Below are 57,671 nucleotides of genomic sequence, written 5' to 3' on the forward strand. Positions count from 1 at the left end.
ACTCGGCCGGCGCTGGCGGCCTATCCTCGACGTGTTCGAGGAGGAAGGCGTCGATCTCTGCTACGAGCTTCATCCGGGCGAAGACCTGCATGACGGCGTGACGTTCGAGCGGTTCCTGGAGTCGGTCGGCGGCCATGCCCGCGCCAACATCCTCTACGATCCCAGTCATTTCGTGTTGCAGGCGATGGACTATCTCCAGTTCATCGACCTCTATCACGACCGCATCCGCATGTTCCATGTCAAGGATGCCGAGTTCAATCCGACCGGGCGCGCGGGGGTCTATGGCAGTTACAGCGACTGGGTCGACCGGCCGGGGCGGTTCCGCTCACTGGGCGACGGACAGGTGGATTTCGGCGGGATTTTCTCGAAGCTGACCCAATATGGCTATGCGGGCTGGGCGGTGCTGGAATGGGAATGCTGCCTGAAGCACCCGGAGGACGGCGCGCGGGAAGGCGCGCCCTTCATCGCCGCGCACATGATCCGCCGCGCCGAGCGCGCCTTTGACGACTTCGCCGGTGGCGGTGACCCGGACGCCAATCGGCGCTGGCTGGGGCTGTAACCTGTTCTGGGGTTGACCATCCGCCCCGGAGGGTCAACTCTGACAAAAAAGATAAGCAGGAGAGGGGCGTGGAAGCGATACCGGAGAATCGGTCGCGTCTGTTCTGGCTGAGCGTGCTGGCCCTGTTCACGGCCGCCGCGAGTGCGGCCTTGCGCGCGGCGGTGGCGAGCAGCCTCAAGACGCAATGGATCGATCCCATCGCGCCGGTACAGGCGGGGGAATTGATCGGATCGGCGCTGGGCTCGGCCTTTCTGGGCTTTGCGACAACCCTGTTCGTGGCGAGCGCATTGCTCGACCGGATCGGCACGCGGCAGATGCTGATCGGCTGCGGCCTGTGTTTTCTGGTCGGCACGGTGGCGATCATCGGCGCTGGGCAGATCGCCAGCGGCATGGGCGTGTACCATATCGTCTGGGGCGGGATGCTGCTCAGCGGCATCGGCTGGGGCTTGGCGGAAGCCTCGATCAACCCGCTGACCGCGCGGCTTTACCCGGAGGATACGACGCACCGGCTGAACGTGCTCCACGCCTGGTATCCGGGCGGGCTGATCGTCGGCGGGCTGGCGGGCGTGGTCCTGGCGGAGGCTTTGCCGTGGCAGGCGATCATGGCATTGGTGCTGGTTCCCGCGCTGGGCGTGCTGGTGATGGCGGCGACCACCCGCTTCCCGCCGGTGCCGCGCGCGGTGCGCGACGTCGGGTTCGGCGGGATGATCGCCGAGGTGTTCAGGCGGCCCAGCTTCTTCGTCTGGTTCGGCGCGATGTTCCTGACCGCCGCGTCCGAACTCGCGCCGGGCCAGTGGCTCGACGTCGCGCTGAGCAGCCGGGTGGGGATGCGCGGTATCCTGCTGCTCGTCTATGTCAGCGCGCTGATGTTCGTATTCCGCCATTTTGCCGGGCGGATCGCGGGGCGGCTGTCCAATCCGGGGCTGCTCTGGGTGTCGAGCCTGTTGGCGGGCATCGGCCTGTTCCTGCTGTCGCGGGCGCAGTCGCCGGTGGCGGCGATCCTGGCCTCGACCGTGTGGGGGCTGGGCGTCTGCGCGATGTGGCCGACGATGCTCGCCTCGGTCGCGGAGCGCTATCCGCGCGGCGGGGCATGGGCGCTGGGACTGGTCGGGTCGGCGGGGGCGCTGGCCAGCTTCTTCGTGCTGCCCCGGCTGGGTGCGATGTTCGACGCCGCCAAGGTCGAGCTGGCGGGCGGGCCGGAGGCGTTCCAGCGCTTGACCGGCGAGGCGTTGCGGCAGGTCGAGGATGCGGCGGCGTCGCAGTCCTTTGCCCGGCTGGCGCTGGTGCCGGTGATCCTGTTGTTCGTGTTCGGCGGCATCTGGCTGGCCGAGCGTCGTCGGCCGCGCGCCGTGGCGGCGGAGACGGCGGCATGAGCTGGTCGCGCCGCACCGTGATGGGTGGCATCGCCGCCGCCGTTCCCGCCGCCGCGCTGGCGGGGCGGGCGAGGGGCAGGTCGTCCAATGCCGCACGCTTCACCCTCGGCTTCGCACCCCATCTGGGCAGCTTCGCCAGCCGGGGGAACAGTTCGGTCGAGCAGATCGCCTATGCCGCCGATCAGGGCTTCCGGGCGTGGGAGGACAATGAATATCGCCTTCGCCCGATCGCGGAGCAGGAAGCGATCGCCAGGGCGCTGCGCGATCGCAACATGACGATGGGCGTGTTCGTCGCCTCCATGCCCAAATGGTCGGAATTCCGCCCGCTGCTGGGCGGCGATGACGATGGCGAGCGGCAGGCGTTCCTCGCCGATGTGCGCAGCGCGGTCGAGGTCGCCAAACGCGTCGATGCCCGGCACATGACCGTCGTCACCGGCTTCATGGACAGGAAGCTGCACCCCGCGATCCAGCAGGGCCGGATCATCGATCTGATGCGCCGCGCGGGCGATATCGTCGCGCCGCACGGGCTGGCCCTGGTGATGGAGCCGCTCAACACCCGGACCAACCATCCGGGTGTGTTCATGCAGTCGATCGCGGAGGGCTATGCCGTCGCGCGCGGGGCGAACAGCCCCGGCGTCAAGGTGCTGGCCGACCTGTATCACGAGCAGATCCAGTCGGGGAATCTGATCCCGACGCTGAAACTCTGCTGGGACGAGATCGGCTATATCCAGTTCGGCGATAATCCCGGCCGCAACGAGCCGGGCAGCGGCGAGATCAACTATGCCAATATCTGCCGCTTCCTGAAGCAACAGGGGTACAAGGGCGTGATCGGCATGGAGCATGGCAATTCGCTCAAGGGCCGCGCTGGCGAAGACAGGCTGATCGCCGCCTATCGCGCGATCGATCCGACAGCATGAGGAGGGGAGCGATGCGGATAATACCGTTGGTCGTGCTGATGATGGCGAGCGGCACCACCGCGCAGGACAAGCCGGGGCTGGGGTTTCGCGACACGCCGATGCTGCCCGGCGGGAAGTGGCATGTCCATGACCCGGACCGGCCCGCGCCGAAAGTGGTGACACCCGCCGCGCAGCCGGGTGGCGCGCCGTCCGACGCGGTGGTGCTGTTCGACGGCCGCTCGATGGATGCCTGGACCGCGAGTGGCAAGCCATGGCTGCTCAAGGCCGGGGTGATGACCGTGCCGCCGCGCGACGGCAAGGCGGAGAGCGTGCTGGTCAGCAAGCAGAGCTTCGGCGATGTCCAGCTTCACCTCGAATTCCGCTCGCCCAACCCGCCGCAGAAAGCGTCGCAGGATCGCGGCAATAGCGGCATCTGGTTCATGCAGCGTTACGAGGTGCAGATCCTCGACGGCTATGGCAACCCGACCTATGCCGACGGCACGGTGGGCGCGGTCTATGCGTGGAAGCCGCCGCTGGTGAACGCCTCGCGCAAGCCGGGTGAGTGGCAGAGCTATGACATCGTCTTCGAACGGCCGCGCTTCGCAGCCGACGGCAGGCTGCTGCGCCCCGCCTATGTCACCGCGCTGCTGAACGGCGTGGTGGTGCAGAACCATCAGGCGATGCTGGGCACCACCGTCTGGCGGCAGGTCGCGACATATCAGGCGCATGGCGATGCCGCGCCGATCCAGCTTCAGGATCACGATTCGCCCGTTTCGTTCCGCAATATCTGGGTCCGCCCGCTGCCGCCCGAGGCGATCGCGCAGGACCTGCCGGAGGATGTTCGATGATCGACCGTCGATACGCGTTGGCGGGGATGACCGCCATGTTCGGTTCCGCGCTGTTCGCGCCCATCGCGCGCGCGGCGGGGGCGGTGGAACAGTCGCGCGGCAGCATTCCGGTCATCTCCGATGGGCCGCCCAGCGTCGCGGTCTTCACCCCGACGCAGCGCGCGACGATGACCGCGCTGGCCGAGCGGGTGCTGCCCACCACCGACACGCCGGGCGCGATCGCGGCGGGAGTGCCGGAATTCATCGAGAAGATGCTCGCCGACTGGTCGCTTCCCGCCGACCGGGTGCCGATCGTCAACGGGCTGAACGCGATCGAGGCGCGCAGCCAGAGCGTCCACCGCATCCCCGCCGCCAAGGCGACGGCGGCGCAGCAGGATCTGCTGTTGACCGAGGCGATGGAAGGCGTGCTGCCCGAGGGCCGGGCGTTCTTCGAGCCGTTCCGGCAACTGGTCATCACCGGCTATTACACATCGGAGATCGGCATCACGCAGGAGCGCGAATATCTGCCCGTCCCCGGCGAGTATAACGGCGCTTTCCCCTATTCCCAGGTCAACAAGGTCTATTCAGCATGATCGATCGTCGTTCCTTTGTCGGTGCCGGGCTGGGTCTTGGCGCTACCGTGCTGACCGGACTGGGGGCGGGGGCCGCGCAGGCCGCGCGACTGGGGCCGATCGGGTTGCAGCTCTATACGATCCGCGACCTGTTCTCGGCCGATCCCGTCAAGACGCTCGAGGCGGTGGCCAGGATCGGCTATCGCGAGATCGAATATGGCGGCGGCGGCTATGAGTCGATGGACCATGCCATGCTCCGCCGGACGCAGGACCGGCTGGGGCTGAAGGCGCCGTCGGTGCATATCGGCTATGAGAGCCTGCGCGACCGCTTCGAGCCGTCGGTGGCCATGGCCAGGACGTTGGGCGCGGACACCGTCGTCCTGCCGTACATGACCGACGAGCATCGGACCGAGGCGGGCTGGAACGCCGCGCTGCCCAACATCAACCGTTTCGGTGCGCAGTTGAAGAAGGCGGGGCTGGGCTTTGCCTATCACAATCACGATTTCGAGTTCACGACCAGGCCCGGCGGCATCAGCCTGTATGACCGGCTGCTCCAGGCGACCGACCCGCGGCTCGTGAAGATCGAACTCGATCTCTATTGGGCGATCCATGCGGGGCAGGACGCGGCGGCGCTGATCCGGCGGCTGGCGGGGCGCATCTATGCCTATCACGTCAAGGATGCGCGCGCGGACGGCAGCATGGCGGCGGTCGGTGCGGGCACGATCGATTTCGGCGCGCTCTTCACGCTCAACGCGGTGGCGGGGGTGAAGCATTTCTATGTCGAGAACGACCGGGCGCCCGCGCCCTATCTGCCCGACATCACGACCAGCTACCGGACGCTGCGGGCTCTGCGCTTCTGATACGACAAGAACGATATAAGGGAGGATGGCCATGGCGGCGACGGACCGTTTCGACGCGATCGTGATCGGGTCGGGCATCAGCGGCGGGTTCGCCGCCAAGGAACTGACCGAAAAGGGCCTGCGCGTCCTGATGCTCGACCGGGGCATCATGGTCGAACATGGCGAGGGCTATCCCTATGACGGCAAGCCGCCGTTCGAGGTGCCCGCGCGCAACATCATGCCCAAGCCACTGCTCGACAGCGATTATTTCATCGCCCGGCACGGCTATGTCGCGCCCAGCAACCAGAAATTCTACAATGACGACCGGCTGAACCCCTATGCCTATGACGAGGGGAGCAAATTCTACTGGATCCGGCCTGCGGCGGTGGGCGGCAAGTCTCTGATCTGGGGGCGGTGGTCGTTCCGCTGGAGCCCCGATGATTTCGAGGCGAACAGGCGCGAGGGCGTCGCCGCCGACTGGCCGATCCGGTATGACGACGTCGCGCCCTGGTACGGCTATGTCGAGAAATATATCGGCGTCTCGGGCTCGCGCGAGAACCTGCCCTATCTGCCCGATAGCGAGTTTCAGCCGCCCATTCCGATGAACGTGGCGGAGAAATGGTTGAAGGAACGGCTGGAAAGCCAGTTTCCGGGCCGCAAGCTGATCAACACGCGCCTGTCCAACATGACCGAGGACAAGCCCGACCAGAACCGCACCAAATGCCAGTTCCGCAACCAATGCGGCAATGGCTGTTCCTTCGGGGCCTATTTTTCGACCCAGGCGGTAACCTTGCCCGCCGCGCGCGCGACCGGGCGGTTGACGCTCCAGTCGGATGCGGTGGTGACGGGGATCGAGTATGACGCGGCGAAGAAGCGCGTCACCGGCGTGCGCTATATCGATGCCAAAACGGGGCAGGCGATGCAGGCGAGCGCCAATCTGGTCTTTGTCTGCGCTTCGGCCATGGCGTCGGTGCAGATCCTGATGAATTCGCGCGCGCCCGGATCGGACCGCAGCCATTTCGACAGCAGCGGGACGCTGGGCCGCTATGTCATGGACCATATCTTCCGGGTCAGTGTGTCGGGCGATATTCCGGGCATGGAGGACCTGATCGAATATGGCCGCCGTCCGGGCGGGGTCTATGTCCCGCGCTTCCGCAATCTGAAGGGCGATGAAGGCCTCGGCTTCCGGCGCGGCTATGGCTATCAGGGATCGGCCTTCCGCGTCGCGGCAAAGCCGGTCGGCTTCGGGGCAGAGATGAAGCATGGGATGCGCCGCTATGGCCCGTGGCAGTTCGGCATGGGCGCGTTCGGCGAATGCCTGCCCTATGAGGACAATCGCGTCTCGCTGCATCCGGACAAGGTCGATCGCTTCGGCGTGCCGTTGATGAAGTTCGACGTCACCTTCCGCGACAATGAGCTGAAGATGATGGCCGACGCCCGGCGCGAGGGGGAGGCGATGCTGCGCGCGGCGGGGCTGAAGAACGTCACCAGCGGCGAGCAGGAGCATGTGCCCGGCGACGCGATCCACGAAATGGGCGGCGCGCGCATGGGCGCGGACCCGCGCACTTCGGTCCTGAACAAATGGAGCCAGGCGCATGACGCGTCCAACCTGTTCGTCACCGACGGCGCGCAGATGGCATCGGTGTCCTGCGTGAACCCCTCCTTGACCTTCATGGCGCTGACCGCGCGGGCGGTCGACCATGCGGTGAAGGGGATGAAGGCGGGCGCGGTCTGACACGCGGGCCTATGGGGGATGGCCGGTGACGGAAAAGCCCGTTACCGGATTGTCCCCTATGACGATCCGTAAACCCGCAGGCGTCACCATCCGCGCGGTCGGCGCCCGCGCGGGCGTGTCGGCGATGACCGTGTCCAACGTCATCAACGGCGCGGGGCGGGTCGGCCCCGCGACCCGCGCGGCGGTGCTTTCGGCGATCGAGGAACTGGGCTATGTCCCCAATGTCGCCGCGCGGCGGCTGGCCAAGGCGCGTGCGACCACGCTGGGGCTGGTCTATAGCGACCGGGGCACGCCGTTCATCGACTCCGTCCTGCTGGGGGCCTTGCGCGCGACCAATGCGCGCGGGTTGCAGTTCATCGCACAGGCCGAGGAAGAACTGACGCCCGAGGATGCGGCGGCGGCGGTGCGCACGCTGGTGCGCAAGGGCGCGGCCGGGGTGCTGCTGGTCCCGCCCTTTGCCGAACTGCTCAGCGGATCGGGCCTGTTCGCCGAACTGGGCGTGGCGGCGGCGGCCATCGCGACGGGGCGGCCCATGCCCGACATCGCAACCGTACGGATCGACAATCGCGCGGCGACGGCCGCGATGACCGCGCATGTGGCGGGGCAGGGGCATCGGCGGATCGGCTTTGTCGCCGGGCCGGAGCATTTTTCGGTGACCGATCCGCGGCTGGCGGGTTTTCGCGACGGTCTGGCGGCGAGCGGATTGCCCGACGATCCCGCGCTGATCGTGCGCGGCCCGTTCGATCCCGTCGGCGGCGAGGTGGCGGCGCGGGTGCTGCTGACCCTGCCCGACCGGCCGAGCGCGATCCTGTGCAGCAGCGACGACATGGCCGCCGGGCTGATCGGAGAGGCGCACCGCATGGGGCTTCGGCTGCCCCAGGATCTTGCGGTGACGGGATTTGACGACACCGCGATCGCCGCGCGGCTGTGGCCGCCGCTGACCGTCATCCGCCAGCCTGTCGGCGACATGGCCTTTCGCGCGGTCGAGCAGTTGCTCGCCGCGCTGCGATCGCCCGCGATCGAGGATCTGGTGGTCGCGCATGACCTGGTCGTGCGCGACTCGGTGCGGCCTTTTCGCTAGCGCCGGGGGCGAAGCGGCCCGCGATCGGGGCGATCGGACGGGATGCCCGGCGTCAGGCTCCCGGCATCAGGCGACCGTCAGGCCGACATCGACATTGCCGCGCGTGGCGTTGGAATAGGGACAGATCTGGTGCGCGGTTTCGACCAGCTTTTCGGCCTGGTCGCGTGCGATACCCGGCAGTTCGACGATCAGGTCGGCGGTGATGCCAAAGCCGCCTTCCGTGCGCGGGCCGATGCCGACCTTGGCCGATACCGCGACATCGTCGGGGATCTTCACCTTCAACTGCTGTCCGGCGGCCTTGAGCGCGCCGATGAAGCAAGCCGAATAGCCCGCCGCGAAGAGTTGCTCCGGATTGGTGCCGGGGCCGCCTGCGCCGCCCAGTTCCTTTGGGGTCGACAGATTGAGGTCGAGCCGGCCGTCGGCCGTCGCGGCATGGCCTTCGCGGCCGCCGGTCACTCGCGCCTGGGTCTCGTATTTCACATCGATCGCCATTTCTGATCTCCGATAATATTTGTCGCGATAAATATATGTGAGGAGCATTCGGCCTTGTCCAGTCCAAATTCTATCGCGATAGATATTTTTCACCCGATGGGAGATTGCGGATGCCGGCCCCCTGGCCGCTCGACGACCAGCTATGCTTCGCGTTCTACACCGCGAACATGGCGATCCAGCGCACCTACAAGCCGCTGCTCGATCAATTGGGGCTGACCTATCCCCAATATCTCGCGCTGCATGTGCTGTGGGAGGAGGATCGGCGGACGATCGGCACGATCGCCCGGCGGCTGGCGCTGGAATCCAGCACCGTGACACCGCTGGTCAAGCGGCTGGAGAGCGGCGGGCTGGTGGTGCGCGAACGCGATCCGCAGGACGAGCGGCAGGTGCGCGTCCGCCTGACTCCGGCGGGATGGGATCTGCGCGAACGCTGCAGTTGCATCGGCGAGGAACTGGTCGCCCGGTCGGGCATGACGCTGGAGACCCTGAGTGAGCTTCAGGGCAAGGTCCGGGCGTTTCGCCTGGCGCTGGAGCGATCGGACGGCGACGCAGAGCGGACCGGCTGACCCCGCAGGACGACCGCGCAGGACCACCGGCCATGACAAACCCCGCCGATCCAGAGACCGGCGGGGTTTTCGTTGGCGCGTCCTCAGGCGATCAGACCAGCGCGTTGCGCCGGATCAGTTCCTTATACCACAGCGCGCTCAGCTTGGGCGTGCGCTTCTGGGTCGCGAAATCGACATAATGGATGCCGAAGCGCTTGGTATAGCCGTCGGCCCATTCGAAATTGTCCATCAGGCTCCACAGGAAATAGCCCTTGAGCGGATAGCCTTCGGCCGCCGCGCGGCGGAACTGGCCCAGATAGTTGCGCAGATACATGATCCGGTCGGAGTCATCGACCAGGCCCGAGGCGTTGAGCGTGTCGTCCGCCGAGGTGCCGTTCTCGGAGATGTAGATCGCCTTGGGCTTCCACAACTCGCTGACCGCGCGCACCCCCCAATAGGCCGCTTCGGGGCCGACATAGAGCCAGGGCGAAGCCATGCGCGGCGACTGCGGCAGATGCGGCAGCGTGGCATAGCCGCGCGGATCGTTCGCATCGGCCTTCACGAAGGTCGGCGTGTAGATGTTGAGCGCGACGAAATCGAGCGGGCTGCCGATCGCGGCCATGTCGCCCGCCTGCACCTTGGGCGCATCCGCCCCGGCCGAGGCGAGGTAGCTGTCGATATAGCGGCCTTCCATGACCGCGGTCAGGAACATCGCATTGTCCTCGCGCATCGCCTTCTTGGTCGCCGCGATGTGCTCGGGCGTCTCGATCGCGGGAACATAGATATTGGCGTTGTCGGCGATGCCCACCTCGGTCCCGGCCTTGGCATGGGCGCGGATCGCCTGGACGCCCAGGCCATGCGCCAGCACGCCATGGTGGCGGACCTGGTTCACCTGGGCGGGGGGCAGCTTCAGGCCCGGGGCGTGCGTCCCGACCATATGGCCGAGGTCGGTGAAGCAGCGCAGTTCGTTGACCGTCATGAAGCGGTGGACGCGGTCGGACAGCTTGCCCGCCATGAAGCCCGCATAGTCGGCGAACGCCTTGGCCGTGTCGCGATTCTGCCAGCCGCCGGGCAGCGCCTGCGGCAGGTCCCAGTGGAACATGGTGACGTTGGGCTGGATCCCCGCGTCGAGCAGCGCGTCGATCACACGGTTATAGTAATCGATGCCCTTCGGGTTGGGCTTGCCGCGCCCCTCGGGGAAGATCCGCGACCAGGCAAGCGACAGGCGATAGGCCTTGACCCCCAGATTGCGGAGCAGGCCGATATCCTCCCTGTAGCGGTGATAGCTGTCGCAGGCGATGTCGCCGGTGTCGCCGTTGGCGACCTTGCCGGGCGTGTGCGAGAACACGTCCCAGTTGGTCTGGCCGCGCCCGTCTTCCTTCACCGCGCCCTCGATCTGGTAGGAGGCGGTAGCGCAACCCCAGAGGAAATCCTTGGGAAAGCTCTGGTCCAGCGGCGTCTGCGCGGCGGTCTGCGCCGCGGCCAGCGTGCCGCCGCCGGTGGCGAGCGCGGCACCGCCCACCGCCATGCCATGCTTCATGAAATTACGACGATCCATATTCGGTTACCCCTCCAGACGATATGCTTATGAAACGGAAATCAGGGTTGCGGCTCGGCCAGCGCGCTGGCCAGCCAGACCAGGGGCGCGTTCCAGTTGATCGCGACCTCGTTATGCGCATAGGCGCGGATATCGTCGATCCAGCAGCGTTGCGGCGCGCACCGCCCCTTCAGCGGCAGCGAGGCGCTTTCGGGAAAGACCAGATTGTTCGCCCCGCCCGACAGCACGCCCGGCGGCGGGCCTGGATAGCGTGAGTCCATCGGATGCGCCCAGAACCGATGATGCGGGTTGCGCAGCGGTTTCCATCCGAACCCGCTGACATAGCTCTGGTCCAGCGGGTTGCGGCCGAGAACATAGTCCATCGCGTCGACGGCGGCATCGCGATATCGCGCCTGGCCGCTAAAGCGTGCCGCAAGCGACAGGATCATGCCGCGATTGAGCAGGTTGCTGTTCGAGCCCCAGGGATAATGGCCGCCGGCATAGGGCAGGTGATAGCCCGACTGTGCCTCTTCGGCGACGAAGCGGTCGGCGAGCGCCACCAGCTTGGCGCGCGCGGCAGCGCGGTCGGCGGGCATCACCCCGGTCGCGGTCGCCAGCGTGATCGTGCCCAGCGTGGCCACGCTGCCCCAGCTCGGCTCGCCCGCCAGCGGCGCGGCGTGGAGGGGCATCCGGTGCAGCGCCTCGGCCAGTTCGGGGTTGCCCGTCGCCGCGAACAGTTCGGCGGTCGCCCAGTATAGTTCGTCCGACAGATCGCCGTCGCCATAGCCACCGCTGCCGGTAAAGCCCTGTGCGGCATAGACGGCCGGATTGCGCCGTGCCGCGCGATACGCCCTGTCCGCCGCCGTCAGGCAGCGATCGGCAAAGCCGTTGTCGATCCCGCGCCAGATGCGCGCGCATTGCGCGGCAGTCGCCGCCAGGTTCAGCGTCGCGGCGGTGCTGGGCGGATAGAGCAGCCGATCCTCGCGATCCTCGGCGGGCGCGGTCGGAATTCTGGTCCAGTGGCGATCGGCCACCTTGTGATGCGCCATGCCGCTCGCATCGACCATCGACAGGGTCAGCGCGCCATGCCCCTTCTGCCCCACGGGCAGCGCCAGCCGCTGGCCATCGGGCACCTGCATCGCCAGCAGGAAGCGCATTTCCCAGCGCGTCTCGTCAAGCAGATCGTCGATCCGGTTCCCCGCCTCGGGCAGCGCGGCGCTGCCATCGGGGAAGGGGGGGCTGGCGGCGTTCACTTCGTAGAGATTCTGGAGCGTCCACAGCGCGATGCCGCCATTGACGACATATTTGCCGTGGTCGCCCGCGTCATACCAGCCGCCGGTGACGTCGAGGCTGTAGGAACAGCCGGGCCAGTCGGTGCCGGACAGGTCGACGCCCTTGAAACAGGTCGCGACCTCCTGCGGATGGCCTGCTGCGCGCGCCCATGTCGCGCCGCCGGCATAGGCCGCCTCGATCGCGATCCCGGCGCGCTGCTGGTAGAAGAAATTGAGCGCGGCGCGGGCGAGTGGGCGATAGACGTCGCGCGCGATGACGAAGGGGTGTCCCTGCCGACCCGCAACGTCCAGCCGATAGGTGCCGGGGGCCGCGACCCGGGTGAAATCGACCTGATGCACCGTGTCGCCCGAGGCGGCGTCGTCGCCGAACACGGTCGTCCGCCCCTTCGCCACCGGCTTGCCAGTGCTGTCGAGCAGTCGCCAGGGCAGCGGCGTCTTGGCGGCATCGGCGACGATCGCGCGCTTGGCCGTGTCGGGGCGAAACCCGATCTGGTTCATATGCGGCCCCGGCGCATCGGTCGCGCCGACGAGCAGCCATGCCAGCAGTGCGCAGGCCAGGTGCACCGGACGGCTCAAAAGGGCGATCCCGACGACGGAGCGGCGGCGGACCGGGCCCGGGCAAAGTCAAAATGTGCCTCGCCTGCCATGGCCGTCATGGCCGGGGCGAGCGGAGAGGGGGCGGCCATGCGCAGGAAATCGCCATGGCTGGGCAATTGCTCGGCCGTGTCGATATAGCCCGCGCGGATCTGGGTCATCGCTTGCGCCACCAGTTCTTCGTCCAGCGCGTCGGCGGCCGGTTCCCAGCGTTCCGGTACGATCCCCTGACCCAGGCAGACGGCGACCCAGCTGGGGGTGCTGAACAGATCATAGCCTTCGCGAAACAGCCGGCCCTTGCCCTGCCACAGCGCCAGCTTGCGCTCCAGGCTGTCGGGGATGGCCATGGTGCGCACCTGGTTCCAGAAGGGCGTGTCGTCGCGCCGCGTCGCCTTATAGTGCAGGATGATGAAGTCGCGCACATCCTCGTACAGGTCGCGCATCTGGCGATTGAACTCGGCGCGTTCTGCGGGATCGAAGCGCGTGTCGGGGAACAGCGCGATCAGCCGCTGGATCGCGGCCTGGACCAGATGGATGCTGGTCGATTCCAACGGTTCGAGAAAGCCGCTCGACAGGCCCAGCGCCACGACGTTGCGGTTCCAGCTTTCGCGCCGCCGCCCGGCGGTGAAGCGCAGGCGCCGTGGGTCGCCCAGCAATTCCCCCTCCAGATGGCTGAGCAACTGCGCCTCGGCCGCCTCGTCGTCGAGGAACGCGCTGCCATACACCAGCCCGTTCCCCATGCGATGCTGCAACGGGATGCGCCATTGCCACCCGGCCTCGCGCGCGGTCGCGCGGGTGAAGGGATCGGGCTCGCGCGGGTCGGGCAGGGCGCAGGGTGCGGCCACCGCCCGGTCGCAGGGCAGCCAATGGGCGTAGCTTTCATAGCCCGTCTCCAGCGCCTCCTCGATCAGCAGCCCGCGAAAGCCCGAGCAGTCGATGAACAGATCGCCCTCGATCCGGCGGCCATCGGCCAGCGTCACCGCCTCGACATAGCCGTCCTGCGCGCGCAGATCGACCGCGTCGATCCGCCCCTCGATCCGGGTCACCCCGCCGCGTTCGGCATAGCCGCGCAGATAGCGGGCATAGAGCGAGGCGTCGAAGTGGAAGGCGTAGAACAGCTCGCGGATCGGCGAGCGGGCATCGGCCTTGGCCCGGCCGAACCGGCCGCCGCGCGCCGCGACTGCGCTCATCGACCAGTCGGTGATCGCCGGGATCGCCCGCCGGCCGCGTTCGCGCAGCCAGAGCTGGTGGAAATGCACGCCCTGAAGATCCTGCCCGAGCTGACCGAACGGGTGGATGTAGCGCTCGCCCTTCTGCCCCCAGTCGAAGAACTCGATGCCCAGCTTGAACGTCCCCGCCGTGGCGGCGAGGAATTCGTTCTCGTCCAGCCCCAGCATCTGGTTGAAGCTGCGGATGGGCGGGATCGTCGCCTCGCCCACGCCGATCGTGCCGATCTCCTCGGACTCGACCAGCGTGATCCGGGTATAGCCGTTGTTGAGCAGCCGCGCGAAGGCGGCGGCGGCCATCCACCCGGCGGTGCCGCCGCCGACGATGACGACGCGGCGGATCGAATGGTCATGGACCGGCGGCGGCATCATCGGTCGAGGCGCCGCATCTGGGCCGCGCGCCATTCGGCATGGGCGGGCGCGGTGGCCAGCGCGGCCTCAATCGCCTCGTCCAGCCGGGTCATCGCCGCGCCAACCTGCTCCAGCGGTACGGTTTCGGCGAGCGGATCGGTCCGGCGTGGCCGATAGCCCTGGCCGAGCAGCACCGCGGCCCAGCTGTCGCGCGTGAACGTTTCTTCCTCATAAAAGGGCAGGCGGCCACGCTCGGCGAACTGCGCCAGCGAGTGTGCCAGGCTAGGGGGCGGGGGGACCAGTCGCACCGCGTGCCACATCGGCTCGTCGCGCCGCGCGGTGCGGTAGTGCATGGCCAGGAAATCGCGCACCCGCTCCGCCTCGGCCACGCACTGGCGGTTGAAATCGGCGCGTTCGACCGAGGCCATGTCGCGATCGGGCAGCATCGTGACCAGCCGGTCGATCGCGCTGAGCGCCAGATGCAGGTTGCACCATTCGAGCGGCTCGACCTCCGTCGCGGCGTCGCCGATCGCGATGCAATTGCCCATCCACGGCTCTGGCCGGGTGCCCGCCCGCACCGGGATCGGCCGCTCCGGCGAGGTGCCCAGCCCGGCGAGCATCGCGGCGGCCCGGTCGTCGTCCAGATGCGCGGCGGCATAGACCAGCCCCATCTGCATACCGCTCGACCAGCCCCAACCGGCGGCATGCGCCTCGACCGGGGTCAGCACGGGCGGATTGGCGGGCTGGTCGCGGGTCGCCAGCATGACCCGGTCGCAGGGGAGCGAGGGGCTCCAATCCTCCCGCGCCTCGTCCAGCACGCCGCGCAGCATCGCGGCCGGGCCGGTGGCGTCCAGATAGAGGTCGGCCGCCAGCGTCTCACCCTCGCCGAGCGTTACCGAGGTCAGGAATCCGCGCGCGTCACGGGCGACCAGCCCGATGGTCCCGACCACCTCCCGCACCCCGACATGCCGCGCGAAGGCGCGCATCATCGCGGTGTGGCGCGCGATGTCCAGCGTCAGGCCATATTCGTGCGCGGCCAGAATGCCGCCGGGCGCCGGCGGCACGAAACGGCCCGCGCGCGCCATGCGCGCGGCCGGGGCATAAGCATCGAACGGGCCGGCCACCCCCTTTTGCACCGCGCGGATCCAGTGCAGGTAAAAGGCCGCTGGCCCGATCGGCTGGCCATAAGGGCCATAGGCATGGACATAGTCCGGCAGATCCTCCGCCCAGCCCGAAAAGCGTGTGCCCAGCCGATAACCCGCCCCCGCGCGGGTGATCCCGTCATCCTCCCCAAGCCCCAGATCAGCCTGAAATCCGGGCAATGACGGCAGGGTGCAGGCGATCCGGTCGGCCAGCGCATCGGGCGCGCCCGGCGTTGCGAGCAGCGTCACGTCCAGGAACGGCGCGCGCCGCTTCAACGCGGCGGCGGCGCACCACGCGGTCAGCCCGGATCCGGCGACCAGGATGCTCCGAAGCGCGGTTTCGCGCATCACGCGGCCTCGTCCATCGGGCAGTAGCGATCGAGAAAGGCGCGGTGATCGGGGCGGCCGTCGACGTCGCGCGCGATGTCCGCGCGGAGTGTCGCGACGGCGCGCATCAATTCGGGGCTGCCCACCGCATCGGCGCGCGGGTCCCAACCCTGCGGCACGACGCCCTGGCCGAGATAGACCGCGATCCAGCTGGCATCCAGGAAGACGCCTTCCCGGTATTTCACCACCCGCGCGCGGCGGCGCCAGAGATCCATCTTCTCGGCCAGGCTGTCGGGAATGGGCATGGTGCGGACATAGTCCCAGAAGGGCGAGTCCGACCGCGTCGTTGCATGATAATGGAGGATCAGGAAATCGCGGATACGGTCATATTCCAGATCGATGATCCGGTTGAACTCGTCGCGATCGCTGCTGCTGTCGTCGCTATCCCTGCCCGGGAACAGCTCGATCAATGCGGTGATCGCCTGCTGCACCAGATAGATGCTTGTCGATTCCAGCGGTTCCAGAAAACCGCTGGCCAGCCCGATCGCGACGCAATTGCCGATCCAGCAGCGCCGCCGCCGTCCGGCCTTGAAGCGCAGGGGGCGCGGCGCGGCGAGCGGGTCGCCCTCGATCGCCTGTTCCAGCGTGCGTGCGGCATCCTCGTCGCTGATGAAGGCGCTGGCATAGACATAGCCATTGCCGGTGCGATGCTGGAGCGGGATACGCCAGCGCCATCCGGCGGGCATGGCGATCGCGCTGGTATAAGGGCTGACGGCGGTGCGGGTGCGACACGGCATCGCGACCGCACGATCGGCGGGCAGCCAATGCGACCAGTCCTCGAACGGTTCCTCCAAAGTCTGGCCGAGGAGCAGCGCGCGAAAGCCGGAACAGTCGATGAACAGGTCGCCCTCGATCTCCTCGCCGCTGGCCAGCGTCACCGACCGGATCGTGCCGCGTTCGCCGTCGCGCGCGACATCGACCACCATGCCCTCGGTATGTACCGCTCCCATCGCTTCGGCGAGCGTGCGAAGATAGGGTGCGAAGAGTTGCGCGTCGAATTGATACGCATAACCGAAGGTCGAAGACAGCGCTCCACGATCCTGTTCGGGATGGGTAAATCGCCCCGCGCGCGCCAGGGTGCAGGCATAGGACAGCGCATCGAGCGGAGGCAGTTGCTGCCCTTCGTCCAGCAGGCGCGCGTAATAATGGTGGAAGTCGATCGCCCCCGATCCGCGTCCGAAGGTGCCGAAGGGATGGATATAGCTATCGCCGATCCGGCCCCAGTCGCGAAACTCGATCCCCAGTTTGAAGGTCGCGCGGGTGCGCGCCATGAACTCGGCTTCCGGGATGCCAAGCCGTTCGTTGAAGGCACGAATATGGGGCAGGGTGGCTTCACCCACGCCGACGATGCCGATGGCCTCGGATTCGATCAGCCGAACGGTGCATTGTCCCGGGAGCAGGCGGGTCAGCGCGGCCGCGGTCATCCAACCCGCCGTTCCGCCGCCCACGATCACCACCCGCACCCTGTCGCGTGTCACCGGTCATCCCCTCCCATGGCATGGTGAAGCCCATGCCTTTTCCCGTCCATGCCGTTTCGGCGCCCGCGCTGCAATCCATCACCTCGCGCGATGCGTTGCAGGAATGTGACACCTTGTACCGGATCGGACTTTATTTTTGACAGCATCTTGCCGGTGTCGTTCTGTTAGCGCAATCATGTTTGCGTGAATCGTGATGGAATTCGCGATCACAGCCACGAAGAGCACGCCGATAGGGGCGAGCCAAGGGGGGGATCATCATGACCAAGCGCTGCGGTGCGCCGCGTGTTACCAATGCCAATCACTTTCATGGGCTGTTGTTCGGGGCGTCCGCCACGGCGCTCTGCATTGCGTCGCTGACGATGCCCGCCATGGCGCGGGCGGCCGGACCCGTCGCCCAGACCGGATCGGACCAGTCCGCCGCCGCGGCGACCGGCGCGCAGGCGACCGAGGGCGACGATGTCGCGACCCGCGAAGTGGTGGTGACCGGCATTCGCCAGAGCCTGGCCAACGCCCAGTCGATCAAGCGCAATTCGGACACGGTCGTCGATGCGATCACCGCCAGCGATATCGGCGCGCTGCCCGACCGTTCGGTCACCGAAGCGCTGCAACGCGTTCCCGGCGTGTCGATCAGCCGCTTCGCCGCCGCCAACGACCCCGACCACTTCTCGGTCGAGGGCTCGGGCGTCGCGGTGCGCGGCCTGACCTTCGTGCGGTCCGAGTTCAATGGTCGCGACACCTTCTCGGCCGGTATCGGCGGACAGGCGATCAACTTCTCCGACGTGCCCGCCGAACTGCTCGGCTCGGTCGAGGTGTACAAGAACGCCACCGCCGAACTGATCGAGGGCGGCTTGGCCGGGACGGTCAACCTGAACACGCGCAAGCCGTTCGACAACAAGGGCTTTCATCTCGGTTTCACCGCCGAGGGCAATTATGGCGACTTCAAGAAGAAGTGGTCGCCCACGGGGTCGCTGCTGGTCAGCAACACCTGGGATACGGGCATCGGTCGTTTCGGCCTGCTCGGCAATGTCTCCTATTCGCGCGTCCGCAGCCGTGCGGACAGCGTGCAGGTCACCAATTTCCAGACCCGCGATAACATGCTCGCGCTGGCGGCGAATTCGACGACCGCGACCGTTTGCCGCAATCCGCTGCCGGGCACGGCGGACAGCATGACGCTTCCCGGCGCGGGATCGGCCTGCGGGACGAACGGAACCGCCGGTGCGGACGGCTTCCTTGATCCGGCGTCGCTGCGCTATGCACCGATCGGCGGGCAGTTCCGCAGTCAGGAATTCGACCGCAAGCGTGACGGCGTCGCGCTTGCGGGGCAGTGGCAGAGCACCGATGCGCGCACGGTGCTGACGGCGCAGTACCTGCGCACCCATACGATCAACGATACGTCGGAGCGGACGTTCGAGACCGCCCCCGATCTTGCTGAATACAGCACCTATCCGGTCGGGTGTCAGCCCAATGCGGACGGCGCGGGTGGAACGGTTCGGGCCTTGTGTCCGGTCGGCTCGACCAAGAACTATGTCTTCGACAATAGCGGGCTTTTCCAGTCGGGTTTCATCACCGCGCCCGGCACCGGCCGTCGCGCGGCGTGCAACAACCCCGACAACGCGCCGAATCCGGCAACCTGCTTCGTCCCCAGCGGCGGCACGCAGCAGTCGCTGGCGCGCGGCATGACGCGCGATGAGAATTCGGTCACCGATTTCGGCCTGAACCTGAAGACGGAGTTGAACGATCACTGGTCGGTCAATCTGGACGGCGATTACACGCGGGCGAAGAAAACCAGCACCGATCTGCGCGTGTTCGGCTCGACCTTCGCGGATTCGGAGCTGGATATTTCCGGCAATCTGCCGACCGTGATCCCGCACAAGCCGACCACGCTGATCTCGAACGGCGGCATTATCAACCCCGGCCTGGCGGGCCAGACCGACGCGCAATATTTCGCCAATCGCGACGTCCAGTTCTGGCGCGCGGCGATGGACCATCTCGAGGAGAGCCGGGGCCGCGAATATGCGTTCAAGGCCGATGTCGATTACAAGTTCGACGAAGGCAGCTTCTTCACCCATGCCAAGTTCGGCGCGCGCTATGCCGATCGCTCGTCGGAAGTGCGCTACACGACGTATAACTGGGGTGCGCTGTCCGAAGTCTGGTCGGGCAACAACCCGGTGTCCTTCGCCCAGGCACCGGGGCAGACCGAGTTCTACAGCTTCCCGAACTTCTTCCGGGGCGCGGTCAGCCCGCCACCGGGGGCATATTACTATACCGGGGACATGACCGGTGCCTATCAGCAGTCGGCCGCGTATCTCAAGTCGATCGGTCAGTTGTGGAAGACCGCCAATGGTTCGAGCGCCGGAACCTGGGCTCCGCTTGCCGAGCGGGGCGGCGTGGTGCCCGGTACGCCCTATCTGCCGTCCGAAATCCAGAATGTGTCGCAACAGGACAAGAACGCCTTTGCGCAAATCAGCTTTGCGACGCCGGGCAACCTGTTCGGCAATGTTCGGATGAGCGGTAATGTCGGCGTTCGCTATGTGCTGACCGACCTGACGTCGTCGGGATCGATCGGAGCGCCGACCACGCAACAGACGCAGACCGATGGCAGCTACGCCGTGCGGTGCCTGTCGAACACATCGGCGACGCCGACGGGCATCTGTCGTCTTGGTGAGACGGCCTACAACGCCATTCAGCAATTCTCGACCGGCATCACCGTGCCCGACACGGCGCGTCAGCAATATCATTACTGGCTGCCGAGCGCGAATTTGAAGTTCGGCCTGGGTCGTGACGTGGTGCTGCGCCTGGCTGCGTCGAAGGTGATGACGCGGCCGGATTTTGCGAACATCCGCAACTTCCTGCAACTGGGCTTCGACGCCAATGGCGGCCAGATCACGGCGACGGCGGGCAATCCCTATCTGAAGCCCGCCACCGCGTGGCAGTTCGACGCCACGGTCGAATGGTATTTCGCCCGCGTCGGCCAGCTCTCGTTCGACGTCTTCTACAAGTCGGTGAAGGACTTCTTCTACCAGTCGGTCACCAACCGCAATATCACCAGCAACGGCATTACCCAGTCGGTACTGGTGCGCGGCCCCGCAAATTACGAGGGCACAGGCAAGATCAAGGGCTTCGAAGCGGCGTATCAGCAGACGTTCGATTTCCTGCCGGGCCTGCTCAGCGGGCTCGGGGCGAGCGGCAGCTATACCTATATCGACAGCTCGGGCCTGCCCAATTCGTTCCTCAACGGCGGATCGCCCGCCAACACCTCGAACATCAAGCCGGGCAATATCCCGCTCGAGGGGCTGTCGAAGCACACGGTCAATGCTTCGGTATTCTACGAAAAGGGGCCGATTTCCTTGCGCGCGGCCTATAACTGGCGCTCGAAATATCTGCTGACCCCGGCCGACGTGATCTTCCCGTACACGTCCATCTATCAGGATGCGGGCGGGCAGCTCGACGCCTCGGCGTTCATCAACCTGAACAAATATCTGAAGATCGGCGTGCAGGGCGTGAATCTGGCCAATCAGGTCGTCAAGACCCAGCAGGCCTATATCAGCGGTTCGACCGCGACCGCGCCGCGCTCGTACATCGTCAACGACCGCCGCTTCTCGTTCGCGCTGCGCGGCACCTTCTGATGCCGTGCGCCGGCCGGCTCTTTCGGGGTCGGTCGGGACATGATCCAGGATCGCCCGTCTCCCTCTTTGGGAGGCGGGCGTTTTTCATCGCTGGAAGAATGCGATCTCTGCTCACCCTGGGCGCAATCGAGGACCGTGCTGTACGGCTGTGTGCAGCATCATCCCGGCCTTTGCCGGTGCGGGGCAGGTGGTGAAGCAAGGGGGTGACCGGGACGGCGGCGCGCCGCCCCGGCCAATCGATCAGTTCCGCGGCAGCTTCGACCGATCGAAGCCCGGCCCCAGGTCGAGCAGGAAGGCGGGGCCGACCTCGATCACCTGCCTGGCGCCAGCGAGCTGGACCGAGATATTGGCCTTGCCCGCCGCATAGGCCTGTCCCGCGACACCCGAGACATAATAGCGTTTCCAGGCCTTGCCGATCTGCACCGGCTCGGTCGCGATCGGGGCGTAGGGCGGTTCGGAGCCGCCCATGCCGACCGGGATGGTGACGCTCGCGCCGTCCGCCGCGTCGGGCGCGCGCAGATAGACCATGGCCAGCATCGTGTCCCCCGCCGCGATCGGCTTGATCGTGGGATAGGTCGCCCCGCTGTCCCAGGCATTGGTTCCCGGCTTCGCGACCTTGACCTGCACCGCGTTGCCGCCGGGCACATCGGTGGCGGGAACCTGCTTGCCGCTCTGGTTGGGACCGTACAGCGTCCAGCCGATGCCGGGTTGGTTCACCGCCTTGTCAAAGATGCTGGGCGGTGCCGCCGCCGTGGGGGCGGCCTGCGCTGCCGCCAGCATCGTCAGGAATCCGATCATGCTCACTCTCCCTGTTGGACGGCCGGCCCTGTCTGAACGCCAGTTTGTCCGGTCCGCTCTCGTTGATGGCCTATTGGCCGATCACCTTGACCAGCGATCCCGATGCCTGCCCCGTGGGCAGGCGTCCGCTGGCGGTCAGGCGGCGACTGGCGTTGTCCCAGTGCAGCGTCGCGCTGCGCCCGCCATCCCTGTGATAGGCGTTGGTCGTGCCGTCGTCGTCGTAAAGGGTGAAGTCGGCATCGCGGCCGGGATAGACGCGGATGCTCTCCAGCGCTTGCGCGGTGGCCGTGCTGGACACCGGCACGCCCATCGGCACGATCGAACCCGCACGGACGAACAGCGGAATATGGTCGATCGGCGCCGCCGCCTCGATCCACTGCCCGCCCTTGTGGCGCGCGTCGGTCCACCAGTCATACCAGTCGGTGCCGGCGGGCAGGTAGACGCGGCGGCTCGTCCGGCCCTGTTCGGTCACCGGCGCGACCAGAAAGGCCGGGCCGAACATATATTCGTCGGCCAGATCCTTGGCCGCCGGATCGTTCGGGAAGTCCATGAACAGCGCGCGCATGAACGGCGCGCCGGTCCGGCTGGTCTGTCGCCCCAGGGCATAGAGATAGGGCATCAGCGCGTAGCGCAGCCGCAGCGTCGTCGCGAGGATCGGCTCGGCCGCCGTGCCATAGTCCCATAATGCGGTGCCCGGCCGCTGGCCATGGATGCGCAGGGTCGGGGTGAAGGCGTTATACTGGAACCAGCGGACGAAGAGTTCGGGATAGTCGCGATAGGACGGCGCCATCGCTTTGGCCCCCGCCGGATCGATCAGCACCGGCCGCTGCGCCTCCGGCCCGTTTGGCCATTGCCAGCCGCCCGTATCGCTCGACCAATAGGCGATGCCGCTGGCGGTCATGCCCAGCCCGGCGGGCACCTGTCGCCGCAGCGCGTCCCAGGTCGATTGGACGTCGGACGACCAGAAGAGGCAGCCATTGGCCTGCGTTCCCAGATACGCCGCGCGGCACAGGATCATGTTGCGCTTGTCGGGCCGGTCGCGCGCCGATCCTTCCGCAACGGCCGATGTGTGCAGCAGCGGGTAGACATTGCGATAGCGGTCGCCCGACCCGATGGCATAGAAATGTCCCTCGGGCACCAGATCGGGTTCGGTTTCGTCCAGCCACGCATAGTCGAACCCGTTTGAGAAGATATTGTCGCGGATCTTGCCCCAGAACCATGCCCGTGCCTCCGGGTTGGTGCTGTCGATCAGCGCGCCCGCGCGGTCGGAGCGGATGGGCAGGCCGTCGACGGGGTTGCCGTCCTTGTCCTTCATCAGCCAGTCCCTGGCCGCCAGCGTGTCGAACCAGCGGCTCTCCCGCTCGAAACGCGGCCAGATGCTGATGATGCTCTGCATCCCCATCGATTTCAGATGCGCGTTCATCCCCGCCGGATCGGGAAAGGCGGTGCGATCGATGTCGAGCTGTCCCATCCGGGTCCAGTAGAACCAGTCGAGCACCATGATGTCGAGCGGCAGGCCACGGCTGCGATAGCCATCGGCGATGCCGGTCAGTTCGCCCTGGGTCTCGTAGCGCGCCTTGCTCTGGATCAGGCCGAAAGCGGCCTTGGGGGGCAGCGGCGTCGCCCCGGTCAGCCGGGCGTAACCGGCATAGAGATCATCGGTCGTATTCCCCGCGATCACGAAGAAGGACACGCGCTCACCGACATTCGACTGGAACCTGGTGCTGCCCATCAACCCGGGCGAGACGATCGCGGCGGAGGGATTGTCCCACAGGATCGCATAGCCCTTGTCCGTCACCATGAAGGGGACGCAGACGGACTCGCCGCCAGGACGGTCATAATCGTGGCGGCAGTCGATGGTCCGTCCGCGCAGGGAGAGGACGCCGTCCTGATATTGGCCCAGCCCGTAATAATGGGTGTCGGGCGTATCGGAGAATCTGGCCCCGACGCGAAAGGTCTTTTCGCCCGAGACGGTGTGCGGGGCCATCTCCCACCCGTTCATGCGGGTCAGCGGCGCGCCGTTCGCGCGGGCAAAGTCGATCGACACGGGCGGCAGCGAGGATGCGAAGTAACGCTCCATCTGGCTGGGCGGCTTGGGCCAGGGCTGCGGGGCGATGGTGACCGTCATCATCGAAGAGGCGAAGACGTCGCCGCCGCCATCGGTGCGATGGGTCCAGCCGCCTGTATCGCTCTTGCCCGAAATGCCATAGCCGGGTCCGGCTTCCACCCCGGCGCGGTCGGTGGCGATGGTGACGCGCACGATGCCGGGACCATAGGGCTCGACCGAGACCTGCGCGCCGTTGCGCTCGACGATCGCCAGCGGCTCGGCGGACAGCGCCAGTGGTGCGACCCCCAGCAGCAGCGCGGTGGCCGAGGCCCCCCGCCTTGCGATCCATGCCCGATGCTTGCCCGACGCCACGGCGCGCGCTTCCTGCCGCATCACGACCATCCCCCCTCACATATTCGTTCTTGTGACCGCTACCCTATCGCTGCGGCCGGGGGTGGGGAAGGGGGTATCGCGGGCGCGTCGGGGCGACGCTCAGGCGAGGAACGGATCGCTGATCGTGGCGTGGCCCGGCCGGTCATGACGTCCGGTCAGGCGGCGGCGATAGGCCGGATCACCCGTGCGGGTCAGGGTTACGTCATACCAGCCCAGCGCGTCGTCCAGCGGCCAGTGATGCCGGCCGGGGCGAAGCGGCGCGGCCGGGCCGGGCTTTGCGCCGGGGCGCTGGCGAACGATCTGCAGGTCGCGCCAGTCGTCGGGAATGGTCAGGGTCAGGCCCTTGTCCGCGACCGACCAGAGCGGCGCGGAGGCCGGCGTCCCGGTACCGGCGAAATGGCGGTGGAAGCCGTTCGGCCCCAGCAACCACAGGTCATAGCGGCCCGCCTGGCCAAGATCCCAGATATCCTCGATCCGCGTTCCCGCCGCCACCGTGTAGCGGCGTGGTGCCTGGGTCAGGGCCAGGCGGTCATAGACGTGGAAGACCGCGCCCGCGCCATCGGCCTGGAAGCACAGGCGCAGGCCCTTCGGATCGATCCGCTCGCCCACCTCGAGCCGATAGGGCAAGGGGCGGGCGCGGCGCAGGCCGGGTTCCTGCCACGGCGTATCGATCGCGGCGGGTGCCTGCGGGCTGACCTGTCCCTTGATCGCGGCGGCGCGGGTCGCCGCGCCGCGCGGGTCGGGCAGATGGGGTGTCGCCGCATCGGTCGCCGCAAAATCGAACGCGCTGGTCAGGTCGCCGCACACCGCGCGCCGCCATGACGAGACATTGGGCTCGTGAAAGCCGAACCGCGTCTCCAGAAAGCGGATGACGCTGGTGTGGTCGAAGACCTGCGAATTGACCCAGCCGCCCCGGCTCCAGGGCGAGACGACGTACATCGGCACGCGCGGCCCCAGGCCATAGGGGCGCCCGCGATAGGCGGGATCGTCGACGTCATGGTCGCCGGTGGAGGGCATGACATGATATTCGCCCGCCAGGTCGACCGTCGCGCCGCCCAGCATCCGGCCATCCGGCGTGCGCGAGGGCGGCGCAGGTGGCGGAACATGGTCGAAGAAGCCGTCATTCTCATCGAACATGACCAGCAGGACGGTCCGCGCCCAGACCTTGGGATCGGCGGTCAGCGCGTCCAGCACCTCCGCGGTATAGGCCGCGCCCTGCGCCGGGCTGGAGGGATTGGGGTGTTCCGAACCGGCGGCGGTGGCGATGACGTAGGAAACCTGCGGCAAGCGTCCGGCCAGGACATCGGCGCGCAGCCCGTCCAGCCCGCGCGTGGTCAGCGCGCGGTCCTTCAATTCGGGGTGGTCCTTGCCATGATAGGCGTCGCGGAACCGGGCGAAGCCGACCAGCGGGTTGTCGGTGAAATTGTCCGCCATGTCCTGATAGAGGCGCCAGTCGATCCCCGCCGCCTGCATCCGCTCGACCACCGTGGTCCAGCGATAGGGATCGGCGGCGCCGCCCAGTTCGGCGAAATTGTCGTGCGAATTGCTGATCGCCGGGCCGCCCGCCTCGCCCCGGGGGTCGTTGGTTCCGGTCCACAGGAACAGCCGGTTGGTGTTGGTCCCGGTCTGGATCGCGCAATGATAGGCGTCGCAGATCGTGAAGGCCTCGGCCAGCGCGAACTGGAAGGGGATGTCCTCCCGCGCGTAATAGCCCATGGCGCGTTGCTTCTTGGCCTCGGGCCAGTGCGCCATGCGGCCTTCGTCCCATGCGGCCTGCGCGTCGGGCCAGGTATGGGGCGTGCCCTCCATCCGCATCAGGTCGAACGCCTTGCGCGTGTCGAGCCGGAACGGGGCGACCAGGCGCGGCCCCTCCGGCGCGGTGCGGTCATATTGCTGCCAGACATGGCGGGGGGCCTCGCCGGGACGCAGCGGGGCGAGCGGGATGGGCAGCCGGTCGCCAAAGCCGCGTACGCCGCGCAGCGATCCGAAATAATGGTCGAAGCCGCGATTTTCCTGCATCAGGATGACGACATGCTCGACATCGCGGATGGTGCCCGTCCGCCGGTCCGGTCCGATCGCCGCCGCGCGGGCGATGGCGGCGGGCAAGGCCGCCGATCCGGCGAGGCCGGCCCCGGCGGCCAGCAGCGAACGACGCGAAAACTCGACCATGGCATTGACATCCTTCGACCCGATGACGCGGGCAGCAAGCGCGCGGCCATGGCTGATATCCTTGACATTTTTGTGACGCGGCTTGTCATGCAAGGTGCCGCGCGCCGGACCCCCCCTCGCGCGCCTGAAAGAGCGGGCGGGAGCGGGGCGATCCATAACCCTTTTCACTATATGCGAACACTATGCGAAACCCGGCAATCGCCATCGCATTGCTATGGCCAGCGCGCCTAATTGCCTGCCCCTGGAGACCGCCCGAGCATCGGTGGCGGCCTGTCCATAGGGGCATATATGACAATCAGGATTTTGACGGCCGCCGCCTTGTTCGTCCTTCCCGCCGCCGCGTCGGCCCAGACCGCCGAGACCGCGCCGCCTGCGCCGCTGACCGTCAGCGGATCGGTCGCCGTCGCGTCCGACTATCGCCTGCGCGGCATTTCGCAGTCGGACGAGCATATGGCGATCCAGGGCGGCCTGAGGCTGACGCATGAGAGCGGCGCCTATATCGGCACCTGGGCGTCGAACCTGGCCGGTTGGGGCACGTTCGGCGGCGCGAACATGGAGCTGGACCTGATCGGCGGCTACAAGGCGAAGATCAGCCCGACCGGCACGCTCGACGTCGGCCTGACCTGGTATATGTATCCGGGCGGCGCGGCCAAGACCGACTATGCCGAACCCTATATGAAGCTGTCGGGCACCACCGGCCCCGTCTCGCTGACCGCGGGCGCGGCCTATGCCCCCCGGCAGCAGGCGATCGGCAAATGGTATGACAATGGCGCCAGCGCGAAGGCGGGTGTCTATGACCATCCCGGCGCGAAGAGCGACAATCTCTATCTCTGGGGCGACGGCGCGGCCGCGATCCATGGCACGCCGATCACCGCCAAGGCGCATATCGGCCATAGCTGGGGCATGAGTGGCCTCGGTCCCAACGCCACCGCGCCGACGCCGACCGGCGACTATTGGGACTGGTCGCTGGGCGCGGATACGAGCTGGCACAATCTGACGCTGGGCCTCGCCTGGGTCGATACCAGCATTTCCGACCGCGACGCCGCCTATCTGCGGCCGAGCTTCAGCAAGGGGCAGGACGGCCGCGGCAATATCGCCGGCAGCACCGTCCTCGCCTCGCTGACCGCCGCTTTCTGAGGAGCAGGGATATGGACGATCTGATCTGGCTGTCGGTCATGGCCGGGCTGGTGGCGGCGACGCTCGCCTATGCCCGGCTGTGCGACCACGCGTGAGGGGGGCGAGGGCATGACCATCGACCTGTGGCTGGCGGCGCTGACCGCGATCGGCCTTCTCGTCTATCTGGTGGCGGTGCTGATCCGCCCCGAACGCTTCTGAAGGAGGCGGCATCATGACGCTTCAAGGATGGGCCCTGATCCTGGGCTTCGTCGCGATCCTCCTCGCACTGACCAAGCCGGTCGGCGCGTGGTTGTTCGCGCTCTATGAGGGGCGGCGGACGCCCCTGCATGTCGTGCTCGGCCCCGTCGAGCGTGGCTTCTACGCATTGTCGGGCATCGACCCGGAGGCGGAGCAGGGCTGGCGGCGTTATGCGCTGCACATGCTGCTCTTCAACGTCGCGTTGATGGTCTTCACCTATGCGGTGCTGCGGCTGCAATATTATCTGCCGGGCAATCCGCAGGGGCTGGCCGGGATGGCGCCGCATCTGGCGTTCAACACCGCGATCAGCTTCACCGCCAACACCAACTGGCAAAGCTATGCGGGCGAGTCGACCCTGTCGAACCTCAGCCAGATGCTCGGCCTGACCATCCACAACTTCCTGTCGGCGGCGACCGGCATCGCGCTGGCCTTCGCGCTGTTTCGCGGCTTTGCGGGGCGCGAGACGAAGAATATCGGCAATTTCTGGGCCGATATGACGCGGGTGACGCTGTACCTGCTGCTGCCGATCTGCGTCGTCTATACCCTGTTCCTGATCGCCAGCGGCGTGCCGCAGACCATGGCGGGCGTCGTCCATATCGACACGCTGGAGGGCGTGCGCCAGTCGATCCTGCTCGGCCCCGTCGCCAGCCAGGAGTCGATCAAGATGCTCGGCACCAATGGCGGCGGCTTCTTCAACGCCAACAGCGCGCATCCGTTCGAGAACCCGACCGCGCTGACCAACATGGTCCAGATGTTGTCGATCTTCGTCATCGGCTTCGGCCTGACCTGGTGCTTCGGCAAGGCGGTCGGCAACACGCGGCAGGGCTGGGCGATCCTGGCGGCGATGATCCTGCTGTTCCTGGGCGGCGTCGCGGTCTGCTATTGGGCGGAGGCGGCGGGCAATCCCGTGCTGCACCAGCTCGGCGTCGCGGGCGGCAATATGGAGGGCAAGGAAGTGCGCTTCGGCGTCGCGGCCTCCGCCCTGTTCGCGGCCGTCACCACGGCGGCGTCGTGCGGCGCGGTCAATGCGATGCATGACAGCTTCACCGCGCTGGGCGGCCTGATCCCGCTGTTCAATATGCAGCTGGGCGAGGTCGTGATTGGCGGCGTCGGCGCGGGCATCTACGGCTTCCTGCTGTTCGCCATCCTCGCGGTGTTCGTCGCGGGCCTGATGGTCGGGCGCACCCCCGAATATGTCGGCAAGAAGATCGAGGCGCGCGAGGTCAAGCTGGCGGTGCTCGCCATCGCCGTCCTGCCGCTCGCCATCCTCGGCCTGACCGCCTTGTCCTGCGTCACCCAGCAAGGGCTGGCGGGGCCGCTCAACAAGGGGCCGCACGGCTTCGGCGAAATCCTCTACGCCTTTACCAGCGCGGTCGCGAACAATGGTTCGGCCTTTGGCGGGCTGACCGCCGCGACACCCTGGTATGACGGCTTGTTGGGCGTCGCCATGTGGGTGGGCCGCTTCTTCATCATCGTGCCGATGCTCGCCATCGCGGGCAGCCTGGCGGCGAAGAAGCATGTCCCCGCCTCGGCCGGGTCCTTCCCGACCACGGGGGCGCTGTGGATCGGTCTGCTCGTCGGCATCGTGCTGGTGCTGGGCGGCCTGACCTTCCTGCCGAGCCTCGCGCTTGGTCCTATCGCCGATCATCTTGCGATGATCCGCGGTCAACTCTTCTGATCGGGAGCGCCTGTCATGGCCCATTCCCCTACCAAGAGCCTGTTCACCGCCGAGCTGGCGCTCCCGGCGATCAAGGCGTCGTTCGTCAAACTCAACCCGCGCGAGCTGATCCGCAACCCGGTGATGTTCGTGACCGCCGTTGTCGCCACGTTGCTGACCGTCCTGCTGATCGTCGGGCATGACGGGCTGACGACGGGCTTCAAGCTGCAACTGGTCGTCTGGCTGTGGCTGACCGTGTTGTTCGGCACCTTTGCCGAGGCGCTGGCCGAAGGGCGCGGCAAGGCGCAGGCGGCGTCCCTGCGCGCCGCCAAGGCCGAACTGACCGCCAAGCGGCTGAAGGGCGCTGGCCCGGCGTGGGAGGATGTCCCCGCCAGCGCGCTGAAGATCGGCGATGTGGTACTGGTCGAGACCGGCGACCTGATCCCTTCGGACGGCGAGGTCGTCGCGGGCGTCGCCTCGGTCAACGAAGCCGCGATCACCGGCGAAAGCGCGCCCGTCATCCGCGAGGCGGGCGGCGACCGCTCGGCGGTGACGGCGGGGACGCGCGTCATCTCCGACGAGATCCGGGTGCGTGTCACCGTCCATCCGGGGCAGGGCTTCCTCGACCGCATGATCGCACTGGTCGAGGGGGCGGAGCGGCAGAAGACGCCCAATGAGGTCGCGCTGACCATCCTGCTCGTCGGGCTGACGATCATCTTCCTGATCGCGGTCGGCACCATTCCGGGCTTCGCCGCCTATGCGGGGGGCAGCATTCCGGTGGCGATCTTGGCGGCGCTGCTCATCACGCTGATCCCGACGACCATCGCGGCCTTGCTGTCGGCGATCGGCATCGCGGGGATGGATCGTCTGGTCCGCTTCAACGTGCTCGCCAAGTCGGGACGCGCGGTCGAGGCGGCGGGTGATGTCGACGTGCTGCTGCTCGACAAGACGGGCACCATCACCATCGGCGACCGTCAGGCGAGCGAGTTCCGCGCGGTCGGCGTGGCCGATGCCGATGTGCTGGCCGAAGCCGCGCTGATGGCCAGCCTGGCCGACGAGACGCCCGAGGGCCGCTCGATCGTGGTGCTGGCGCGTGAGCAGTTCGGCGTTGCGATCGCCGAGCTGCCCACCCATGCGGAGGTCATTCCCTTCACCGCGCAGACCCGCATCTCGGGCGTGCGGATCGGCGATCGGTTGATCCAGAAGGGGGCGGTGGACTCGATCCTGCGCGCGCATCCCGGACTGGGCGAGACGGCGGCGGCGACCCAGTTGCGCCGCATCACCGATGAGATCGCACGCGCCGGCGGCACCCCCCTGGCGGTGGCGGAGAATGGCCGCCTGCTGGGCGCGATCTTCCTGAAGGACGTGGTCAAGGCGGGCATTCGCGAACGCTTCGGCGAGCTGCGCCGCATGGGCATCCGCACGGTGATGATCACCGGCGACAATCCCCTGACCGCCGCCGCCATCGCCGCCGAGGCGGGGGTGGACGACTTCCTCGCCCAGGCGACGCCCGAGGACAAGCTGGCGCTGATCCGGCAGGAGCAGCAGGGTGGCAAGCTGGTCGCGATGTGCGGCGACGGCACCAACGATGCGCCCGCGCTGGCGCAGGCCGATGTCGGCGTGGCGATGAACACCGGCACCCAGGCCGCGCGCGAGGCGGGCAACATGGTCGATCTGGACAGCGATCCGACCAAGCTGATCGAGGTGGTCGGCCTCGGCAAGCAGTTGCTGATGACGCGCGGCGCGCTGACGACCTTCTCCGTCGCCAATGACGTGGCGAAATATTTCGCGATCATCCCGGCGATGTTCGTGGCGCTCTATCCGGGGCTGGGCGTGCTCAACGTCATGGGTCTGGCGACGCCGCAATCGGCAATCCTGAGCGCCATCATCTTCAACGCGCTCATCATTCCGTTCCTCGTGCCGCTGGCGCTGAAAGGCGTCACCTACAAGCCGATGGGGGCGGGGCCGCTGCTGGCGCGCAACCTCGCCATCTACGGGCTGGGCGGCCTGATCGCGCCTTTCGTCGGCATCAAGATCATCGACCTTGTGGTCGGTGGCCTCGGCCTCGCATAAGGAAGCATTGTCATGGGTAAGGATTTCACTTCTGCCTTGCGGCCCGCGATCGTGATGACGATCCTGTTCGCTGCGTTGCTCGGCATCGCCTATCCCCTGGCGATGACCGGCATCGGACAGGCGATCTTCCCGCATCAGGCCAATGGCAGCCTGATCGAAGCGAACGGCCATGTCATCGGCTCCGAGGTCGTGGGCCACGCCTTCACTAGCGACCGCTATTTCCAGACGCGCCCCTCGGCGGCGGGCAAAGGCTATGACGGGCTGGCTTCGTCCGGCTCGAACCTCGGCCCGACATCGCGGGTGCTGGTCGACCGGGTGAAGGCGGATGTCGCCAGGCGCCGGGCCGAGGGCGTGATGGAACCGATGCCCGCCGATCTGGTGACGGCGAGCGGCTCGGGCCTCGATCCCGACCTGTCGCCCGACGCGGCGCAGGCGCAGGCTGCCCGGATCGCGCGGGTCCGCAGCCTGCCGGTCGAGCAGGTCCGCGCGCTGGTCGTCGCGAAGACCGAGGAATCGATGCTGGGCGACCCCCATGTCAACGTCCTTGCCCTCAACCGCGCGCTGGACGCGCTCGGCACGCGATGACGGCAGGCGCGCCGCGCCCCGACCCGGATGCCCTGCTCCGCGCCGCCGAGCGCGAGGGGCGCGGCCGCCTGAAAATCTTCCTCGGCGCGGCCCCCGGCGTCGGCAAGACGTTCGAGATGCTGTCCGAAGGGGCGGGCCGTCGCCGCGACGGCGTGGACGTCGTCGTCGCGGTGGTCGAGACGCATGGCCGGATCGAAACCGAGGCGCTGGTCCGGGGGCAGGAGGTCATGCCCCGCCGCGCCGTCCCCTATGAGGGGCGGACGCTGCACGAGATGGACCTCGACGCGGTACTGGCCCGCGCCCCCCGCCTCGCGCTGGTCGACGAACTGGCGCACACCAATGCGCCAGGCAGCCGCCACCCCAAACGCTATCAGGATGTCGAGGAACTGCTGGCGGCGGGGATCGACGTCTATACGACGGTCAATATCCAGCATATCGAGAGCCTGAACGACGTCGTCGCCAGCTTCACCCGCGTCCGCGTGCGCGAGACGGTGCCCGACCGTATCCTGGAGGCCGCCGAGATCGAGGTGGTCGACATCCCGCCGGACGAGCTGATCGAGCGGTTGAAGGCGGGCAAGGTCTATCTGCCGCAGGAAGCGACGCGCGCGCTGTCGCATTTCTTTTCCAAGTCCAACCTGTCGGCGCTGCGCGAACTGGCGCTGCGGCGGGCGGCGCAGGCGGTCGATGCGCAGATGCTCGACCATGTCCGCAGCCTCGGCGTCGGCGGGCAATGGGCGGCGGGCGAACGGCTGGTCGTCGCGGTCAGCGAGTTGCCGGGGGCCGACGAACTGGTCCGCGCCGCCAAGCGCACCGCCGATGCCCTGCGCGCGCCGTGGACCGCCCTGTTCATCGACACCCCGCGTACCGCGACGCTGGGCGAGGCGCAGCATCGGCGGCTGGCCGCGACGATGACGCTGGCGACGCAGCTCGGCGCGGCGGTGGCGACCGTGCCTGCGCCCAGCGTGGTCGAGGGCATCCGCGCCTTCCTGACCGACGCGCGCGCGACGCAGCTGGTGGTCGGCAAGGCCAAGCGGTCCCGCTGGTTCGAGCTTCGCCACGGCTCGGTGGTCGACCGGCTGGTGCGCGAGACGCCGGGCGTCACCGTCCATGTCCTGCCCGTCGGCGACGCGCCCGACGACGCGCGCGAGCGGGTGCGGCGGCGCGGGCAATGGGGATCGCCGATCGGCTATGCGCTGACGCTGATTGCGGTCGTGGCGGTGACGGCGCTGGCGAGTGCGCTGTTCCACATCCTGAACCTCGGCAATGTCGCGCTGCTCTATCTGCTGCCGGTCATGGCGGCGGCGAGCCTGTATGGCTTGCGCACCGGGCTGTTCGCGGGGGTGGCGTCGAGCCTGGCCTATAATTTCTTCTTCCTGCCGCCGGTCGGAACGCTGAGCGTCAGCAACCCGGAGAACGTCATCTCGATCTTCGTCCTGCTGGGCGTGGCGATCGCGACCAGCCAGCTGACCTCGCGCGTGCGCGCGCAGGCCGATCTGGCGGCGGCGAGCGCGCGCGACAATGCGACGCTGGCGGGGTTCCTCCACCGGCTGAGCGGACTTGCCGACCCGGCCGGGGCGGCGCGGGTGATCTGCGAGGACATTGCCCGGCTGTTCGAGGTACAGGCGGTGCTGCTGACCCCGTCGCCCGCGGGCCTTGCGGTGCAGGCGGCGACCAAGCCCGACTATCGGCTGGAAACCATGGAGATGGCCGCCGCCCATTGGGCCTTCGACACCGGCACCGCGGCGGGTAAGGGATCAGCGACGCTGGCCGCATCCGAATGGCTGTTCCAGCCGCTCAAGGCGGGGGAGCGGACGCTGGCCGTGCTGGGGCTGGCGCGCGAGGCGGGGGGCGAGCCGGTGCGCGCAGACCGCCTGCCGCTGTTGGTCGGGCTGATCGATCAGGCGGCGTTGGTGCTGGAGCGGCTGCGGCTGGAGGCGGAGGTACGCGACGTCGACGCGGTGCGCACCCGCGACCGGCTGCGCGCGGCGCTGCTCTCCTCGGTCAGCCATGACCTGCGCACGCCGCTGACCGCCGTGATGGCTGCCGCCGCGCAGTTGCGGCAGGGCGCGACGCCCGATCTGATCGCGACGATCGAGGGGGAGGCGGCGCGGCTCAACCGCTTTGTCGCCAATCTGCTCGACATGGCGCGGGTCGAGGCGGGGGCGTTGAAGTTGAAGATCGAGGCGATCGACCTGAGCGACGCGGTGACGGGCGCGGCGCACGACGCCCGCCGTGCGCTGGAGGGCCATGCGGTGCGGCTCGACGTGCCGCCCGACCTGCCGATGGTCCGCGCCGACCCGCAATTGCTGCACCATTGCCTGCTCAACCTGCTCGACAATGCCGGGCGCTATGGCGATCCGGGGACCGATATCGTGATCGAGGGGCGGCATCGCCATGGGAGCCTGCGCCTGTCGGTGCTCGACCATGGCCCCGGCCTGCCGCCGGGTCGCGAGGGCGAGGTGTTCGAGACGTTCCGGCGGCTGGAAGGGTCCGACCGGGTGGCGGGCGGCACCGGGCTGGGCCTCGCCATCGTCAAGGCCTTTGCCGAAGCGATGGGTTTGACCGTAGAGGCGGGCAATCGCGAGGATGGGGCGGGCGCGGCATTCACGCTCTGCTTCCCGCGCGAGCGTATCATGCGCGACGGCGCGCCGGAGGGAATGGCCTGATGCCCGCGACGATCCTGGTGGTGGACGATGAAGTCGCGATCCGCCGCCTGCTGCGCAACACGCTGGAACAGGCGGGCTATCGGGTGGTCGAGGCGCGCGACGGGCGCGAGGCATTGGCGCGCGCGGCGGCGGATCATCCCGATGCGGTGCTGCTCGACCTGGGGTTGCCCGACCGCGATGGGTTGAGCCTGATCCCGTTGCTGCGTGGGGCCGAGCGGGTGGTGCTGGTCGTCTCGGCACGCGATGCGACCGAGGAGAAGGTGGCGGCGCTCGACCTGGGCGCGGACGACTATGTTACCAAGCCGTTCGATAGCGAGGAATTGCTGGCGCGGCTGCGCGTCGCGCTGCGCCATGCCCGCGCGGCGGAGGCGGGGCCCAGCGTGGTGCGCACGGGCGATCTCGCGATCGATCTCGACCGGCGCAGTGTCACGCGGGGCGGTGAGGCGCTGCATCTCACGCGCAAGGAATATGACGTGCTGGCGATTCTGGCGCGGCATCCCGGCCGGGTGGTGACGCATGACCGGATCATCGACGCCGCCTGGGGCGGGGACGAAGACCCGCGCATCGACTATCTGCGCATCGTCGTGCGTAACCTGCGCCAGAAACTGGAAGCGCCGCAGCCGGTGGGGAGTGTCATCGCCAATGAGCTGGGCGTGGGCTATCGGTTGCGGGTGGACGCCTGACCTTCCCCTGCCACCCTGGCCTTCGCCGGGGCGGCGCTCAGTTTTTGGGTGGGGTTTCCCCCGTCCGCAGCGTCAGCACCTCGACCCCGGTGCGTGTCACCGCGACCGTGTGTTCGAACTGCGCCGACAGTTTCCCGTCGTCGGTCACGACCGTCCACCCGTCATCCGATGTCGAAACCCCGCGCGTGCCCTCGTTGATCATCGGCTCGATGGTGAAGGTCATCCCCTCGCGCAGCACCTCGCCCGTGCCCGCTCGTCCGAAATGCAGGACGTCGGGCGCCTCGTGCATTGCGCGGCCGATGCCGTGGCCGCAATAGTCGCGCACCACCGAATAGCCGTTCGCCTTCGCGTGTTTCTCGATCGCCGCGCCGACATCGCCCAGCCGCGCGCCGGGCCGGACCTGGCGGATGCCCTTCCACATCGCCTCCCGCGTGACGCGGAGCAGCCGCTTTGCACCGGGCGACACGTCACCGACCATATAGGTCTTGCTGGAATCGGCGATGAAGCCGTTCTTCTCCAGCGTGATGTCGAGGTTCACGATATCGCCGTCGCGGACGATCGCGTCCGCGCTCGGCACGCCGTGGCACACCACGTCGTTGATCGAGCTGTTGAGGACATAGGCAAAGCCATATTGCCCCTTGCTCGCCGGGCGGGCGGCAAGATCGCGGGTGATGAAATGTTCGACCCGGTCGTTGATCGCCAGGGTCGACATTCCCGCCAGGTCGAGACCGTCGAGCATCTCGAACACCGGGGCGAGCAGGCGGCCCGACACGCGCATCAGCGCCAGTTCGTCCGGGGTCTTCACCATGTCAGGCGACGCGCATCGCGGGCAGGGGTGTCTCGGCCGCCGCCATCTGTGCCTTCACGATCTCGTGGAAGGTCATCGTCGGATGTGCCTAGGCCAGCATGCCCATCTTCATCCAGAATTCGGCTTGCGCGTTGATCGATCGGCACATGACCGCGCTGGCGCGGCGGACCTCCTCATGCAGTTGCTCGTCGATCTTCACGATACCCATAGCCGTCCTGTCTCGAAATATATGGATCATGCATGGTCCATATGGCGAAGGCGCGCAAGCGTCAGGGGCGCGCGGTCGGGCGGGACAGGATGAAGAGCGCGCAGCCGACCATTGGCACCGCCACGCCCAGCGCCAGCCACGGCCCCGGCCAGGCGGTCAGCAGGAACAGGATATAGCCCAGCGTGATCCCGCCGCACGCCATCGTCTTGGCCCTTCGCCCGATCGCCCCGTCCTGTCGCCAGGCGCGCAACGTGGGGCCGAAGCGGGGATGGTCGAGCAGCCACGCCTCCAGCCGGGGCGAGGAGCGCGCGAAGCAGCCCGCCGCCAGGATCAGGAAGATCGTCGTCGGCATCAACGGCAACAGCGCGCCGATGATGCCGAGCCCGACGAACAGGCATCCGAGGATCAGCCAGCCGAACCTTATCATAGCGCAATGGCCAGGACCGGATCGCGGGGAAAGGATGGATGCCGCAAGCGCCGCCCTTTCCGCGATCCGTGCCCCTTACGCGCCCGCGACGCCGAGTTGCGACAGGATGAAGGCCTGCCACTCGGCATTCTGGCGCAACCGCTCGAACCGGCCCGACTTGCCGCCATGCCCCGCCTCCATGTTCACGCGGAACAGCAGCGGGTTGGCGTCGGTCTTCCTCTCGCGCAGCCTGGCGACCCATTTGGCGGGTTCGTAATATTGCACCTGGCTGTCCCATAGGCCGGTGCCGACATACAGCGCCGGATAGGCCTTCGCCGCGACATTGTCGTAGGGCGAATAGCGGAGCATATAATCGTAATAGCGCTTGTTCGCCGGATTGCCCCATTCGTCATATTCGAAGGTGGTCAGCGGGATCGAGGCGTCGAGCATCGTCGTCACCACATCGACAAAGGGCACCTGCGCCACGATCGCCTTGTAATCCTGCGGGGCCATGTTGGCGACGCCGCCCATCAACAGCCCGCCCGCGCTGCCCCCCATCGCCGCGACGCGGCCCGGCGCGGCATAGTTCTGCGCCACCAGATAGCGGGTGACGTCGATAAAGTCGGTGAAGCTGTTCTTCTTGTGCAGCAGATGGCCGTCATCATACCAGCCGCGCCCCATTTCCTGCCCGCCGCGGATATGGGCGATGGCATAGACGACGCCGCGGTCGAGCATCCCGATCCGGCCCGGATCGACCGAGGGATCGGTCGAGATGCCATAGCTGCCATAGGCATATTGAAACAGCGGGGCGGTACCGTCGCGCTTCACGCCCTTGCGATAGACCAGCGACACCGGAATGCGGGTGCCGTCACGCGCCGGAGCCCATAGCCGCTCGGTGACATAATGGGCGGGGTCGTAGCCCGGCACCGGCATGACCTTCAGCGTGCGGCGCTCGCCTGTCCGGGCATTCACCTCGAACGTGGTGGTCGGCGTGACGAGCGAGCCATAGGTGTAGCGGACCCAGGGCGTGTCCGGCTCCTCATTGGTCGACAGGCCCATGCGATAGGCGGGTTCGTCCGCCCTGACCGGCACCGACCGGCCCGCATCGGTCAGCAGGCGGACCATCCGGTTGCCGCCCTCGCGCTGTTCGATCGCGACGAAGCCGTTGAAGGGCTTGAACCCCTCGATGAACACGCGGTCGCTGGCAGGCACCAGATCGCGCCAGCCGCGCGCGCCGCTGGCGATATCGGCATCGGCCCATGTCACCAGCTTGTAGTTCTTCGCATTTCGATTGGTGCGGATGATCCAGCGGTTGCCGAGGTGGTCGGCGTCATAACGGAATTCGCGTTCGCGCGGGGCGATCACGGTGAAGACGGTCGGCCGGACGGCGGGGGCGCAGCGCTGTTCGTCGCTGACCGTGCTTTCGACGCTGATGCAGATATAGCGGTCGTCGGTCGTCCGACGGATCGCCATCTGGAACGTGTCGTCCTTCTCCTCGTACAGCAGGCGATCGTCGCCGACCGCCGTGCCCAGCACATGCGCCATGACGCGGTAGCCGCGCAGCGTCGTCGGATCCTTGGCGACATAGATCAGGGTGCGATTGTCGTCCGCCCACAAGACATTGGGCTCGGCATTGGCGATGGTGTCGGCATGGATCGCGCCGGTCGCCAGATCCTTGACCTTGAGCACATATTGCCGCCGCCCGACCATATCCTCGGCCCAGGCGACCATCCGGTTGTCCGGGCTGACCGCCCAGTCGGACAGGGCGAAGAAGCCCTTGCCCCTTGCCATGGCGGGTTCGTCGAACATCAATTCGGCGGGCGCGGTGGCGGTGCCGCGCCGCCGCTCGATCAGCGGATAGTCCGCGCCGGTGACATAGCGCGAGGAATACCAATAGCCATTCTTGCGATAGGGGACGCTGCTGTCATCCTGTTTGATGTGCGCGACCGTCTCCTGATACAGCATCGCCTGCAGCGGCTTCAGCGGGGCGAGCCGGGCGTCGGCATAGGCATTCTCGGCGTTGAGATAGGCCAGCATCTCCGGATTCTTGCGGCTATCGTCGCGCAGCCAGTAATACTCATCCTCGCGCGCGCCGTTGGGCGAGGTCACCTGGAACGGCTTCTTGGCGGCGCGGGGCGGGGCGGGCGCCCGGTCCTGGGCCAGCACGGGCATCGCCAGACATGCCAGACCCGTCAACGCCATCCACCGCATCATCCACTCCCACCCCGATCCTTCCGGCGCGCAGGATGGTCGCGCCGGGACGGCTCCGCAAGGGGGCTAAACGCCGTGACCCGGCGATCGCGGCGCGGCCCGGCGCAGCAGCGCATAGCCGAGCAGTCCGGCCAGCAACGAGCCCATCAGCACGCCCAGCTTCGCCTCCGCCTGCAACAGCGCGTTGCCAGGAAAGGCGAGGAGCGTGATGAAGATGCTCATCGTGAAACCGATGCCGCACAGCATCGCCATGCCCAGCATCTGTACGGTCGTCGCCTGTGCCGGAGGCTCGGCGAGCTTCAGCCGGATGGCGAGTTGCATCAGCCCGAATACCCCGGTCACCTTGCCGATCAGCAGTCCGCCCGCCACCCCCAGGGTCACCGGCGCCCCCCAGGCGGCGGCCGGCAGGCCCAGCAGCGTGACGCCCGCATTGGCCAGCCCGAACAGCGGCACGATCAGCAGCCCGACGGGGCGGTGGAGCGCATGTTCCAGCCGGTGGAGCGGACTGCGCATTCTATCGCCGGCCAGCGGGATGGTGAAGGCGAGCAGGACTCCCGCGATCGTCGCGTGGATGCCCGAACGCAGGACAAGGACCCATAGCGCCAGCCCGAGCAGCAGATAGGGCGACAGCCGCCGCACGCGCAGGCGGTTGAGCCCGATCAGCAGCGCCAGCACCAGCCCCGCCCCCGCCACATCGGCGAGCGCCAGTTGCTGGGTATAGAAGAGCGCGATGATGACCACCGCGCCCAGATCGTCGATGATCGCCAGCGCGGCGAGAAAGACGCGCAGCGAGGCGGGCACCCGTGGGCCGAGCAGCGTCAGCACCGCCAGCGCGAAGGCGATGTCGGTCGCCGCCGGGATCGCCCATCCGCCCGCCGTCGCTCCCCGGTTGAGCGACAGATAGAGCAGCGCGGGTACCACCATGCCGCCGATCGCGGCGATGCCGGGGAGGATGCGTCGTGACCAGCCGGCCAATTGCCCGTCCAGCGCCTCGCGCTTGATCTCCAGCCCGACCAGCAGGAAGAAGATCGCCATCAGGCCGTCATTGATCCAGTGGAGCAGGGACAAAGGGCCGAGATCCCGATGCAGCAAGGCGTCATAGCCCGCGCGCAGCGGCGAGTTGGCGAGCAGCAGCGCGGCGAGTGCGGCGGCGATCAGGATCAGGCCGGACGCGCTCTGCCCTTCGAGAAATTCCCGTAGAGCGCCGAGCCGCGATCGAAGAAGAGCGGGCATGGGTGGTCCTTCGCACAGCAATGGTCGGCGCTGGCGGCCCGACCAGCGCTGTGAAACCTGCCCATCGCCCCGAAGGAGCACGGACACCCGGCACGAATCCTAGCGGGATTCCGCGCTCCGGTCGATGCTTTCCCGCCCGGCCAACGCCGTGCAATCGCTGGCAGATCATCGATTAGGCCATGGACCTTTCGGCCATATTCCCTATGGAGTCGCCGCATGATGCCGATCGAACCCCTGGCGCTGAACCATAGCTGGCCATTGTTCGAACAGGGTCTGCGGTTCGATCTGGGGCTGGCCAGCATAGCCGATATGGGCGCCGTGGCCGGGTGGGATGACGATCGGCTGGCGGAGCATGGCATCGGCCGCTGGTCGTGCGATCTGGACCATGACGAACTCGCCTGGTCGCGTGGCGTGCGCGAAATTTTCGACTGGCAACCGGATCGTCCGACCGTGCGGGACGACGTGCTGGGCCTCTACCGCGAGGACTCGCGCGCGGCGATGGAGCGGTTGCGTGCCTATGCCATTCGCCATCGGCGCGGCTTTACCCTGGATGTCGCGCTGCGCGTCGGTGCGACCCGGGAAAACCGCTGGATGCGGTTGATGGCCGCGCCGGTCTGTCGCGGTGCCCGGACCATCGCGCTTCAGGGGCTGAAGATCGATATCACCGCCGACTACCGTTGAATGATCGTGCGTCCCGGCCATGATTTCTGGAACGCGGCTTGTCGTGGGGCGGCTGTGGCGGTTATTTCATTGCCATGAGAGAGAGGATCGACGCCGACCGGCGCGTGCGGACCATCGCCGATCTGGCGCAATTGGCGGGCGTTTCGCCGGGCACGGTGTCGCGTGCGCTGGCGGGCAAGACGCTGGTCAATGACGAGACGCGGCGGCGTATCCAGGCGCTGGCCGACGAGCATGGCTTTCGCCCCAACCAGATGGCGAGCCGGTTGCGCACCCGCCGGACCGGGGTGATCGGCATTGTGGTGCCGCTGGGCCATGAACGGCGCCAGCATCTGTCGGACCCGTTCTTCATGACGATGCTCGGCCATCTGGCCGATGCGCTGACCGAAAACGGCTATGACGTGATGCTGTCGCGCGTGATCCCCGATGCGGGGGACTGGCTGGACCGGGTGGTGGACTCGGGAATGGTCGACGGCGTGCTGCTGATCGGTCAGTCCAACCAATATGACGCGATCGAGCGGGTCGCGCGCCGCTATCGGCCGCTGGTCGCCTGGGGCGTGACCTTGCCCGGGCAGGTCCATGCGGCGATCGGCACCGACAATCTCGCCGGAGGCCGGCTGGCGGGCGAAAGGCTGATCGCGCGCGGCTGCCGCCGGATCGGCTTTCTGGGCGATATCCGCGCGCCGGAGATCCGCTTGCGACATGACGGCGTGGCGGCGGCGATGGCGGCGGCGGGGCTGTCCGAAGGGCCTGTGCAACAGCCCGTCCATCTCGCCTCCGATGTGATGGAGCAGGAGATCGCCGGGCATATCGACCGGCTGGTCGGGCAGGGGGACGGTGCGGCGACGATCGACGGCATCGTGGCCGCATCCGACATGATCGCGATGACCGCCATGCGCGTGCTGGCCGACCGTGCCATCATGGTGCCCGATGCGATGCCGGTCGTCGGCTATGACGACCTGCCGCTCGCGGCGCAGGCGGTGCCGCGCATCACCACCATCCGGCAGGATATCGCGACCGGCGCACGGGCGATGGTCGACGCGCTCTTCGCCCGGATCGCGGGCGGGGAGGCCGGCTCGGTGGTGCTGGAGCCCGAATTGGTGGCGCGCGATTCGGCCTGATGCCGGGCGTCAGCCCTGGGCGATCGTCACCCGGTCGCCCGCGAAATCCAGCCGGAACCACGGCGCCGCCGTGCCCCCGAAACGGGCGCGGCGCAGCACGGGGTCGGCGGCGGCATCGCGGCCCTCTAGCCCCCAATAATCGACGAAGCTGATGACCTGGCCTTCGCCCGTCACCCACCAGCAATAGGCCTGGGTCGGTTCCTCGGCCGGATTGGCCGCGACCAGCCCGGTGCCGTTGACCGGCCGCCATGGTCCTGCCATTCGCTCCGCGACCATCGCATAGAGCCCGGTCGGCGCGCCGATGCCCGGGGCGAAACGTTTGGCCTGGGTCGACCAAAAGCAATAGTAACGGCCGTCGCGCAGGATGATGTGTGGCCGCTCCAACTCGCTGTTGACCCCCAACGCGTCGATCAGCGGCGGTCGCAGCATCCAGCGTCCTCGCTCGCGCCTCGCCACGCCGATCACCCCGTCGCGCGGCTGGTTTACCCAGCCCGCCGAGCCGGTGAACAGCAGATAGTCGGTTCCGTCCGCCGGATCGCGGAAATAGCCGGGATCGCGAAACCCCTTGATCCCGCCATTTTCGGGTTCGGCCTGGTTGGCGACGATGTAATGATGGCCGTCCGCCGCGACGCTCTCGACCGGCGTGCTCCAGCCTTCCAATCGGGCATGCTCGCCGTCGAGCATGAAGCGGCCCGTCGTCTCGAACAGGCGTTGTTCGAAGGTATGCGGGCCGTCCCGCCGCCCCGAGGCGGTGAAATACAGGGTCAGCGTCGCATCGTCCTCGCCCAGCACCGCCGAGCCGGACCATTCGCGGCTGCCCGGCGTGAACCCGTCGGGAAAGGTGACGCCGTGATCGCGCCAGCCATCCGCGCCGTGGCTGGTCAGGCGGATGCGCGCTGCGTCGTGCCGCGTCTCGGGATCGTCGAAGCGCGGCGTCGCCAGGAAGAACCACCAGCTCCGCCCGGCCAGAAAGGCGGTGCGGCCATCGGCATAGGCGATCGGCCACATGTCCCACAGGTCATGGCCGGGCAGGATCGGCACGACATCGGCGGCGGTGAGGATCGGCAGCCGGGCATCGGCCTGGGCGGCGATCCCGGCCAGCGCGTCGGCGGACCAATGGGCGGGGGTCAGGGTCATGCTATCTCGGACAGGATGTTTCGGGGGGAGATCAGGCCGGGCGCGCGGCATCGCGCGGCATTCCCGTGGCCGGACAGGGGCGGACCGAGACGACCGCGATGGCGGCCAGCACCATCAGCACGCCGCACAGGCTCAGCACGTTGCGCGGGTCGCCGCCCAGCCAGCCTTGGTAGACGAGCGGCAGCGTCACGCCGAAGATCAGCATCGGAATGACGATCATCATGTTGAAAATGCCCATATAGACGCCGGTGCGCGCGGGCGGGATCGATCCGGCAAGGATGACATAGGGGTTGCCCATCATGCTGGCCCAGCCCAGCCCGATGCCGATCGCGGGCAGGAACAGCATCGCCTTGCTGGTCATGTGCGGCATGGCGATCATGCCTGCGCCCGCGATCACCAGGCAGAGCGCATGGAGCGGCGCGGCACCCCAGCGTCGTGCGAGCGGCACCATGGCGAAGGCCGCGAGGAAGGCGATGCCGTTGTAGAAGGCCGCGACCTCGCCATTGGTCAGCACCGCGGCGTGAAAGCCCGACGAGGTTGCGTCGGCGGTGCGATAGACCGATCGGCCGATCGCGTAGATGACATAGTTCCAATAGGCCATCATCGCATACCATTGGAACAGGCTCATCAGCGCCAGCTTGCGCATCGGCAGCGGCATGGCGCGGATCGCCCCGCCAATCTCCTTCAGCGTCGCCCCGATCCCCTTGGGCACGGCCGCGATGCGCGCGCGATCCTCGGGCGACAGCGGCAGTTCGGGCACGCGCCGGATCGACCAGATGATGGTGACGAAGGACAGCACTGCCCCGATCATGAAGACCACGCGCGCGGTATAGGGGATATGATGCCCGTCGACCCCGTCGGGGTTCATGCCCGCCCAGACGAGGATGGACGGGGTGAGGAAGGCGAGCATCTGCGCCAGCCCGGTAAAGGCGCTTTGCGTCAGGAAACCGATATTGTGCTGGGTCTCGTCCAGCCGGTCGGAGACATAGGCGCGGTAGGGCTCCATCGTGATGTTGTTGCCCGCATCGAGAATCCAGAGCAGCGACACCGCCATCAGCAACGACGAGCTGAGCGGCATGAAGAACAGCCCCAGCGCGCACAGCACCGCGCCGACCAGGAAATAGGGGGTGCGCCGGCCCCAGCGGCTGTCCGTCCGGTCGCTCATCGCGCCGATCAGCGGCTGGATCAACAACCCGGTCATCGGCCCCGCGAGCTGCAACAGCGGGATCTGCGCCTCGGACGCGCCGAGATAGCTGTAGATCGGGGCCATGTTGCCCTGTTGCAGCCCGAAGCTGAATTGCAGGCCCAGAAAGCCAAGATTCATCTCCAGAATGCGGACGAGCGAGAGGCGGGGCTTGGACCGGGCCTTGGTTCCGGCGGCGGAGGTGGACGGGGTCATCGGATCCTCTCGCGCGGGGTTGGGACCGTGTCTCTGGCACCGGCTTGCCGCGTCGGTCGCTGTCATGGCGCGTCGGTCGGCCGATTGCAACAAACGATTGCAAGGATTGTGGTGAACGATGCTCTGCCGCTCCATCGCCGTCCCGGCGCGGGTCAGCGAGGCGATTGGGGAGGGGTGAGAGAAGGCGGAGCGAGCCTCAATGCCCGCCGGGCGGCAGGTTCGTTTCCAGATAACGGGTCATCAGCGAATAGAGATGGATGCTGGTATTCTCGCCCTCATAAATGCCATGGCTGCGATCGGGATAGGCCATCATCGTGAACGGCTTGTTGAAGTGGATCAGGCGATCCACGAGCTGATCCTGGTTCTGGTAATGGACATTGTCGTCGCCGGTGCCGTGGATCAGCAGCAGATTGCCCTTCAGCCGGTCGGCGAAGGTGATGGGCGAGCCGTTCCTGTACCCGTCCGCATTGTCCTGCGGCAGGCCCATATAGCGTTCCTGATAGACGGTGTCGTAGAGCGTCATGTCGGTCGGCCCCGCGACCGCGATGCCGGTCTTGTAGAGGTCGGGATAGCGGAACAGCGCGTTCTGCGTCATCGCGCCGCCGCCGCTCCAGCCCCAGATGCCGATCCGGTCGGGATCGATATAGGGCCGCGTCGCCAGCATCCTGCGCACCCCCGCCGCATAATCGGCCGAGGCGAGGATGCCGACCTGGCGGTAGATGCTCTTGCGCCAGTCGCGTCCGCGCGGGCTTGCGGTGCCGCGCGGATCGAGGCTGGCGACCAGATAGCCCTTTTGCGCCAGCATCCGGTGCCACAGCCCCTGCGATCCGGCCCAGCGGTCCGCGACCGTCTGGCCCCATGGCTCGCCATAGACGAAATAGAGGATCGGATAGCGTTTGGCGGGGTCGAAGCCCGGCGGCCTGATGAGCCAGCCGTCGAGTTGCGTGCCCTTGCCGATGTCGACGCGAAAAAACTCGGTCGGGGCCAGTTGCGTGTCCTTCACCACCGCCGCGAGCGGCGCGTTGGTGACGAGCGTGCGCAGCGGCTGCTGGCGCGTCATGTCGAGCATGTCGGTCACCGGCGGTGCGTCGAAGCGCGAGACGGTGTGCAGCGCCCAATGCTCGCCGGGCGCGATGTCATAGCTGTGCGTGCCCGGCTGGTCTGCCGGGGTCAGTCGCTCGACCCGGGGCGTCCCGGCCAGGGTGGTGCGGTAGAGATAGCGCTGGGTTGGATTTTCGGGCGCGGCGATGAACCAGGCATAGCCCGCCTTCGCATCGACCTTGAGCAGTTCGATGACGTCGAACGCGCCCGGCGTGCGCAGCGTCGCGCGGCCGCTGGTCCGGTCGACGGTATAAAGATGCCGCCAGCCGTCGCGCTCCGACAGCCAGGTGAAGGCGCGACCGCCGTCGAGCCATTCGGGCGTCGGATTGGCCTCGACCCAGGCCGCGTCCCTTTCGGTCAGGACCGGGCGCACCGCGCCGGTCGCGGGGTCGCCGAGCAGGACTTTATAGATATTCTGCAGGCGGTTGGACTGCTGAATGAACACCGCATCCGAACCACCCGCCCAGCTCATCTGCGGCACATAATGCTGGCGTGGATCGCCCTCCAGCCGGAACCAGCGGGTCTGCCCGCCATCGATGTCGACCGCGCCGACCGTCACCGCCGAATTGGTCGTGCCCGCCTTGGGATATTGCAGCGGGATGATGCTGGAATATTGGCCGCCGGTATTCTTGATCATGTAGAAGGTGCCGACGCCGCGCGTGTCGAACCGGAAAAAGGCGATGCGGCGCGAGTCCGGGCTCCACGCGAAGGCGCGGTGGAGCGAGAACTCCTCCTCATATACCCAGTCGGCCAGCCCGTTGACGATATAGGCATCGCCGTCCGTGGTCAGCGCGACCGGCGCGCCGCCCTCGACCGGCTGCACATACAGATTGTTGGCATGGACATAGGCAATGCGACGGCTGTCGGGGGAGAAGCTGGCATAGAGGATGGTGGAGGGCGCGGCATCGCCACCGACCTTGGTCAGCGCGTGCGTCGTCATGTCGAACAGCCAGTAATCGGACAGCGCGCTGGTCCGGCGAAAGCGCTTGCCATTGGTACGGATCAGCAACCGGCGATGGTCGGGCGACCAATCATAGCCCTCGATCGACAGCGGCGTCCTGCTGCCCGGCGGGACCAGATCGGCGGCGGCGACCATCACCGTACGCTGGCCATCCACGATGCGATAGCGAACGATATCCTGCCCGCCCTTGGCCGCATTCTCGATCGCCAGATAGCTCTCGCCGTCCTCGCTCCACCGGCTGGCGCGAACCGCCTCGGTCGGGACCGCCCCGGCGCCGAAGATCGTTTGGACGGACAGGGCGCGGGGCGTCGGGGCTTCGGCCGACGGGGCACCGGATCGGGGCTGGGCGGCGATCGGTGCGGCCAGCGTCAGCGTGGAAAGCGAGAGGAAAACGCCGGAAACCCGCCCAAAAAATCGCATCGAACCGTCCATGAGAAAAGCCATGAACCGGCAGCGTAACGGGGCTCCGCAACATCGTATACCGAAATCGTGATGGCGTCGGGCGGCAATCCGATTAGAGCATGGGGCGGCTCGAGACGGTAGGGAATGGATCGGATCATGACATCGGGTGTCGATCATGTCGCGATCATCGGCGGCGGTTTTGCGGGGAGTTTGCTGGCGATCAACCTGGTCCGCCATGGCGGACCGCGCGCGACGTTGATCGAACGGTCCGCCACCCGGTTGGCGCGTGGCGTCGCCTATAGCGCGGCCCATGCCGAGCATCTGCTCAACGTCCGCGCGGGCAATATGAGCGCGCTGCGCGACGATCCTGACCATTTCGTCCGCTGGTTGCAGGCGCGCGGGGCGGGCGATGGCCGGACCTTCGTGCCGCGCCGGGTCTATGGCGATTATCTGCGCGACCTTTTGATGGAGACGATCGCGGCCGATCCGACCCGGCTGACGCTGGTCTCGGGCGAGGTGGTGGCCCTGGCGCGCGACGGCGCGCGATACCGGCTCGACCTGGCCGAGGGAGATGCATTGACGGCGGATGTGGCGGTGCTGGCGCTGGGCAATCTGCCGCCGCACACCCCGCCCGGCATCGATCCGGGGCGATTGCCCGAAGGGTGCTATCGCGAAGATCCCTGGGCGGGCGATGTCGCCGCCGGGCTGACGGAGCGGGACAGCGTGCTGCTGGTGGGCAGCGGCCTGACTGCGATCGACGCCGCTTTGCTGCTCGATTCCAGCGGGTTTGGCGGGCGGATCGTCGCGGTCTCGCGGCGCGGCCTCGCACCGCGCCGTCATGCGGAGACGCCGCCGGTGACGCCGCTGCGCGAACGTCCGGCCACGTCGCTGTCCGGGCTGGTCCGCCATGTTCGTTGCGCGGCGGCCGAGCAGGGCTGGCGCGCGGCGGTCGACAGCCTGCGCCCGGTGACCCAGAGGATGTGGGCGGCGGCGGACGACGAGACGCGCGCGCGCTTCCTGCGCCATTTGCGGCCCTATTGGGACGTGCATCGCCACCGGCTGGCCCCCTCGATCGCGGCGCGGGTCGACACGCTGGTCGAGGCGGGGCGGCTGAGCATCGCGGGCGGCAAGCTGGTCCGGGTCGAGGCCGATGGCGATGGCGCGCGGGTCGATTGGCGGCCGCGCGGGACCGATCGGGTCGCGACGCTGCGGGTTGCGCGGATCGTCAACTGCACGGGGCCGCAGGGCGACCTGCTGCGCTCGCGCGAGCCGCTGATCCGGCAGTTGCTGGCGACGGGCATGATCCGTCCCGATGCCCTGCGCATCGGGCTGGACGTCGATGCGCAGAGCCATGTCGTGGCCGCCGATGGCCGCGTCGACGACCGATTCTATTGCATCGGCCCGATGACGCGCGGCGGCTTGTGGGAGGTGGTCGCGGTGCCCGATCTGCGTCAGCAGAATTGGGACCTCGCGCGCCGCCTCGCCCATGCCCAATGGGTGGGGGGCGAGGGGCTTTAGGTCGTCCCCTCGCGCCTTATTGCGTCCACCCACCGCCCAGCGCACGGAACAGCGCGACACTGGCGGACAGCCGCTGGGTTTCCAGCGCGATCGCCGTCTCCCGGTCGCGCAGCGCCGCTTCCTGGGCGGTGGCGACGTCCAGATAGGTCGCCGCGCCCTTCACATAGCGATCGAGCGCGATCCGTTCGGTGCTTGCCGCCGCCTGCACCGCCTGGTCCTGCGCGGTCTGCGCCGAGCCCAGATGATGGAGCGACGCGAGCGCATCCTCGACATCCTGGAATGCGCCCAGCGCACGGCCGCGATAGTCGGCGCTGGCGGCGTTCCAGTCGGCGCGCGCGGCGGCGACGTCGGCGCGGCGCTTGCCGCCATCGAACAGGTTGAGGATCGCCCCCGGCCCGATCGCCCAGAACAGATTGGGCGCCGTGACCAGCCCGGCCAGCGCCGTGCCCTGGAAGCCGCCATTGCCGCCCAGCGTGACCTGCGGGAAGAAGGCCGCCTTGGCGACGCCGATCCGCGCATTGGCGGCGGCCATTCGCCGCTCCGCCGCCGCGACATCGGGACGATGGGCGAGCAATGTCGAGGGCAGGGCGGCCGGAATCGCGGGCAGGGCGAGCGCGGTCTGGCTCCGCGCGATCGAGAAGGTCGAGGCGGGCTGGCCCACCAGGCTGGCGATCGCATGTTCGGTCACGGCGCGCGCGGCCTCCACCTCGGCATATTGCGCCCGCGCCTCGCCCAGCAGGGCACCGGCGCGTCCGACATCCATGCCGGTCGCGATGCCCCCCGCAAAGCGGTTGCGGGTCAGCGCATCGGCCTTGGCAAAGGCATCGATCGTCTGGGTCAGCAGCGCGAGTTGACGATCCTGTCCCCGCAAGACGATGAAATCGGACGCCAACTGGCCCTGCAGGGCCAGCTTCACCGCGGCCAGATCGTCGCGGCTCGCTTCCGCCAGCGCCCGGCCCGAGGCGACCGAGTTGCGCACCCGGCCCCATAGATCGGCTTCATAGCCGACATCGCCGCCCAGCGTCGCGGCGGTGTAGAAATCCGGCCCCGAGCGGTTGAGGCGCAATGGGCGCGTATCCGACTGGCGGTTGCGGGACAGGCCGGGGGTCAGCTCGACATGCGGGAACAGCCCCGACCTAGCGCCGGCGAGCGTGGCACGGGCCAGGTCATAGCGGGCCAGCGCCCCGGCCAGCGTCGGATTGTCCTGCGCGATCCGGCCTTCCAGCGCGTTCAGCGCCGGATCGTCGAAGCTGGTCCACCAATCGGCGCGCGGTGCGGCGGCGAGGGTGTCGGCGGGCTTCCACACCGGGTCGGCCACCGCCTCCTTGAAAACGGGCGGCGCGGGCATGACGGGAGGATGATAGGCGGGCGCCATCGAGCAGCCGCCCAGCAGGCTTAGCGCGGCCCCCGCCAGCCAGCGTCGCGCGCGGCGGGACAGGGGATCAGCCATGACGATCGGTCCCCACGCGCACCAGTTCGCCCTGCGCGAGCGAGTCCGGCGGATTGTCGACGACCTGCGCGCCCGCCGCGATGCCCGACAGGATCTGCACGGTCGGCCCGTCGTCGCGGCCGATCTGCACCGCATGCATCTGCACCCGGCCATGCGGATCGACGGTGGCGAGCTGTGCGCCCTTCGCCCCGTACAGGATGGCGCTGGACGGCACCTGGACCGATCCGGTGCGACGCGGCAGATCGAAGCTCGCCTGCGCATAGCCGCCGGGCTTCAGGGCGCCGTCGGGATTGTCGGCGAAGAGCTGGACGCGGAATGCGCCAGTTTGCGTGTCGACCGCGCTCGAAAGGCCCGCCACCGTCGCGGTGAAGGTCCGCCCCGAAAAGGCCGGGACGGTCAGCGCCGCGGTCATGCCCGGCTTGATCGTGGCGGACAGCGATTGCGGGACGCTGACATAGACGCGGATGCGATGGGTGTCGGCGACATCGAACATGGGATGCTGCGCCGCCGCGCCGGGGCCGACCAGATCGCCGACCTCGGCATTGCGGGCGGTGACGAGTCCGGTGAACGGCGCGCGGATGACCGCATAGCCCTTCATCGCCAGCAGCCGCGACAGCGCCGCGCGTGCCTCGGCCACGCCCGCCGCCTTGACCGCCAGGTCGCTATTCTTCTCATCCACCTCCTGCTTCGACACCGAGGCGGTGGTCAGCAGGTCGTTCCAGCGCGCGGCGGTGCTGCGCGCCAGTTTCTCATGCGCGATGGCGCTGGTCAGCGCGGCGCGCGCCTGCCCGATCTGTTCGTCCAGTTCCGGCGTGTCGATCACGCCCAGCGGCTGGCCCGTGCCGACCCGCGCGCCAATGTCCTGCGACCAGCTGCGCACATAGCCGCTGACGCGCGGGAAGAGGTGTGCTGCCTCCCACGCCTCCAGCGTCGCGGGCAGGTCGAGCATGTTGTTGGCGGCCCCACCCGTGACCGGCACCAGATGCACCGTCGGGATGGCGTTGGTGGTGGACCAGTTCGCCGCCGCCTCGACGTCATGGCTGCGGGTCAGCGCGCCGAAGCCGACCACGCCGATCGCCACCGCCACGGCGGCGATCCCGGCGAGTTTCAGGCCCTTGGGGGCCGGGGTGTCGGTCGACACGATGGGGGCCGGGGCGGCGTCATGCATGGATCGCATCTCCGATGGTGCGTTCGTTGGATGGGGTATTGGCGTTGGATGGGGTATTGGCGTTGGTTGGAGCGTCGGACGTGTCTTCGGGCGTCGAGGACGCGGCCTTGCGGCGATGGGCGATGGCGAAGACGACGGGGACGAAGACCAGGGTGGCGAGCGTCGCGCAGATCAACCCGCCGATCACCGCACGACCGAGCGGCGCGTTCTGCTCGCCGCCTTCGCCCATGCCGAGCGCCATGGGGGCCATGCCGATGATCATCGACAGCGCGGTCATCAGCACCGGACGGAAGCGGGTGGCCCCGGCCTCCATCGCGGCCTGGATCGCATCGCCGCACGCCGCCAGCCGTTCGCGGGCGAAGCTGACCACCAGCACGCTGTTGGCGGTGGCGACGCCCATGCACATGATCGCGCCGGTCAGGGCAGGGACGCTGAGCGGGGTGTGCGTCGCGAACAGCATCCAGACGATCCCGGCCAGCGCGGCGGGCAATGCGGTGACGATCACGAACGGATCGACCCAGCTCTGGAAGTTCACGACGATCAGCAGGTAGATCAGCACGATCGCGCCCGCCAGCCCCAGGACCAGGCCGGTGAAGGCCGAGTTCATCGTCTCCACCTGACCGCGCAGCGCGACGGTCGTCCCCTTGGGCAGTTGCGCCTTGGTGTCGCTCAACACCTGGCGGATGTCGGCGGCGACGGCACCCAGGTCACGGCCCTGCGTCGTCGCATAGACGTTGAACACCGGCTGCACCGCATAGTGGGAAACCAGCGCCGGGCTGGGTTCGCGGTGCAGCGTGCCCAGCGCGCGCAGCGTCTGGACATTGCCGGGCGTGCTGCCGGTGATCGGCAGGTTGTCGAGCTGCTCGACGGTGCCGGCCCGATATTGCGGGGCCTGCACGACGATCGGGTAGGACACGCCGTTCTTCGGGTTGAGCCAGAAGGTCGGTGCGATCTGCGCACTGCCCGCCAGGTTGACGGTCAGGCTGCGCGTCACGTCGTTTTCGGTGATGCCCATCCGGCTTGCCTGCTGGCGGTCCACGTCGACGGCATATTCGGGATAGTTGGACGCCTGTTGCAGGTGGACATCGGCCAGGCCCGGAATGCGCGCCAGCCGGGCGACGAGCATCCGTGCATAGGCCTCTCCACCCTTGATATCCGTCCCCGCCACCTGCACGTCGATCGGCGCGGGGGCGCCGAAATTCAGGATCTGGCTGACGATATCGGCGGGCAGGAAAGCGAAGCTCGATCCGGGAAAGGCGTGCGGCAGGGTTTCACGCAGCGTCCTGACGAAGCCGGCGGTGGGGCTGTGCCCCTCCTTCAGCGTGACCAGGATGTCGCCGTCCTGCGGACCGACGCCGCCGGTGTTGGAATAGGCGCGGTTGATGCCGCTGACCGGCAGGCCGATATTGTCGACGATGGTGTCGAGCTGGTCGGCCGGGATGGTCGCACGGATGCGGCCTTCGATATGGTCGAACAGCGCGGCCGTCTCCTCGATCCGCGAACCGACCGGGGCGCGGACGTGCAGGCTGATCTGGCCGGCATCGACGGCGGGGAAAAAGTTGCGACCCAGCATCGGCACCAGCGCGAAGGACAGCAGCACCACGGTCATGAAGGCGATCACGAACGGCTTGCGCCGGGACAGCGCGTAGGCGAGCAACTGCGTGTAATAGGCGCGCACCGTTTCGAACCGCGCCTCGAACCCATGCTGGAAGCGGCGCAGCGGATTGCGCGAGGTCGGCCGTCCCGCCTGGGCGTCATGCGTCACCATCACCTCGGCGGTGTGCGGCCCGGCATGATCGCGCAGCAGGTAATTGCCCATCGTCGGCACCAGCGTGCGCGACAGGACGAACGAGGCGATCATCGCGAACACCACCGCCATCGCCATCGGCGCGAACAGGAAGCCCGCGACGCCCGGCAGGAAGAACATCGGCAGGAAGGCGATGCAGATGCACAGCAGCGAGACAAATGCCGGGCCGACGATCTGCTTGGCGCCGTCCAGGATCGCCTCGCGCACCGGCTTGCCCTGTTCCAGGTGCCAGTTGATATTCTCGATCGTCACCGTGGCGTCGTCGACCAGGATGCCGACGGCCAGCGACAGGCCGCCCAGCGTCATGATGTTGAGCGTCTGCCCGGCGATCGACAGTGCCGCGATCGCGGCGAGGATGGCGAGCGGGATCGACGCCGCGATGATGATCGTGGAGCGCCAGGAGCCGAGGAACAGCAGGATCATCAGGCTGGTCAGCACCGCCGCGATCACGCCTTCGCGCATCACGCCGGAGACCGCGGCCTTCACGAACATGGACTGGTCGGACAGCAGCTTGACGTTCAGGCCGGGGGGCAGGGTCGCCTCCAGGCGCGGCATCAGCGCCTTGGCCTGATCGACGATCGCGATGGTCGAGGCCGAGCCGCTTTTCAGCACGGTCATCAGCACCGAGCGTGCGCCGTCGACCCGCACTTCATTGCGTTGCGGCGGCGAACCGTCGCGGACATGGGCCACGTCGCGCATCAGCACGGTCGTGCCGTCCACCGTCTTGATCGGGAGGGCGTTCAGGTCATCGATCGCGTCGGGGCTGTTGTTCAGGCGCAGATTATATTCGAACGCGCCGATCTTGGCGGTGCCCGACGGAATGATCTGGTTCTGCTGCGCCAGCGCGTTGGCGACGTCGGTAGCGGACAGGCGGTGCGCCTGCAGCGCGGCCGGATCGATGTCGATCTGGACCTGCCGTTCCTTGCCGCCATAGGGCGAGGGGATTGCCGCGCCCTGGACCGAGGCCAGCGCCGGGCGGATCATATTCTGTCCGAGATCGTAGATCTTCTGTTCGGACAGGCCCTTGCCCGACAGGGCGAGTTGCAGGATCGGCACGGTGGAGGCGTTGTAGTTCAGGATCAGCGGTGGCGTGATGCCTGGCGGCATCTGTTTCAGCACGGTCTGCGATGCCGCCGTCACCTGCGCGGTGGCGGTGCGGATATCGACGCCGGGGCGGAAGAAGATCTTGACGATGCCGACGCCGAGCAGCGACTGACTTTCGATATGGTCGATATCGTTGACCGTCGCGGACAGCGAGCGTTCGTAATAATAGATGACGCGCCCCGACATGTCGCGCGGCGGCAGGCCCTTATAGGTCCAGACCGCGGCGATCACGGGAATGCGGATGTCGGGAAAGATGTCGGTCGGTGTTTCGACCGCGGCGATGCCGCCGCCCAGCACGATCAGGATGGCCAGGACGACGAAGGTATAGGGCTTGCTGAGGGCGAGCTTGACGAGCTGGAGCATGGGCATCCCGATGAGCGGCGCGGACAGGTGTCGGCGACGGCGCGGGGTACAAGGGGGTGGGGAACCCGCGACACGCCGCCGACCCGCGCCTCATCGCGCCGATCGGGAAGCGAGGCGACTTAAATGAATTTCACGCGCGCGGCGCGCGGGTGTCGATCCGTACGGCGAGGCCCGGCCGCGCATCGGACAGGTGCAGCGAGAACCCATGCAGGTGCAGGATCGCCACGACGACGCTCAGGCCCAGGCCGCTGCCGGGCACGCCCTGTATCTCCGATCCGCGGTAGAAACGGCGCAGGACCGCGTCGCGTTCGCCCTCCGGGATGCCGGGGCCGTCGTCCCGCACCTCGATGCCCGCGCCCGTCGCATCCCGCCACGTCGCGATCCGCACCTGCCCGCCGGTGTGGCCGAATTTGAGGGCATTGTCGATCAGGTTGCTCAGCGCTTCGAACAACAGCTTTTCGTCGCCTTCGATGGACAGCGGCGATGCGGCGACCGACAGGCTGATCCCCCGATCCTCGGCCAGCGGCTCGTACAGCTCGCACAACTGGCGCGCGAGCCGCCCCAGGTCGAGGGTGCGGAACCCGGCGCGCCGCCGCCCCGCCTCCAGTTCGGATATGCGCAGCAACGCGGCGAACCGTTCCAGCACCAGGTCGAGATCGGCGGTCGCCCGCGCGATCCCGGTGGCTACTTCCGCCGCGTCGTCGGGGTGATGGCGCAGCGTGTTGAGCGTCGCGCGCACGCGGGTCAGCGGCGTGCGCAGGTCGTGCGCGATGGCGTCGGTCACGCCCTTCACCTGGGCGACGACGCGGCCGACCTCCTCGACGGTCGCATTCATCGTCGCGGCGAACTGGTCCAGTTCGTCATGCCGTCCGGCGATCGGCATCCGGACCGAGAAATCGCCCGCCGCGATTTCACGACTGGCGCGCTGCAGCGCGCGGACCCGGCGCAAGGGGGCCAGGCTGAACCAGATGGCGGCGGCGGTGACGCACAGCAGGATCAGCACGCCGCTGACGATCAACGTTTCCAGGAGGGTGTGGCGCAGGTCGTACAGCAGGCTGATGTCGCGTCCGACCAGCAATGTCTCACCATCGGGGGTGCGCAATGCCATCAGGCGGAACGGTCCGCGCTCGCTGTTGTCGACATCCACCGGACGACCGGGCGCCAGCATGACCAGCGGGCGGACATTGCCGACGATCATCGTGCCGTCCGCCGCGATCAGCGCCATATAGTTGAACCGGGCGCCGTCCCTGCGCAACTCGGCCCGGATACGGTCGGGCAACTGGTCGGCGGGCACGTCGCGCAGTTGCGCTGCCAGACTGTGCAGGATGCGGTCGCTGCGCGCGGTCAGGTCGTGGGCGATGGCGATATAGACCACGCTCAGCATCACGATCAGCCCGGTGACGAACACCGCGCCCAGCATCGCGGACAGGCGAAAGGTGCTGATCCGCACCACTTCGCGCAGGCGAAGCCGGTCAACCGCCATCGAACAGATAGCCTTCGCCCTTTACCGTCTGGATGGGGGAGGGTTGGCCGGGCCGATCGATCTTCTTGCGCAACCGCGCGATATGCACGCTGATGAGGTTGGCGCCGGGATCGAAATAATAGCCCCAGACCTGTTCGAAGATGATGCGCCGGGTCATCACCTCGCCGCGATTGCGCATCAGGAATTCCAGCAGGCGGAATTCCATGTGCAGCAACCGGATGGTGTCGCCGTCCACCCGCGCCGTGCGGCGGACCAGGTCCAGCTCGATCCCGGCGGCGCGCAGGGTCACCGCCTCTGCCTGTTCGCGTCGGCGCAGCAGGACCTCGACCCGCATCGCCATCTCGGCAAAGTCGAACGGCTTGGTCAGGTAATCGTCGCCGCCCGCGCGCAGCCCCTCGATCCGCTGGTCGACGTCGCTCAGCGCGCTGAGCATCAGCACGGGGATGGCGACATGCCGCTCGCGCAGCCTGGCGACCAGCGACAGGCCGTCCAGGCCGGGCAGCATCCGGTCGAGCGTGATCGCGTCGAACGCCTCGCGCGTGGCGAGGTCCAGCCCGGTATCGCCATCCGCGGCGCGCTGCACCTCATGCCCCTGGCGCGCCAGTTCGGCCACGATCGCCGCCGCCGTCGCGTTGTCGTCCTCGATTACCAGAATATGGGCCATGATGACGGCATAGCCGTGCCGTTACCGTAAGGCCATGCGCGCAGGGTCGACGTGAAATTCATTTAAGTCGGAGTCGCGGCGCGCTTGCGCGAAAGAGGAGGGGTTCCGTCCCTTCCTCGCACAAGGATCGTGTCATGCTTCGCCGTTGCCGATGGATCGTCCCGATCGCGCCCATGCTGGTTGTCCTGTCCGGCATGGCGTCGGCCGCGCAGGCGGAGGACGCCGATGATTGCTTCGATGTCGCCGCGCCGATGGCCGAATCGACGCCTTGCTATGTGCCCCATCGTCACAAGGCGAAGCATCGCGACCAGCAGGACGCGCGCGGTCATGACGTGCCGCGGCGCGAGAATGGGCAGGGCCGGTTGAGCCAGGAAACTGCGTCGACGGTGCGGGGCTGATTGCGGCGCTCTGGTCCGGGGAGATGAAACCCGGCGCGTCGGCCCTATGATGCGGTGCTGCGGGGCAGGATGATGCGGAACATCGCCCAATCGGCCGAGCGGGCATAGGTGGCATCGCCGCCATGCGCCCGTGCGATCGACTGCACCACCGCCAGCCCCAGTCCCGATCCGCCGGGCGTCGGCATGCCGCGCGCGAACTGGCGAAAGGCGTGGTCCTGAAACCCGGCGGCAAGGCCGGGGCCACGATCGGCGACGGTGATCGCCGCCGTCTCGTCGGTCCATTCGGTCGAGATGCGCAGCACGCAGGGGTCGGCATGGCGACGGGCATTGTCGACCAGCGCGAGGATCGCCTGGCGGATGCGCGCGGGATCGGCGCGGACGGTGCCGGGCCGCAACGCCATGTCCAGGCCGAAGCCGGCGGGGGTCAGCATCGATGACAGGATCGGGGTCATCTCGGACAGTTCGGCGGCCAGGTCGACGTCGCTCAGCATCAGGTGCAACTGGCCGCTATCGGCCAGGCTGACGCTGCGCAGATCCTCGACCAGCCGGGTCAGCCCTTCCACCTGCTGCATCAGGCCGACGATCAGCGCCTCGTCCAGCGCGAACACGCCGTCCCTCGCGCCCTGAAGCCGTCCGCGAAAGATGGTCAGCGGGGTTCGCAATTCATGTGCGATCTGCGCGTTCCACACCTTCATGTCGTCGGACATGCGTTGCAGCCGGTCGGCCATCGCATTGAAATCGGCGATCAACTGCGCGGTTTCGCCATGCGCCTCGCCGATCACGGCGACGCGGGTGGCTAGGTCGCCCTCGGCGATGCGGTGCGCGGCCTCGCCCACCGCGCCCAGTGGCCGGACGATCCGGCGGGCCAGCCGAACCGCGACCAGCCAGGCCAGCAACACGCCCACGACGCAGACCGACAGCGTGATCGTCACGTCGAGCCAGGTCGTATCCTCCACCCCGGGCGGCAATGGCGAGACGATCCGTTCGCGCTCCAGCACGCCATAGACGATGTAGAAGGCGGCGGTGCTGACCATGGTCGCGATCGTCGCCTGCG

Annotated in this window: 43 protein-coding genes and 1 pseudogene (2 of these 44 only partly in view); 21 read left to right on the forward strand and 23 right to left on the reverse strand. The window is 67.8% G+C overall.

What is annotated here, in order from left to right; translation table 11 throughout:
• From RN629_RS05445 to RN629_RS05480, 8 genes are all read left to right on the forward strand, one after another.
• Nucleotides 1-559, forward strand: partial view of a sugar phosphate isomerase/epimerase family protein gene (locus tag RN629_RS05445; RefSeq protein WP_407034307.1) — the 3' portion only. It extends 482 nt beyond the left edge of the window; only the last 559 of its 1,041 coding nucleotides appear in the window; its start codon lies off the left edge, out of view; it ends in the stop codon at nt 557-559.
• 68 nt (nt 560-627) lie between these two features.
• On the forward strand, nt 628-1,932 hold the full coding sequence (locus RN629_RS05450; protein ID WP_407034258.1) for an MFS transporter: 1,305 nt from the start codon (nt 628-630) through the stop codon (nt 1,930-1,932).
• Nucleotides 1,929-2,849: a hydroxypyruvate isomerase family protein gene (locus RN629_RS05455; protein ID WP_407034259.1), complete on the forward strand. Its 921-nt coding sequence runs from the start codon at nt 1,929-1,931 to the stop codon at nt 2,847-2,849. The genes RN629_RS05450 and RN629_RS05455 overlap by 4 nt, the downstream gene beginning before the upstream one ends.
• Nucleotides 2,850-2,860: 11 nt before the next feature.
• Complete coding sequence (locus tag RN629_RS05460; protein ID WP_407034260.1) at nt 2,861-3,676, forward strand: 3-keto-disaccharide hydrolase; 816 nt, start codon at nt 2,861-2,863, stop codon at nt 3,674-3,676.
• On the forward strand, nt 3,673-4,248 hold the full coding sequence (locus RN629_RS05465) for a gluconate 2-dehydrogenase subunit 3 family protein (protein ID WP_407034261.1): 576 nt from the start codon (nt 3,673-3,675) through the stop codon (nt 4,246-4,248). Before RN629_RS05460 ends, RN629_RS05465 begins: the two co-directional genes overlap by 4 nt.
• A complete protein-coding gene (locus RN629_RS05470) occupies nt 4,245-5,087 on the forward strand; it encodes a sugar phosphate isomerase/epimerase family protein (RefSeq protein WP_407034262.1) in 843 nt (280 codons plus the stop codon). The genes RN629_RS05465 and RN629_RS05470 overlap by 4 nt, the downstream gene beginning before the upstream one ends.
• 31 nt (nt 5,088-5,118) lie before the next feature.
• Complete coding sequence (locus RN629_RS05475; protein WP_407034263.1) at nt 5,119-6,801, forward strand: GMC family oxidoreductase; 1,683 nt, start codon at nt 5,119-5,121, stop codon at nt 6,799-6,801.
• 58 nt (nt 6,802-6,859) lie between these two features.
• Entirely contained in the window at nt 6,860-7,882 is a 1,023-nt protein-coding gene (locus RN629_RS05480) for a LacI family DNA-binding transcriptional regulator (protein WP_407034264.1), read from the forward strand.
• Nucleotides 7,883-7,948: 66 nt separating this feature from the next.
• Here the strand turns inward: RN629_RS05480 and RN629_RS05485 are convergent, their stop codons facing one another.
• The gene (locus RN629_RS05485) at nt 7,949-8,374 is read right to left on the reverse strand and encodes an organic hydroperoxide resistance protein (RefSeq protein WP_407034265.1); all 426 of its coding nucleotides are present in this window, start codon (nt 8,372-8,374) and stop codon (nt 7,949-7,951) included.
• Between the two features lie 110 nt (nt 8,375-8,484).
• On the opposite strand from RN629_RS05485, the gene RN629_RS05490 reads away from it, so the two are divergent.
• Nucleotides 8,485-8,940, forward strand: a complete 456-nt coding sequence (locus tag RN629_RS05490; RefSeq protein ID WP_407034266.1) for a MarR family winged helix-turn-helix transcriptional regulator — start codon at nt 8,485-8,487, stop codon at nt 8,938-8,940.
• A 91-nt stretch (nt 8,941-9,031) separates the two neighbouring features.
• On the opposite strand, the gene RN629_RS05495 is transcribed toward RN629_RS05490, so the two are convergent.
• From RN629_RS05495 to RN629_RS05515, 5 genes are read right to left on the reverse strand one after another with little or no spacing between them, the layout of a single operon-like run.
• On the reverse strand, nt 9,032-10,477 hold the full coding sequence (locus tag RN629_RS05495) for a GH1 family beta-glucosidase (RefSeq protein WP_407034267.1): 1,446 nt from the start codon (nt 10,475-10,477) through the stop codon (nt 9,032-9,034).
• Between the two features lie 41 nt (nt 10,478-10,518).
• A complete protein-coding gene (locus RN629_RS05500) occupies nt 10,519-12,324 on the reverse strand; it encodes a glycoside hydrolase family 9 protein (protein ID WP_407034268.1) in 1,806 nt (601 codons plus the stop codon).
• On the reverse strand, nt 12,321-13,937 hold the full coding sequence (locus tag RN629_RS05505; RefSeq protein WP_407034308.1) for a tryptophan halogenase family protein: 1,617 nt from the start codon (nt 13,935-13,937) through the stop codon (nt 12,321-12,323). Before RN629_RS05505 ends, RN629_RS05500 begins: the two co-directional genes overlap by 4 nt.
• Complete coding sequence (locus RN629_RS05510; protein WP_407034309.1) at nt 13,937-15,409, reverse strand: tryptophan halogenase family protein; 1,473 nt, start codon at nt 15,407-15,409, stop codon at nt 13,937-13,939. Before RN629_RS05510 ends, RN629_RS05505 begins: the two co-directional genes overlap by 1 nt.
• Nucleotides 15,409-16,926, reverse strand: coding sequence for a tryptophan halogenase family protein (locus RN629_RS05515; protein WP_407034269.1), 1,518 nt, complete (start codon nt 16,924-16,926; stop codon nt 15,409-15,411). Before RN629_RS05515 ends, RN629_RS05510 begins: the two co-directional genes overlap by 1 nt.
• Before the next feature lie 257 nt (nt 16,927-17,183).
• On the opposite strand from RN629_RS05515, the gene RN629_RS05520 reads away from it, so the two are divergent.
• The gene (locus RN629_RS05520; RefSeq protein WP_407034270.1) at nt 17,184-20,552 is read left to right on the forward strand and encodes a TonB-dependent receptor; all 3,369 of its coding nucleotides are present in this window, start codon (nt 17,184-17,186) and stop codon (nt 20,550-20,552) included.
• A 240-nt stretch (nt 20,553-20,792) separates the two neighbouring features.
• Here the strand turns inward: RN629_RS05520 and RN629_RS05525 are convergent, their stop codons facing one another.
• The 3 genes from RN629_RS05525 to RN629_RS05535 form a co-directional block, all read right to left on the reverse strand.
• Complete coding sequence (locus RN629_RS05525; RefSeq protein ID WP_407034271.1) at nt 20,793-21,350, reverse strand: hypothetical protein; 558 nt, start codon at nt 21,348-21,350, stop codon at nt 20,793-20,795.
• Nucleotides 21,351-21,420: 70 nt separating this feature from the next.
• Entirely contained in the window at nt 21,421-23,790 is a 2,370-nt protein-coding gene (locus RN629_RS05530) for a glycoside hydrolase family 31 protein (protein ID WP_407034272.1), read from the reverse strand.
• A 99-nt stretch (nt 23,791-23,889) separates the two neighbouring features.
• Nucleotides 23,890-25,959: a phosphocholine-specific phospholipase C gene (locus tag RN629_RS05535; protein WP_407034273.1), complete on the reverse strand. Its 2,070-nt coding sequence runs from the start codon at nt 25,957-25,959 to the stop codon at nt 23,890-23,892.
• A gap of 288 nt (nt 25,960-26,247) precedes the next feature.
• Here RN629_RS05535 and RN629_RS05540 point away from each other — a divergent pair, with 288 nt between their 5' ends.
• The 7 genes from RN629_RS05540 (at nt 26,248) to RN629_RS05570 (ending at nt 34,997) form a co-directional block, all read left to right on the forward strand.
• Nucleotides 26,248-27,096, forward strand: a complete 849-nt coding sequence (locus RN629_RS05540) for a TorF family putative porin (protein WP_407034274.1) — start codon at nt 26,248-26,250, stop codon at nt 27,094-27,096.
• Nucleotides 27,097-27,204: 108 nt separating this feature from the next.
• A complete protein-coding gene (gene kdpF / locus RN629_RS05545) occupies nt 27,205-27,294 on the forward strand; it encodes a K(+)-transporting ATPase subunit F (protein WP_407034275.1) in 90 nt (29 codons plus the stop codon).
• Nucleotides 27,295-27,307: 13 nt separating this feature from the next.
• Nucleotides 27,308-29,011: a potassium-transporting ATPase subunit KdpA gene (gene kdpA, locus RN629_RS05550; RefSeq protein WP_407034276.1), complete on the forward strand. Its 1,704-nt coding sequence runs from the start codon at nt 27,308-27,310 to the stop codon at nt 29,009-29,011.
• 15 nt (nt 29,012-29,026) lie between these two features.
• Nucleotides 29,027-31,063: a potassium-transporting ATPase subunit KdpB gene (kdpB, locus tag RN629_RS05555; protein WP_407034277.1), complete on the forward strand. Its 2,037-nt coding sequence runs from the start codon at nt 29,027-29,029 to the stop codon at nt 31,061-31,063.
• A 12-nt stretch (nt 31,064-31,075) separates the two neighbouring features.
• Nucleotides 31,076-31,648, forward strand: a complete 573-nt coding sequence (gene kdpC, locus RN629_RS05560; RefSeq protein WP_407034278.1) for a potassium-transporting ATPase subunit KdpC — start codon at nt 31,076-31,078, stop codon at nt 31,646-31,648.
• Entirely contained in the window at nt 31,645-34,314 is a 2,670-nt protein-coding gene (locus RN629_RS05565; protein WP_407034279.1) for a DUF4118 domain-containing protein, read from the forward strand. Before kdpC ends, RN629_RS05565 begins: the two co-directional genes overlap by 4 nt.
• A complete protein-coding gene (locus RN629_RS05570) occupies nt 34,314-34,997 on the forward strand; it encodes a response regulator transcription factor (RefSeq protein WP_407034280.1) in 684 nt (227 codons plus the stop codon). Before RN629_RS05565 ends, RN629_RS05570 begins: the two co-directional genes overlap by 1 nt.
• A 37-nt stretch (nt 34,998-35,034) precedes the next feature.
• On the opposite strand, the gene map is transcribed toward RN629_RS05570, so the two are convergent.
• The 5 genes and pseudogenes from map to nhaA form a co-directional block, all read right to left on the reverse strand.
• Complete coding sequence (gene map, locus RN629_RS05575) at nt 35,035-35,805, reverse strand: type I methionyl aminopeptidase (RefSeq protein ID WP_407034281.1); 771 nt, start codon at nt 35,803-35,805, stop codon at nt 35,035-35,037.
• Between the two features lie 91 nt (nt 35,806-35,896).
• Nucleotides 35,897-36,013, reverse strand: a pseudogene (locus RN629_RS05580) (TA system antitoxin ParD family protein); the annotation flags it as partial.
• Nucleotides 36,014-36,074: 61 nt separating this feature from the next.
• Nucleotides 36,075-36,440 (reverse strand): YbaN family protein, encoded by a 366-nt coding sequence (locus tag RN629_RS05585; RefSeq protein WP_407034282.1) that lies wholly within the window; start codon nt 36,438-36,440, stop codon nt 36,075-36,077.
• A gap of 75 nt (nt 36,441-36,515) precedes the next feature.
• A complete protein-coding gene (locus RN629_RS05590; RefSeq protein WP_407034283.1) occupies nt 36,516-38,633 on the reverse strand; it encodes a S9 family peptidase in 2,118 nt (705 codons plus the stop codon).
• Nucleotides 38,634-38,696: 63 nt separating this feature from the next.
• Nucleotides 38,697-39,863, reverse strand: coding sequence for a Na+/H+ antiporter NhaA (nhaA, locus tag RN629_RS05595; protein ID WP_407034284.1), 1,167 nt, complete (start codon nt 39,861-39,863; stop codon nt 38,697-38,699).
• 219 nt (nt 39,864-40,082) lie between these two features.
• Here nhaA and RN629_RS05600 point away from each other — a divergent pair, with 219 nt between their 5' ends.
• Both RN629_RS05600 and RN629_RS05605 read left to right on the forward strand, forming a co-directional pair.
• Nucleotides 40,083-40,544 carry a hypothetical protein gene (locus tag RN629_RS05600; RefSeq protein ID WP_407034285.1) on the forward strand — a complete coding sequence of 154 codons (462 nt, stop codon included), beginning with the start codon at nt 40,083-40,085 and terminating at the stop codon, nt 40,542-40,544.
• 74 nt (nt 40,545-40,618) lie between these two features.
• Entirely contained in the window at nt 40,619-41,662 is a 1,044-nt protein-coding gene (locus RN629_RS05605; RefSeq protein ID WP_407034286.1) for a LacI family DNA-binding transcriptional regulator, read from the forward strand.
• Nucleotides 41,663-41,671: 9 nt separating this feature from the next.
• On the opposite strand, the gene RN629_RS05610 is transcribed toward RN629_RS05605, so the two are convergent.
• The 3 genes from RN629_RS05610 to RN629_RS05620 form a co-directional block, all read right to left on the reverse strand.
• Nucleotides 41,672-42,799: a glycoside hydrolase family 68 protein gene (locus RN629_RS05610; RefSeq protein WP_407034287.1), complete on the reverse strand. Its 1,128-nt coding sequence runs from the start codon at nt 42,797-42,799 to the stop codon at nt 41,672-41,674.
• A 31-nt stretch (nt 42,800-42,830) separates the two neighbouring features.
• Nucleotides 42,831-44,198, reverse strand: a complete 1,368-nt coding sequence (locus RN629_RS05615) for an MFS transporter (RefSeq protein ID WP_407034288.1) — start codon at nt 44,196-44,198, stop codon at nt 42,831-42,833.
• Nucleotides 44,199-44,394: 196 nt separating this feature from the next.
• Nucleotides 44,395-46,680 (reverse strand): S9 family peptidase, encoded by a 2,286-nt coding sequence (locus tag RN629_RS05620; protein WP_407034289.1) that lies wholly within the window; start codon nt 46,678-46,680, stop codon nt 44,395-44,397.
• A 138-nt stretch (nt 46,681-46,818) separates the two neighbouring features.
• On the opposite strand from RN629_RS05620, the gene RN629_RS05625 reads away from it, so the two are divergent.
• The gene (locus tag RN629_RS05625) at nt 46,819-48,180 is read left to right on the forward strand and encodes an FAD/NAD(P)-binding protein (RefSeq protein WP_407034290.1); all 1,362 of its coding nucleotides are present in this window, start codon (nt 46,819-46,821) and stop codon (nt 48,178-48,180) included.
• Nucleotides 48,181-48,196: 16 nt separating this feature from the next.
• On the opposite strand, the gene RN629_RS05630 is transcribed toward RN629_RS05625, so the two are convergent.
• From RN629_RS05630 to RN629_RS05650, 5 genes are all read right to left on the reverse strand, one after another.
• A complete protein-coding gene (locus RN629_RS05630) occupies nt 48,197-49,630 on the reverse strand; it encodes an efflux transporter outer membrane subunit (protein WP_407034291.1) in 1,434 nt (477 codons plus the stop codon).
• Nucleotides 49,623-50,798: an efflux RND transporter periplasmic adaptor subunit gene (locus RN629_RS05635; RefSeq protein ID WP_407034292.1), complete on the reverse strand. Its 1,176-nt coding sequence runs from the start codon at nt 50,796-50,798 to the stop codon at nt 49,623-49,625. Before RN629_RS05635 ends, RN629_RS05630 begins: the two co-directional genes overlap by 8 nt.
• Nucleotides 50,791-54,072 carry an efflux RND transporter permease subunit gene (locus RN629_RS05640; RefSeq protein WP_407034293.1) on the reverse strand — a complete coding sequence of 1,094 codons (3,282 nt, stop codon included), beginning with the start codon at nt 54,070-54,072 and terminating at the stop codon, nt 50,791-50,793. Before RN629_RS05640 ends, RN629_RS05635 begins: the two co-directional genes overlap by 8 nt.
• Nucleotides 54,073-54,202: 130 nt before the next feature.
• On the reverse strand, nt 54,203-55,555 hold the full coding sequence (locus RN629_RS05645) for a sensor histidine kinase (protein ID WP_407034294.1): 1,353 nt from the start codon (nt 55,553-55,555) through the stop codon (nt 54,203-54,205).
• Nucleotides 55,545-56,219: a response regulator transcription factor gene (locus tag RN629_RS05650; RefSeq protein WP_407034295.1), complete on the reverse strand. Its 675-nt coding sequence runs from the start codon at nt 56,217-56,219 to the stop codon at nt 55,545-55,547. The genes RN629_RS05645 and RN629_RS05650 overlap by 11 nt, the downstream gene beginning before the upstream one ends.
• Nucleotides 56,220-56,353: 134 nt before the next feature.
• Between RN629_RS05650 and RN629_RS05655 the strand changes: the two genes are divergently transcribed.
• Nucleotides 56,354-56,617, forward strand: a complete 264-nt coding sequence (locus tag RN629_RS05655) for a hypothetical protein (protein ID WP_407034296.1) — start codon at nt 56,354-56,356, stop codon at nt 56,615-56,617.
• A gap of 44 nt (nt 56,618-56,661) precedes the next feature.
• Here RN629_RS05655 and RN629_RS05660 read toward each other — a convergent pair whose 3' ends face one another.
• Nucleotides 56,662-57,671: the 3' portion of an ATP-binding protein gene (locus tag RN629_RS05660; RefSeq protein WP_407034297.1), read on the reverse strand. Its footprint extends 49 nt past the window's final position; only the last 1,010 of its 1,059 coding nucleotides appear in the window; its start codon lies off the right edge, out of view; it ends in the stop codon at nt 56,662-56,664.

The sequence above is a fragment of the Facivitalis istanbulensis genome (genome assembly GCF_040560405.1).
GTDB classification, from domain to species: Bacteria; Pseudomonadota; Alphaproteobacteria; order Sphingomonadales; family Sphingomonadaceae; genus Sphingomonas; species Sphingomonas istanbulensis.

What these genes read in the sequence shown, in the direction of transcription:
- kdpB (WP_407034277.1), top strand. Translation starts at nt 29,027, where the DNA reads ATGGCCCATTCCCCTACCAAGAGCCTGTTCACCGCCGAGCTGGCGCTC.
- RN629_RS05480 (WP_407034264.1), top strand. Translation starts at nt 6,860, where the DNA reads ATGACGATCCGTAAACCCGCAGGCGTCACCATCCGCGCGGTCGGCGCC.
- RN629_RS05540 (WP_407034274.1), top strand. Translation starts at nt 26,248, where the DNA reads ATGACAATCAGGATTTTGACGGCCGCCGCCTTGTTCGTCCTTCCCGCC.
- RN629_RS05470 (WP_407034262.1), top strand. Translation starts at nt 4,245, where the DNA reads ATGATCGATCGTCGTTCCTTTGTCGGTGCCGGGCTGGGTCTTGGCGCT.
- RN629_RS05590 (WP_407034283.1), bottom strand. Translation starts at nt 38,633, where the DNA reads ATGATGCGGTGGATGGCGTTGACGGGTCTGGCATGTCTGGCGATGCCC.
- RN629_RS05625 (WP_407034290.1), top strand. Translation starts at nt 46,819, where the DNA reads ATGACATCGGGTGTCGATCATGTCGCGATCATCGGCGGCGGTTTTGCG.
- RN629_RS05645 (WP_407034294.1), bottom strand. Translation starts at nt 55,555, where the DNA reads ATGGCGGTTGACCGGCTTCGCCTGCGCGAAGTGGTGCGGATCAGCACC.
- RN629_RS05475 (WP_407034263.1), top strand. Translation starts at nt 5,119, where the DNA reads ATGGCGGCGACGGACCGTTTCGACGCGATCGTGATCGGGTCGGGCATC.
- RN629_RS05490 (WP_407034266.1), top strand. Translation starts at nt 8,485, where the DNA reads ATGCCGGCCCCCTGGCCGCTCGACGACCAGCTATGCTTCGCGTTCTAC.
- nhaA (WP_407034284.1), bottom strand. Translation starts at nt 39,863, where the DNA reads ATGCCCGCTCTTCTTCGATCGCGGCTCGGCGCTCTACGGGAATTTCTC.
- RN629_RS05565 (WP_407034279.1), top strand. Translation starts at nt 31,645, where the DNA reads ATGACGGCAGGCGCGCCGCGCCCCGACCCGGATGCCCTGCTCCGCGCC.
- kdpC (WP_407034278.1), top strand. Translation starts at nt 31,076, where the DNA reads ATGGGTAAGGATTTCACTTCTGCCTTGCGGCCCGCGATCGTGATGACG.
- RN629_RS05520 (WP_407034270.1), top strand. Translation starts at nt 17,184, where the DNA reads ATGACCAAGCGCTGCGGTGCGCCGCGTGTTACCAATGCCAATCACTTT.
- RN629_RS05510 (WP_407034309.1), bottom strand. Translation starts at nt 15,409, where the DNA reads ATGCGCGAAACCGCGCTTCGGAGCATCCTGGTCGCCGGATCCGGGCTG.
- RN629_RS05455 (WP_407034259.1), top strand. Translation starts at nt 1,929, where the DNA reads ATGAGCTGGTCGCGCCGCACCGTGATGGGTGGCATCGCCGCCGCCGTT.
- RN629_RS05610 (WP_407034287.1), bottom strand. Translation starts at nt 42,799, where the DNA reads ATGACCCTGACCCCCGCCCATTGGTCCGCCGACGCGCTGGCCGGGATC.
- RN629_RS05605 (WP_407034286.1), top strand. Translation starts at nt 40,619, where the DNA reads ATGAGAGAGAGGATCGACGCCGACCGGCGCGTGCGGACCATCGCCGAT.
- kdpF (WP_407034275.1), top strand. Translation starts at nt 27,205, where the DNA reads ATGACCATCGACCTGTGGCTGGCGGCGCTGACCGCGATCGGCCTTCTC.
- RN629_RS05655 (WP_407034296.1), top strand. Translation starts at nt 56,354, where the DNA reads ATGCTTCGCCGTTGCCGATGGATCGTCCCGATCGCGCCCATGCTGGTT.
- RN629_RS05505 (WP_407034308.1), bottom strand. Translation starts at nt 13,937, where the DNA reads ATGCCGCCGCCGGTCCATGACCATTCGATCCGCCGCGTCGTCATCGTC.
- RN629_RS05460 (WP_407034260.1), top strand. Translation starts at nt 2,861, where the DNA reads ATGCGGATAATACCGTTGGTCGTGCTGATGATGGCGAGCGGCACCACC.
- RN629_RS05635 (WP_407034292.1), bottom strand. Translation starts at nt 50,798, where the DNA reads ATGCATGACGCCGCCCCGGCCCCCATCGTGTCGACCGACACCCCGGCC.
- map (WP_407034281.1), bottom strand. Translation starts at nt 35,805, where the DNA reads ATGGTGAAGACCCCGGACGAACTGGCGCTGATGCGCGTGTCGGGCCGC.
- RN629_RS05495 (WP_407034267.1), bottom strand. Translation starts at nt 10,477, where the DNA reads ATGGATCGTCGTAATTTCATGAAGCATGGCATGGCGGTGGGCGGTGCC.
- RN629_RS05615 (WP_407034288.1), bottom strand. Translation starts at nt 44,198, where the DNA reads ATGACCCCGTCCACCTCCGCCGCCGGAACCAAGGCCCGGTCCAAGCCC.
- kdpA (WP_407034276.1), top strand. Translation starts at nt 27,308, where the DNA reads ATGACGCTTCAAGGATGGGCCCTGATCCTGGGCTTCGTCGCGATCCTC.
- RN629_RS05465 (WP_407034261.1), top strand. Translation starts at nt 3,673, where the DNA reads ATGATCGACCGTCGATACGCGTTGGCGGGGATGACCGCCATGTTCGGT.
- RN629_RS05585 (WP_407034282.1), bottom strand. Translation starts at nt 36,440, where the DNA reads ATGATAAGGTTCGGCTGGCTGATCCTCGGATGCCTGTTCGTCGGGCTC.
- RN629_RS05530 (WP_407034272.1), bottom strand. Translation starts at nt 23,790, where the DNA reads ATGCGGCAGGAAGCGCGCGCCGTGGCGTCGGGCAAGCATCGGGCATGG.
- RN629_RS05570 (WP_407034280.1), top strand. Translation starts at nt 34,314, where the DNA reads ATGCCCGCGACGATCCTGGTGGTGGACGATGAAGTCGCGATCCGCCGC.
- RN629_RS05640 (WP_407034293.1), bottom strand. Translation starts at nt 54,072, where the DNA reads ATGCTCCAGCTCGTCAAGCTCGCCCTCAGCAAGCCCTATACCTTCGTC.
- RN629_RS05630 (WP_407034291.1), bottom strand. Translation starts at nt 49,630, where the DNA reads ATGGCTGATCCCCTGTCCCGCCGCGCGCGACGCTGGCTGGCGGGGGCC.
- RN629_RS05535 (WP_407034273.1), bottom strand. Translation starts at nt 25,959, where the DNA reads ATGGTCGAGTTTTCGCGTCGTTCGCTGCTGGCCGCCGGGGCCGGCCTC.
- RN629_RS05600 (WP_407034285.1), top strand. Translation starts at nt 40,083, where the DNA reads ATGCCGATCGAACCCCTGGCGCTGAACCATAGCTGGCCATTGTTCGAA.
- RN629_RS05650 (WP_407034295.1), bottom strand. Translation starts at nt 56,219, where the DNA reads ATGGCCCATATTCTGGTAATCGAGGACGACAACGCGACGGCGGCGGCG.
- RN629_RS05485 (WP_407034265.1), bottom strand. Translation starts at nt 8,374, where the DNA reads ATGGCGATCGATGTGAAATACGAGACCCAGGCGCGAGTGACCGGCGGC.
- RN629_RS05620 (WP_407034289.1), bottom strand. Translation starts at nt 46,680, where the DNA reads ATGCGATTTTTTGGGCGGGTTTCCGGCGTTTTCCTCTCGCTTTCCACG.
- RN629_RS05525 (WP_407034271.1), bottom strand. Translation starts at nt 21,350, where the DNA reads ATGATCGGATTCCTGACGATGCTGGCGGCAGCGCAGGCCGCCCCCACG.